Origin of the sequence: Nonomuraea candida (assembly GCF_000725485.1) — a bacterium.
Lineage (GTDB): Bacteria > Actinomycetota > Actinomycetes > Streptosporangiales > Streptosporangiaceae > Nonomuraea > Nonomuraea candida.
On the sequence record NZ_JOAG01000060.1, the window covers coordinates 1 to 49,565 of the forward strand.

Here is a 49,565-nt window from a genome sequence, read left to right on the forward strand (position 1 = left end):
CGCGCGCTGTCTCACCAGCCAGGTCATACCGCGACAACGATCACCACAGCAACCCGGCGATCTTCAAACCACCTCACGTGCGGAAAACGGGGCTAGCGGCGGCCCCGGGGAAGACGCGGCCCGGCCGGCGGGCGCCCCGGTCGGTGAGCGCTCCGGTCGGTGAGCGCTCCGGTCGGTGGGCGCCCCGGTCGGCGGGTCCCCCAGGAGCCGGCTAGCGGGTGCCCCAGGAGTAGGTCTGCTTGCGCAGCTTCAGGTAGACGAACGACTCGGTGGCGCGTACGGCGGGGATGGCGCGGATCTTGCTGAGGATCTCCAGCAGGTGCCCGTCGCCCTCGCAGACCACCTCCACGATCACGTCGAAGGAGCCCGCCGTGAGCACCACATAGTCGATCTCCTCGATGGCCGACAGCTCGTCGGCCACCGACTCCAGATCGCCCTCGCAGTTGACGCCGATCATGGCCTGCCGGGGGAAGCCCAGCGTGAGCGGGTCGGTCACCGCGACGATCTGCATGACGCCGGCGTCCTGGAGCCGCTGCACCCGCTGCCGCACCGCGGCCTCGGACAGGCCGACGGCCTTCCCGATCGCCGCGTACGGCTTACGCCCGTCGGCCTGGAGCTGTTCGATGATCTGCTTGGACAGGTCGTCGAGCACCACGGGGCCGGAATGGGCGTTGTTTCGGCGTACGCGCGGCGGCGTCGTCATCGAGAGGAATCCTCCTAGCGGTCCGGCGTTACGGGGGCGTTCCCGCTCGGTTGCCGTCCTGGTGCGACATGTTGTCAGTTCCTGGCGGTCTGTCAAGCGAATTCGTAGCAATTTGATATCTTCACCACGAAATCCCTTGTCCAGATGCAACTGCTCTGTCAGAGTCGCGGCATCTCAGCCACCTCACGAGGAGGTCATGACGTTGACCACCCGTCTGCAGAACTTCATCAACGGTGAGTTCGTGGACGCCAAGAGCGGCCGATTCTCCGACATCATCGATCCGTGCACGGGCGAGGCGTACGTCCAGGCGCCCGTGTCCGGTCAGGAGGACGTCGACGCCGCCTTCGCGGCCGCGGCCGCCGCGTTCGAGTCGTGGGGCAGGACCACCCCCGGTGAGCGGGCCAATCTGCTGCTCAAGGTCGCCGACGCGATCGAGGCGCGGGCCGACGAGATCAACGAGGCCGAGTGCCGCAACACCGGCAAGCCCCGCGCCCGCATGGCCGAGGACGAGACGCCGGTCGCCGCCGACCACTTCCGCTTCTTCGCCGGCGCGGCGCGCACGCTGGAGGGCCCCACGGCCGGGGAGTTCCTCGCCGAGCACACCAGCGTCATCAGGCACGAGCCGATCGGCGTCGTGGGCCAGGTGACGCCGTGGAACTACCCGATGATGATGGCGGTCTGGAAGATCGCCCCGGCGCTCGCGGCCGGCAACACCATCGTGCTCAAGCCGTCCGACACCACCCCGGTCTCCACGCTCAAGCTCGCCGAGATCCTCGGCTCGGTGCTGCCGGCCGGCGTCTTCAACGTCGTCACCGGCGACCGTGAGACCGGCGCGCTGGTCGTGGGCCACCCGACCGCGTCCATGGTGGCCATCACCGGCTCGGTCGGCGCGGGCATGTCGGTGGCCAGGAGCGCCGCCGACGACCTCAAGCGCGTGCACCTGGAGCTCGGCGGCAAGGCGCCGGTCGTGGTGTTCGAGGACGTCAAGGACCTGCGCAAGGCCGCCGCCGACATCGCCGGCGCCGGGCTCTACAACGCCGGCCAGGACTGCACGGCCGCCTGCCGGGTGCTGGTGCACGAGAGCGTGCACGACGAGTTCGTGGCCGCGCTCACCGAGGCCGCCGCCGGCACGGTCACCGGCGACCTGACCAATGAGGACGCCCTCTACGGCCCGCTCAACAACGAGAGCCAGCTCGCCAGGGTCCAGGGCTTCATCGACCGGGTCCCCGCGCACGCCAAGGTGCTCACGGGCGGTCACCGCGTGGGCGACAAGGGCTACTTCTTCGCCCCGACGGTCGTGGACGGGCTGCGGCAGGACGACGAGATGGTGCAGAACGAGGTCTTCGGCCCCGTGATCACCGTCCAGACGTTCGCCGACGAGGCCGACGCGCTGGCCAAGGCCAACGACGTCAGGTACGGCCTGAGCGCCTCGGTGTGGACCTCCGACCACGGCCGCGCGATGCGCATGTCGAACCGGCTCGACTTCGGCGTGGTCTGGGTCAACACGCACATCCCGTTCGTCTCGGAGATGCCGCACGGCGGCTTCAAGCACTCGGGGTACGGCAAGGACCTGTCGGTGTTCGGTCTGCACGACTACACCAGGGTCAAGCACGTCATGCACTACATCGGCGAATAAGGGCAAGGAACACACCTGGACATGACCGGGCTGAGTGCGATTGAGCTTGAGGACGTCGTCAAGGAGTATCACTCGCATGGCGAGGTCGTCCAGGCGGTCAAGGGCGTGACGCTGGACATCGCCGAGGGGGAGTTCTTCTCCCTCCTCGGCCCGTCCGGTTGCGGCAAGACCACCACCATGCGGATGATCGCGGGCTTCGAGGCGCCCTCCAAGGGCCTGGTGAGGCTGCACGGCCAGGACGTCACGAACGTCCCGCCGAACAAGCGCGACGTCAACATGGTCTTCCAGTCCTACGCGCTGTTCCCGCACATGAGCGTCTGGGACAACGTGGCCTTCGGGCTCAAGCAGCGCAAGACGCCGCAGGAGGAGATCAGGCGCCGGGTCGGCGAGATGCTGGAGATCGTCGACCTGGCCGGCCGCGACAAGCGCATGCCGCGCCAGATGTCCGGCGGCCAGCAGCAGCGGGTCGCGCTGGCCAGGGCGCTGGTCAACCGGCCGCGGGCGCTGCTGCTGGACGAGCCGCTGGGCGCGCTCGACCTCAAGCTGCGCCAGGCCATGCAGATCGAGCTCAAGCGCATCCAGCGCGAGGTCGGCATCACGTTCGTGTACGTCACGCACGACCAGAACGAGGCGCTGACCATGAGCGACCGCATCGCGGTCATGAACGACGGCCTGGTCGAGCAGCTCGCTGGGCCGCGCGAGATCTACGAGCGGCCCGCCACGCCCTTCGTGGCGGGCTTCATCGGCACCTCCAACCTGCTCACCGGCGCCGCGACCGGCGGGGAGCTGAAGATCGGCGGCGGGCGGGTGCTGGTGCCGGGGCACGACGGCGACGTGACGGTCACCGTCCGGCCGGAGAAGATCACGATCGGCACCGAGGAGCCCGGGCCGGGCCGCAGCGCCGTGCGGGGGACCGTGGCCGAAGTGGTGTATCTGGGGACGTATAACAGCTACGCGGTGAGTCTCGCCGACGGGGCTGAAATCACGGTTTTCCAGCAGAATGTGCACGACGCCACGGCCACGGCGGAGCGGGGCGACTCCGTATGGCTGTCGTGGCAGGCGCAGCACTCGTACGTGATTGGAAGTTGACAGCAGCTCATGAACCCCCTCATGCGTGGAATGACGCAGCCCCGCACCCGTCGTGACGTCTTCAGGCTGGCCGGCTTCTCCGCCGCCGGGCTCGCCCTGGCCGCCTGCGGCGTGCAGGGGCAGAAGGCGGCTCCGCCGAAGGCCGACGCCGTCGCCGACTACTGGGCCAAGCAGCGCAAGAACGGCAAGGTCGTCTTCGCCAACTGGCCCGAGTACATGCCCGAGGACAAGGGCCCGCTGGAGAAGTTCAAGCAGGACACCGGCATCGCGTACGAGTACAAAGAGGTCATCCAGGAGAACGCCGAGTTCTTCGGCAAGGCCGACCCCGTGCTGCGCGCCGGGCAGCCGCTGGGCTACGACATCGTCGTCATGACCAACGGCATCCAGCTCCAGCACATGATCGAGCTGGGCTACGCGGTGCCGCTCGACCACGCCAAGCTGCCGAACTTCCAGGCCAACGCCGGGCAGAAGTACAAGGAGCGGGCCTACGACCCGGGCAACAAGTACACCGTGCCCTACACCTCCGGCGTGACGGGCATCGCGTACAACACCGAGCTGGTCAAGGAGGAGATCACCAGCATCGAGTCGTTGTTCGACCCCAAGTACAAGGGGAAGGTCGGCATGATGGCCGACGCCCAGGAGATCGCGAACTTCGGCATGATCGCGCTGGGGGTCGACCCGGAGAAGTCCTCCGAGGCGGACTGGCGCAAGGCCGGGGAGAAGCTCAAGGCGCAGCGCGACGCGGGCATCGTCCGGAAATATTACGACCAGTCGTATATCGACGCGGTGGCCAAGGGCGACGTCTACCTGACCATGGCCTGGTCGGGCGACGTGTTCCAGCGGCAGCTCGCCGGCGAGCCGGTCAAGTTCGTGGTGCCCGCCGAGGGCGGCACGATCTGGACCGACAACATGCTCATCCCCAAGGGCGCGGCCAACCCGGTGGACGCGCTGATGCTGATGGACTACCTCTACCAGCCGGCCATCGCCGCCGAGCTGGACGAGTACATCCAGTACGTCACCCCGGTCCCCGCCGTGCAGGACCTGCTGCGCGAGAAGGCCAAGACCGCCAAGGGCGAGGACAAGAAGGCCCTGGAGGACATGGTGGACAGCCCGCTGATGTTCCCCAGCGAGAGCGACTACGCCAAGCTGCGCAACTACACCCCGCTCACCACGCAGCAGGAGCAGGTCTTCAACCCCATCTTCCAGTCCATCACCCAGGCGTAGCGATGCGGCGGCTCACCCCCTACCTGCTCGCGCTGCCGAGCTGGATGTGGCTGGCGATCTTCCTGGTCGTGCCCATGGTCGCGATGGCGTCGGTCTCGCTGCAGACCGGCAACGCCATCGACGGCTACGCCATGACGTTCAGCTTCTCCAACTACGGCGACGCGATCGGCCGCTACAGCACCCAGCTCCTGCGCTCGCTGCTCTACGGCGGGCTGGCCACCCTGGCCATGCTCGTGATCGGCTATCCGGTGGCGTACTGGATCGCCTTCAAGGGCGGCACGCGCAAGTCGATGTACCTGTTCCTGCTCCTGCTGCCGTTCTTCGTCTCCTTCGTGCTGCGCACGATCTCGTGGAACTTCCTGCTGTCGGACAACGGCATCCTGCTCGGCACGCTGAAGGGGTGGGGGCTGCTGCCGGCCGACTTCCACGTGCTGGCCACCACGTTCGCCGTGATCGGCGGGCTGACCTACAACTTCCTGCCGTTCATGATCCTGCCGATCTACGTGGCGCTGGAGCGGGTGGACCCGCGGGTGGTGGAGGCGGCCCAGGACCTGTACGCGACGCGGGCGGCGGCCTTCCGCCGGGTGGTGCTGCCGCTGTCGCTGCCGGGGGTGTTCGCCGGGGTGCTGATGACGTTCGTGCCGGCCACGGCCGACCCGATCAACGCGGCCATCCTCGGCGGCACCTCGAACACGATGATCGGCAACATCATCCAGACGGAATACCTCACCAACCTCGACTACCCGACCGCCTCCGCGCTGTCGTTCACGCTGATGGCGGTGCTGCTGGTCGGCATCTTCGTCTACGCCAGGGCGCTCGGGACCGAGAACGTGCTGGAGGCGGCGGCCCGATGAGAGGCACCAGAGCCGGCGACCGGCTGCTGCACATCTACACGTGGCTGATCATCGCCTGGCTGTCGTCGCCGATCGCCGTGATGATCCTGTTCGGGTTCAACGACAAGCAGAGCAAGTCCAACACCACCTGGCAGGGCTTCACCCTGCGCTGGTACGCCGAGCTGTTCGACATCCCCGACCTGACCACGGCGCTGGTCAACTCGCTGGTGATCGCGCTGGTCAGCACGGCCGTCACCGTCGCCATCGGGACCATGCTGGGGCTGGCGCTGGGCCGGCACCGCTTCCGCGGCAAGGGCGTGACGAACTTCCTGGTCTTCGCCGCCATCTCCACGCCCGAGCTGGTCATGGGGGCCTCGCTGCTGTCGTTGTTCGTCTCCGGCAACGTGCCGCGCGACGCCAACACGATCATCATCGCACACGTGCTGTTCTCGCTGGCGTTCGTGGTCGTCACGGTGCGGGCGCGGGTCGTCGGCCTGGACCCGTCGCTGGAGGAGGCGGCCAGGGACCTGGGCGCGACGGCCTGGGGCACGTTCCGGCAGGTGACGCTGCCGGCCATCATGCCGGGCGTGCTGGCGGGCGCGATGTTGTCGTTCGCGCTGTCCGTCGACGACTACGTGGTGACGAGCTTCGTCAACGGCTCGACCGTCACCTTCCCGCTGTGGATCGTCGGCGCGGTGAAGACCGGAATCCCGGCACAGGTCAACGTCATGGGTACGCTGATCTTCGGCATCGGGGTGCTGATCGCGATCGGCAACGCGGTCGCGGCGCGCCGCCGTGCCTGACAACGTTCAACCGGCTTCCCCTTCGCACGCCGCGGAGGGGTTTCACCTTGGCCAAGAACAGGGAGGCGAGATCGGACTCCGGCGGGGGGAACCCGCGCGGGTGATCACCTGATTGGTCCCGCAATCTTTGATAACTCAGACTTTCGTAAGGGAAGTGGGATTTGTGGATCCGCTGAAGGCGCTGGCTGACGCGGAGCGCAAGCCGTACTGGCTGGACAGCCCGGCCAGACCCGAGCCGCAGCCGCGGCTCTTCGGAAACACCACCGCCGACCTGGTCGTCGTCGGCGGCGGCTTCTCGGGGCTGTGGACGGCCCTGATGGCCAAGGAGCGCGACCCCTCGCTGGACGTCGTCCTGCTCGAAGGCCGCAGGATCGGCTGGGCGGCCACCGGCCGCAACGGCGGGTTCTGCATGGCGACCCTCACCCACGGCCTGGCCAACGGGCTGGAGCGGTGGCCGGAGGAGATCGACAAGCTCGAACGCATGGGCGTGGCCAACCTCGACGAGATCGAGCGCACGCTGGAGCGCTACGGCGTGGACTGCTCGTTCGAGCGCACCGGCGAGCTGCACGTGGCCACCGAGGAGTGGCAGCTCGACGGGCTCAACGAGCACCTCGACCTGATCTCCGACCTGGGGCTCGACTACCTGCCGCTGGATCGGGAGCAGGTGCGGGCCGAGGTGGACTCGCCGACCTACCTGGGCGGGCTCTGGGAGCGCAGCGGTTGCGCCATGCTCGACCCGGCGCGGCTGGCGTGGGGGCTGCGCGAGGCGTGCCTGAGCCTCGGCGTGCGCGTCCACGAGCGCACCCCGGTCCGCTCGCTGGCCGACGACGGCACGACGATCACCCTGCGCACGCCGCACGGCTCGGTGGGCGCGCGCCACGTGGCGCTGGGCACCGGGGTGTTCCCGCCGCTGCTGCGCCGGCTCAAGCACTTCGTGGTCCCGGTGTACGACTACGCGCTGATGACCGAGCCGCTCACCGGCGACCAGCTCGCCTCGGTGGGCTGGCGCAACAGGCAGGGCGTGGGCGACTCGGGCAACCGGTTCCACTACTACCGGCTGACCGACGACAACCGGATCCTGTGGGGCGGCTACGACGCCGTCTACTACAACGGGGGCCTGGTCAAGCCGGAGTACGACCAGCGCGACGAGACGTTCGTGACGCTCGCGCGGCACTTCTACGACACCTTCCCGCAGCTCGACGCGGTGCGCTTCACCCACAGGTGGGGCGGCGTGATCGACACCTGCAGCCGCTTCAGCGCCTTCTACGGTCAGGCGCACGGCGGCCGGCTGGCCTACGCGGCCGGCTACACCGGGATGGGCGTCGGCGCCACCCGGTTCGGCGCCAACGTCATGCTGGACCTGCTGTCGGGCGAGCCCACCGACCGCACCGAGCTGCGCATGGTAAAGGAGAAGCCGATCCCGTTCCCGCCCGAGCCGATGCGCTCCGGGGTGATCCAGTTCACCCGCTGGTCGATCGCCCAGGCCGACCAGCACCAGGGCAAACGCAACCTGTGGCTGCGCGCGCTCGACCGGATGGGGCTGGGGTTCGATTCCTAGCGCACACTTGTGCCTATGAGAGTCGAATTCGTGGCAGACGGTCTCACGCTGGCCGGCGACCTGCGGGTGCCGGACGGCGTGGGGCCGTGGCCCGGGCTGGTGTTCACCGGGCCGTTCACCGGGGTGCGCGACCAGGTGACCGGGCTCTACGCGGCGCGGCTGGCCGAGCGGGGCTACGTCACGCTGGCCTTCGACCACCGCAACTGGGGTGAGTCCGGCGGGGAGCCGCGGCACCACGAGGACCCGCAGGGCAAGCTGCACGACCTGCGGGCGGCGGTGTCGTTCCTGCGGTCGCGGGCCGAGGTGGACGCCGGGCGGATCGGGGCGGTGGGCATCTGCCTCGGCGCGGGGTACGCGCTGAGGTTCGCCGCCTTCGACCCCCGGGTGCGGGTGTTCGCGGGGATCGCGGGGGCGTACAACAATCCGTACGCGATGCGCGCCGCGGACCTGACGCCGTACGTCGAGGCGCTGGAGCGGCAGGACCGGGGCGGGCCCGTCGAATACCTGCCGGCCGTCGCCGAGCAGGGGGAGGCGGCGATGCCGGGCGACGAGCCGTGGGCCTACTACGGCACCGGGCGGGGCGCCGGGGCGGCCTGGGCGAACGAGGTGACCCGGGCCAGCGTGCTCGAACTGCTCACGATGGACAACATGATGGGCAGCGACTTCCTGTCGCCGAAGCCGGCGCTGATCGTGCACGGCGTCGTCGACCGCTACTGCTCGCCGGAGGGGGCCGAGGAGGTGTTCAGGCGGCTCGACCGGCCCAAGAAGATCGTCTGGGTGGACGCCAAGCAGCACATCGACCTCTACGACCGCGAGCCGTACGTCACGCAGGCGGTTGACGCCACCGCCGACTTCCTCGCCGAACACCTCTGACTCCGGGCGTCTCGCCTGCCTGAGGCGCGCAGGCAAGGTCGTGCCGGAGGCGCGCAGGCAAGGTCGTGCCGGAGGCGCGCAGGCAAGGTCGTGCTGAAGGTCTGACCAGGAAAACGCCTGGTGTGATGGGCCCGCGGGCCGGGCCGGGCATGTTCCGTACGACCCCCGACGAGATCACGGGGGGTGGGCGCGTGCGCACGAGGTGGGTGGCCTGGACGGGGCTGGCGCTCATGGCCGGCTGCGGGGCCGGGCGGGCGCCGGTCGCGCCGGTGGCGGTGGAGGCGCCGGTCAAGGTCGCGCGGTGCCTGCTGAAGTATCGGGACGACCGGGCGGCGAGCCGGGCCAGGGCCCGGCTCGAACGCGACATCGCCCGCTACGCGCGGGGCCGGCCGGGCCGGGTCGTCTACGGGGCGCTGGACCTGGTGAGCGGGGTCAGGCTGGGGCACGGCGAGCACGAGCACGACATGATCACCGCCAGCGGGGCCAAGGTGGACATCCTGGCCGCGCTGCTCCTGCGCCGGGACGGCCGCCTGGACGGCGACGAGCGGGACCTGGCCGCGCGCATGATCAAGGAGAGCGACAACAGCGCGGCCGACGCCCTGTGGTCGCGGGTCGGCGGCGGCGGGGCCATGAGCGACTTCTACCGCAGGATCGGGTTGCGGGAGACCACGCCGGGGCCCAGCTCGTTCTGGGGCGGCACCAACACCAGCCCCGCCGACCGCATCCGCCTGCTGAAGGCGCTGATCAAGGGGGCCGGCGGGGCGAAGGGGCTGACGGCCGCCGACCGGGGGCTGGTGCTCGGGCTGATGGGCAAGGTGCAGCCGGACCAGGCGTGGGGCGTCAGCGCGGCCGCCCGGCCGGGGGATCGGGTGGCGCTGAAGAACGGGTGGACGCCGCGGCCGTTCATCCAGAACACGTGGGCCGTGACGAGTTACGGCCGGATCGCCGGGCCCGGGCGGGACCTGCTGCTGTCGGTGCAGACGGACCGGCAGCCGGGCGAGGGGACGGGCGTCCAGACCATCGAGGGCATCGCCAGGATGATCGGCGCGCGCCTCGACGGCCTGTCCCCGGTGACCACCCGCCCCTGCCCGACCAACCCGATCGCCTGACCTCTCCCCGCCGGCCCGCGCCGGGCCGGCCCGAGGCGGGGGCTCACTGGTGTGCGGCGGCGAGGACGTCCTCGGGGATGACCTTCGGCACGCCGCGCAGCCCCACCAGCGCGAGCACCGCCACCACGGCCAGCAGGCCCGCCGTGACGAGCGAGGTGAGCTGCATGCCCTCCATGAAGGCCGCCTGCGCCGCCCGTACGAGCTCGCCCGCCTGCTCGGCGGGCAGCGCGGCGGCCTGGTCCAGGGCGCCGGCCAGCGACTCCCGGGCGGGCAGGTCCGCCACCCCGGCGGGCAGCTCCAGGCCGGCCCGGTAGGCGCTGGTCAGCACCGTGCCCAGGATCGCGATGCCGAGCGCCCCGCCCAGCTCGAACGCCGTCTCCGACACCGCGGCGGCGGCCCCCGCACGCTGCCGCGGCGCCGTGGCCAGCACGTTGTCGTTGTTGACGGTGAAGGCGAAACCGACGCCCATGCCCTGGATCACCATGACGGGGAGCAGCGCGAGGTAGTTCAGCTCGGTGCCGAGCGTGGCGTAGTAGAGGAACGCGGCGGCGTTCATGGCCAGGCCGAGCGCGACCACGCCGTTCCTGCCGACGAGGTGGATGAGCCGGGCGGCGAGGACGCCGCCCACCGCGCCGGCCAGGCCGCCGGGGAGCTGGGCCAGCCCCGCCTGCAGCGGCGACCAGCCGAGCACGAGCTGGAGGTACCAGGCGAACATCAGCATCATGGCCGACATGGCGAAGATCGCCAGCAGGTTCGTCAGGATGGACGCGCTGAACGCCCTGCGCGCGAAGAGCCGCACGTCGATCAGCGGCTCGGGCAGCCGCGTCTGCCGCCACACGAACAGCGCCGGCAGCACGACCCCCGCCACGCCCGCGCCCAGGACGTCGGCGTGCTCGACGCCCTTGTGCGCGGCCTCCTTGATCGCGTAGATGGCGGTCACGATGCCGCCGAACGAGAGCACGACGCTGATCAGGTCGATCCGGCCCGCGTGCGGGTTGCGCGACTCGGGCAGCACCAGGGCGCCGGCGACGAGCACCAGCGCCATGATCGGCACGTTGATCAGGAAGACCGAGCCCCACCAGAAGTGGTCGAGCAGCAGGCCGCCGACGACCGGGCCGACCGCGAACCCGGCGGCGCTCATCCCGCTCCAGACGCCGATGGCCGCGGTCCGCTCGCCGGGCTCGGTGAACACGTTGCGGATGATCGACAGGGTCGAGGGCATGATCGTGGCGCCGGCCACGCCGAGCAGCGCCCTGGCGGCGATCAGCAGCTCGGGGGTGGGCGCGTACGCGGTGACCACGGAGGCGGCGCCGAACGCGGCAGCGCCGATCAGCAGCAGGCGCTTGCGGCCGATGCGGTCGCCGAGGTTGCCCATGGTGACGAGCAGGCCGGCCAGGGCGAAGCCGTACATGTCGCCGATCCACAGCAGTTGCGTGGAGGTCGCGCCGAGGTCGGCCACCAGCCGGGGCAGGGCCAGGTGCAGGACCGTGAGGTCGAGGGAGAGCAGGAGGGTGGCCAGGCAGGCGATGGCCAGACAGGACCATTTGTTCTTCATGCCGCCCACTCTCGGGAGGGCGGCTGACGGCGGGCCTACCGTTCGCTGACGGTCCGTCCGGCCCGTCCTTCGCCGGTCCCCTGCCCGCCGGCCGTGCCGGCGGCCTGGGCCAGGGCGGCGTCGATGCGGCTGCGGGTGTCCTCGGTGCTGTACCAGCTGCCGGGGCACACCTCGCGGGCCCGGAGCAGCAGGGGGCGGGCCGCGCCGGGGTCGCCGCGCTCCAGCTCCACCTCGCCCAGGCCGAGCCAGGCCCAGGCCAGGGTCTCCATGAGGCCGTGGCGGCGCGACAGCTCGGCCGCCCGCGTGTAGTCGGCCCGCGCGCCCTCCGCGTCGTCCAGGCGGAGCCGGGCGTCGGCCCGCCGGCACAGCCCCTCGCAGATCTCGGTGGTCGAGCCCAGCAGCCGGGCCAGCTCCAGCGCCTCCTCCGCCAGCGCGTGCGCGGCGTGGTAGTCGCCCTGCAACTGGCGCAGGGACCCGAGCCCGGACAGCACCAGCACCCGGCCCCACCGCTCCCCGATGGCCTTGAACGCGGCCAGGCTCAGCTCGAAGTGGACCAGCGCCTCGTCGATCCGGCCGAGCACCTGCAGCACGAACGCCTGACCGCAGTACGACAGCGCCATCATCCACGGCGGGAGGTCCGCGGGCCGCTGCAGGAGCAGCTGGTAGGTGGCCTGGAAGCTGGCGGGCGGCCCGGTGAACATCGACAGCAGCATCATCAGGAACTCCACCCGCCGGGGCAGGTAGTTGATCGGCATCAGCCGGCGCACCTCGTCCAGCCGGGCGTTCAGGGTCTCGTCCGTGCCGCCGGTCCAGGCCGTGATGAGCACGCACATGACGTACTCCTCGTCGAGGCCGGGGATGCGCGTGTCGCCGAGCGCGTCCAGCACCCCGGCGGCCAGGCTCGCGCTGGTGACGCGCCGCCCGCGCATCCACCAGTAGCAGGCGCTGTGGGCCACGAGCCGCAGGCCCAGGTCGAGCCGCCCGGACTCGATCGCCCAGCGGACCGCCGCGTCGAGGTCGCCGCTCTCCTCGTCGAGCCTGGCCAGCCACTCCAGCTGCTCGGCGGTGCGCAGCCGGGGGTCGGCGGCCATCATCAGGTCGAGGTGGTAGCGGGCGTGCGCGTCGCGGAGGTCGTCCTTCTCGCCCGACTCCGCCAGCCGCTCCAGGCAGAACGCCCTGATCGTCTCCAGCATGCGAAAGCGCCCGTCCACGAACTCGACCAGCGACTTCTCCGCCAGCGAGAACAGCACCTCCTCCGGCAGCCCGCACACCCGCTCGGCCGCCTCCGGCCGGGCGCCGCCCACGAACACGCTCAGCCGCCTGGCCATCCGCTGCTCGTCCTCGTCCAGCAGGTCCCAGCTCCAGGCGACCACGGCGTGCAGCGTCTGGTGGCGCGGCAGCGCCGTACGGCTGCCGCGCGTCAGCAGCCGGAACCGGTCCTCCAGCCGGGCGGCGACGTCGGCGACCGACAGCGTGCGCAGCCGCGCCGCGGCCAGCTCGATGGCCAGCGGCAGCCCGTCGAGCGCGCGGCAGATGTGCACGAGGTGCGCGGCGGTGGCGGCGTCCACCTCGAAGCCGGGCCGGACGGCGGCGGCCCGGTCGGCGAACAGCCGCACGGCCGGGTAGTCCAGCGGGTTGTCCGCCTCCGGCGGCGGCAGCCGCAGCGGCGCCACGGGCAGGATCGACTCGCCGGTGATGCCCAGCGCCTCCCGGCCCGTCACCAGCACGCGCAGGCCGGGGCAGCCGGCCAGCAACTGGTCGGCCAGCTCGGCCGTGGCCGCGACGAGGTGCTCGCAGTTGTCCAGGACCAGCAGCAGCTCGCGCTCGGCGAGCGCGGCGATCAGCCGGGTGGCCGGGGCGACGACGACCTGCTCGGTGGTGGGCCGTACGGCGTCGCGGATGCCGAGCGCGGCCAGCACGGCCTGCGGCACGCCGTCGCCGTCGGAGACGGGCGCGAGCGGCACGAAGCACACGTCGCCCGGCTCCCGCGCGGCCCGCTCGATCGCCAGCCGCGTCTTGCCCGCGCCGCCGGGGCCGATCAGCGTGACGAGCCTGCCCTCGCGGAGCCTGGCGTCGAGCCGCGCGAGGTCCTCCGCGCGGCCCACGAAGCTGGTGAGCTGCGCCCGCAACCCCTGCCTGACCGCCCGCGGCGCCGCCTCCCGCCCGGCCTCGCCGTCGTGCCCGCCCCCCGGCAGGTGGGCGGCGCCCAGGGCGGGGTCGGCGCGGAGCACGGCCAGATGGGCGGCGGCCAGCTCGGCCCCCGGCTCCACGCCCAGCTCCTCGTCCAGCAGCTTCCTGGTCTCCTCGTAGACGGTCAGCGCCTCGGCCTGGCGGCCGCTGCCGTACAGGGCGCGCATGAGCTGGGCGCGCAGCCGCTCGCGCAGCGGGTGCGCGGCGGTGAGCTGGCTCAGCTCGGCCACCAGCTCCCGGTGCCTGCCCAGGTCGAGGTCCGCCTGCACGCGGTCCTCGGTGGCGGTCAGCCGCAGCTCCTCCAGCGCCGCCGCGGCGGCCTCGGCGTGCGGCGCGTCGGCCAGCGGCGCGCCGCGCCACAACTCCAGCGCCTCGCGCAGCAGCGCCGCCGCCCGCGCCGGGTCGCCGCCGGCCAGCGCCTGCGCGCCGGCCCTGGCCAGCAGCTCGAACCGGCGGGCGTCCACGTCCTGCGGCTGCGCGACCAGCCGGTATCCGGCCGGGTGGAACTCCACCAGGTCCCGGCCCAGCACCCGGCGCAGCCGGGACACCTGCGACTGCAGCGCGTTGGCCACGCCTTCCGGGGGCCTGGGGCCGTACATGCCGGACACGAGCTGCTCGGCGCCGACGACGTGGCCGGCGTGCAGGGCGAGCAGTGTCAGCAGCGCGCGTACGCGCGGGCCGCCGAGCGGGACCCGCTCGCCGTCCTCGTCCAGCACGTTGGTGGGCCCGAGGATCTGGAAGCGCATACCACGATTATCGTGGCAGCCTGGCGACGATCTGCGCATATGTCGGCGTCTGCGGGGCGGGTTCGCCGCGTGCGGCCAGCACCGTGCCCAGCGCCGCACCCAGCGCGGCCCGATAGAGCAGCGAGCCGGTGCTCACCCTGGCCACCCCCGCCTCGGCCAGCCGCGCGAGACCGGGGCCGCCGGGGGAGTAGAGCACGTTGAGCGGCAGCGGCGTGCTCGCGACCACCTCGGCGATCTCGCCCGGATCGCTCAGACCCGGCACGAAGATCCCGTCCGCGTGGCCGTAGGCGCGCACCCGCTCGATCGTGTCGTCGCCGGTCTTGAGCCAGTACGTGTCCGTGCGCGCGTTGACGAACACCCCGTGCCCCGTGGCGGCCTCGATGATCCGCTGCTGCAGCCCGATGGGGCGCAGCGTGCCGTCGGGCCGGCCGTCCTCCAGGTTCACCCCCGCCACTCCCAGCGCGGCCAGGCTCGCCACCAGGTCGGACACCTCGCCGGGATCGTCGCTGAACCCGCCCTCGATGTCCACGGTGACCAGCACGCCCAGCCCGCACATGGCCTCGGCCAGCTCGATCGTCTCGGCCCTGGTGGCGCCGGCCGCGTCGGGCCTGCCGTGCACGGCCGCCACGCCCAGGCTGGTGGTGCCGATCGCCGGGAACCCGTGCGCGGCCAGGTAGGCCGCCGAGCCGTAGTCCCAGGCGTTGGGCAGCAGCAGCGGGTCGCCGGGGCGGTGCAGGTCGCGGAGGCTCATCGCAGCAGTCCTTCCAGTACGCCGGCGGCCAGCGCGAGCGCGTGGGCGGGAGCGGGGCAGGGGCGTACGCCGTGACCGAAGGTCAGGTGCGGGGCGTGGCCGCGCGTGGTGTCGAACACCTCGGGATCGGGGAACACGCCGGGGTCGCGGTTGGCGGCCACCAGGTCGATCGTCACCTCGTCGCCGGTGTGCGCGTCGAGCCTGCGGGTGACCTTGAGCGGCGGGTCCTGCCTGAGCGTCTCACACAGCAGCGCGTCGATGTCGTCCCCCGGCTCGGCATGCCCGAGCGCGGTCTCGATCAGCGCTTCCGTCGCGGCGTGGGCCTGGAGGAGCAGCGTGATCACCGGGAGGGAGGCCGTCTTCAGCAGTTCGGCGACGGCGGCGTCGGCCCGCGGGCTCTCCTCGCCCGACAGGTAGCCGGCCGCGGCGTCGGCGACCGCGCGCGTGTCGGGCACTCCGAGTGCGGCTCCGAGCACGGCCGTGGGCACCCCCCGCCACTCGCCGCGCCGTTCCCCGGCCGCGGCGTCGCTCACCTCTCCGCTCGCGCTCCCGGCGGGTTCTCCGGCGGGTTCTCCGGTGGCTTGTCCGGTGGCTTGTCCGGTGGCTTGTCCGGTGGCTCGTCCGGTGGCTCGTCTGGTGGCCTCTCTGGCCGCCGCTCGCAGCTCGGCGGGGTCCAGCCCGCTCAGCAGCTCGACCAGCTCCCCGCGCCGCCGCGCGTGCGTCTCTCCGGTGCTGAACCGCGACACCCGGGCGCGCAGCCAGGCCAGCGTCCCCTCCTCGCCGTCCTGTCGTACGGGCGGCGGCACGTACCGGGGGTCGGAGAGCACCGCCCGGGCCTCTGCATGGCGTGTGATGAGCATGGGTTCACGCTAGGGCGCACTCCTTTCGCCGGCGGTCGAAGTGTGGCCTCAGGCGGCCAGCTGCTCCGGCTCCCCGGCCTCGTCCCGCCGCTGCCGTCCCGCCCCGGCGCCGGCCTGCTCCGGCGGCGCGACCGCGGCCGTGGCGGTGCCCCTGCCCGCGACCGCGACCAGTGCCATGGCGACGAGCAGCGCCATCTCGCCCACCACCACGGCGCGCTCCAGCAGCCCGTAGTAGCCGGCCCCGTTGATCAGCGGCGAGGTGAAGGAGGCCGGGTGGGCGGCCAGGTAGACGGCCAGCGCCACGGCGGAGGCCATGCTCATGGCGCGCACCGCGTTCCACCCGGGGGTGGCCCGCCTGCCCCGGGCCAGGACCCACCCGGCGACCGGCAGCGAGGTGAACACGAGGGCCGCCGACCAGCGGTGGATCTCGCCGGAGAGCGTGCCGATCTGCGAGGTGCCCGGATCGGTGGGGAAGACCGCGCTCATCATCAGCCCGGCGGCCCCGGCCAGCAGCAGCACCCGGGCGGCCGCGGTGCGCGCCGGCTCGGTGGCGGCCAGCCCGTACGCCAGACACAGGCAGGCCCCCGCCAGGGCCAGCATCCCGACCAGCACGGGCACCAGCCCGCCGGAGACCAGCGCGTAGTCGCTGAGCAGCACCTGCGTGGGGAGCGCGAGATCCGCGTACGCCAGCGCGCAGGCCGACACCAGCGTGCCGATCACGGTCGCCCAGACGCTCTGCGCGGGAGTCATCGCCCCACCTCATCGTAGATCCGCTCGAACCGGGCGAGCGAGGACTGGTCGTCGTGCGTGAGGGCCAGTTCCCTGCTGGCCTTGCCGAGCCGGGCCCGCAGGACGTCGTCGGCCAGGATGGCCGTCAGGTGGCGGGCCAGCGAGACGACGTCGCCGGGCTGGTACAGGTAGCCGTTCTCCTCCACCAGGTGCGGCAGCGCCATCGCGTCGGCGGCCACCACGGGCAGCCCCGAGGCCATCGCCTCCAGCGTCGCGATGCTCTGCAGCTCGGCGATGCCCGGCATGGCGAACACGTCGGCGGCGGCGAACGCCTGCGGCATGTCCGCGTCGGGCACGAAGCCGAGGAAGAACAGCCGCTCGCTCACTCCGATGCGCCTGGCCAGCTTCTCCAGCTCGTCGCGCTGGTTGCCCTTGCCGACCAGCGCCACCTGCGCGTCGGTCCCGTTGAGCACCAGCGGCAGCGCGCGGATGATCTCGTCCAGCCGCTTCTCCTCGTCCAGGCGGCCGACGAACAGGATCGTGGGCCGGTCGGGCAGGCCGAACATCTTGCGCGCCCACGCCTTCGGCTCGGCGCGCGGGTGGAACCGGGTCAGGTCGATGCCGCAGGACACCGGCTCGACCTCACGCGCGAAACCCTGGTCGGCCAGGAGCTTGGCGGCCAGCGGGGTGGGCGTGGTGATGTGGTCGGCCCGGCTGAAGATCCGGCTGAAGTCGCGCCAGGCCAGCCGGCCGGCCTTGATCCGCAGCCGTTCGGGGATGTGGGCGAACTGGAAGAGGTTGTCGGGCATGAAGTGGTTGGTGGCGACGATCGGCACCCCGGCGCGCCGGGCGGCGGCGATGGCGGCCCGGCCGACCACGAAGTGGCCCTGGGTGTGCAGCACGTCCGGCTTGATGGCGCCGATCAGCCGGTCCAGCCGGGTCGGCACCGTGACGCGCATGGTCGGGTGCACCAGCAGCGGCGCCGAGCGCAGCCGGTGCACGACGACGCCGTCCACCACGTCGGCGCTGGCTGGGCCCGCCTCCGACTGGCAGACCACGTGCACCTCGTTGCCGCGCGCGGCCAGGCCCGTGGCCAGGCGGTGGGTGAAGTAGGCGGCGCCGTTCACGTCCGGCGGATAGGTGTCGGACGAGATCAGGACCCGGCGGGGACGCTGCGGGGCGGGGGAGAGGGTGGCGACGTCGGGGACGGTGTGCAGGGGCATGGCCATGGAAGTGAGCTCCTCGTTCGGTACGGCTTGGGGAGAGCCGGGGGACGGAATTCGGTCGGGCAGGTCGGGCAGGTCGGGCAGGTCGGGGCGGGCCGGGCAGGTCGGGTGAAGGCGTCAGGCGGGGTCGCGGTGGGCCTCCAGCGGGCTCGTCCGCGCCAGGGCGACGGTGCCCGCGGCGGTCAGCAGGGCCGCCACGACCGGGAGCACCCCGGTCGGCAGCGGCTCGCCGAGCAGCAGCGCGCCGAACGCCACCGCGGTCAGCGGGTCGGCGATCTGCAACGAGGCGAAGGAGACGCCGAAGTGGCCGACGGCGTACGCGCGCTGCAACATCACCAGCGCCAGCAGCGCGGGGACCGGCAGCGCCAGCAGGTACCACCAGTTCCAGGCGCCGTCCACGAGCACGCGCATGAGCGTGGCCGTGGCGCCGTACAGCACGCCCGAGCTGGTCGCCAGCAGCGCCGCCCGGCCCGCGGGCGAGACCGCCTTCGAGCCGGCCCACAGCAGCACCGCCGCCACGCCGGCCACGCCCAGCAGCGTGAGCACGCCGTTCGGGCTGAGCACGGTGGGGCCGTGGGACTCGGGGACCAGCAGCACCAGCCCGATCAGCCCGGCCGCCACCACCCCGGCGGCCGCCAGCTCCTTGCGCGACGGCCTGCGGCCGTGCAGCGTGGCGGCCAGCGGCAGCGCGAACAGCAGGCTGGCCACGCCCATCGGCTGGACGATGGTCAGCGGGCCGAGGCCGAGCGCGACGATGTGCAGGCCGCCACCCGCCAGGATGGACACGCCGCCCAGCAGCCAGCGCGGCCGGCGGAGCAGGGCGAGCATCCCCGGCTTGGCGGAGCCGGCCGCCTCGAACTGCTGCAGCGCGGCCCCGAGCGCGAAGAACAGCGAACCGACCAGGGCGATCACCGCGGCCAGCACAGTCATGCGCACTCCTTTCAGACGGATGGTTGCCAGGCAGGGTCAAACGGACGTGTCCGCAGGAAGGCGTTCCGGGGAAGCCTTGATGGCGCGCCGCTTCCTGACCCAGCGCACGATCTCCACCACGGCGGTGACGGACAGCGCGATGCCCAGGCCGAGCAGCAGGCCCTTGATGGGGTCGTTCTCGAAGGCCATCCCGCCGAAGAAGCCGATCAGCCCGGAGTACACCCCCCACGAGGAGGCGGCGATCGCGTCGAAGAAGCTGAACGAGCGCAGCGGGTAGCGCACCGCGCCCATGGTCAGCGTGGTCGCGGTCCGCCCGCCGGGGATGTACCTGGCCACGACCAGGACGAGCCCGCCCCGCTCCGCCAGCGCGCCCCTGGCCCAGACGAAGGCCTTCTTCTCCCGCAGCCGCCCGGCCGACTTCTTGCCGATCAGATAGGAGATGTGGTCCCCGCTGAACGCGCCCAGCGCCGCCACCAGGATGACCAGGGCCAGGTTCGTCTCGCCCGTGGCGGCGAACACCCCCGCGGTGATGACCGACGTCTCGGCGGGCACGACGGGGAAGAACCCGTCGAGCAGCGCCAGGGCGAACAGCGCCAGGTACAACCACGGCGACGACATCACCTGTTGGACCAGGTCGAGGATGGCGTGCGACATGAGCGTGTACTCCGATCTTTTAGGGCACCCACACAGCGTGTCGGTGTGGCATGGCCGGGGACATCGGGGATGCCCCCGGTCGTACGCGGCCCTTTCCCCGACGCGGGTCAGGGCCGGTACCCCATGAAGGTAGAAACTCCGCAGGTCACGGCACATCGGACGATCGGCACGCGTCACCCCCTACTTTCGTCGGGGGCGGGCCTGCGACCTCCTGCTGACACCTTCGATCCAACCGATTCGCGCGGGCGGAATCAGGAGTGGAGGTAGGCGGATTCAAGGTGGGGTTAGCCCCACCGGGACGGTGGCCGGCGCCCTACCCCGACTTTCGTCGGGGTCGCCGCCTGACTTCGGACGGCACCCCCGGTCCGGCGCTGCGGCTAACGTCGGTCCGGTGAAGCGTTTTCGCCGGGACAGCCGCCGCCAGGTGGTCTATGACCTGCTGCTCTGGGCCGGGTTGTGCATCTTCATCGCCGCGATGGGGCCCGACCCGTTCCGGGACCCGGCCGGGTTCGGCATGGTGACGGGGCCCAGGATGGTGCTGGCCGCGGCGGCCGTGCTCGTCGGCCGCCGCCGGCCGCTGGCCGCCCTGGTGCTGCTGCTGCCGATGGGGCCGTGGCGGTTCACCGAGGGGTTCGCCACCGTCGACCTGACCTGGTTGCTGCCCAGGCGCAACGTCAAGATCTTCCCGCTGCTGCCGACGACGCCGTTCATCATCTGGTACGCGTACCTGACCGGGCGGCGGCTGCTCCGGACGCTTCCCGCGCTGGTGACGTTCGGGCTGATCTCGCTCGTCGGCGTGGCCGTGGTGCTGGCCCTGGGCGGTGACCTGGGCCTGTGGGTGTCCATGCTGACCGCGCTGGTCGGCACCTATCTCGTGCCCTACCTGCTGGGGCTGCTGCGCCGCAAGCTGCTGCAGCAGCGGCGGCAGACCCGGCTGTCGGCCGAGGCGCAGGCCAGGCTGCGCGAGAGGGCCAGGATCGCCCGCGACATGCACGACTCGCTCGGCCACGACCTGGCCCTCATCGCCGTCCGGGCCGCCGGCCTCGAACTCTCCCCGGGGCTCGCCCCGGCCCAGGTCAAGGCGGCCGGCGAGCTGCGCGTCGCGGCGGCCGACGCCACCGAGCGGCTGCGCCAGATCATCGGGCTGCTGCGCGAGGACGCCGACGCCGCGCCGCTGTCACCGGTCGGCGAGGACGTCTCCGAGCTGGTGCGCCGCGCCGCCGACTCCGGCATGGCGATCACCCTGGACCTGGCGCCCGGCCCGGTGCCCGGCCTGGCGCGGGCCGTGGTGCAGGAGGGGCTGACGAACGCGGCCAAGCACGCCCCGGGGGCCGCGGTCGAGGTGTCGGTCTCGCCGCACCGCGTCCGCGTGCGGAACGGGCCCGCGCGCTCCCGGCCCACCGCCAGGACGGGCGGGCTGGGGCTGGCGGGCCTGCGCGAGCGCGTCCGGCTGGCGGGCGGCACGCTCTCCGCGGGCCCGGCCGGCGACGGCTTCGAGCTGACCGTGACCATCCCCCGCGAGGGGGAGGAGGATCCCCGCCCGTAGGGAGGGCGCCGGCCGCCCGGTCCGCGAGGCTCGGTCCATGAACCGACAACGACCGGGCATCGGCCGCGTCACCGCCGCGATCGTGGCCGTCGCCGCCATGCTCCCCTACCTCACGCTGAAGCTCCTCTGGCTGACCGGCAACTCGACCGGCGTGACCGACCCCGGCCTGATGGACGACCCGGCGATGGTCGGGCTCAACGCGATGACCTTCGGCATGGACGCCGTCGCGCTGGTGCTGGCGCTGGCCTTCACGATGCGCTGGGGCTCGCGGTTGCCCGCCTGGCTGGTGCTGCTGCCGCTGTGGGTGGGCACGGGCCTGCTGTCGGTGGTGGTCGTGGCCGCGCCGGTCGTCCTGGTCTCCGCGGGGCCGGACGTCTTCACCGGGCCCATCGAGCCGTGGGTCTACGTGATGGTCTACGGCGGGTTCGCCGGGCAGGGCATCGGCCTCATGGCGGCCTTCGTCCTGTACGCCCGGGACCGCTGGCCCGCCGTCTTCACCACGGCCGCGGACGCCCCCTTCCCCAGCCCGACCCGGCCGTTCCAGACGGTCGTGGCCGTGGGCGCGCTGATGGTGTGCGTGGTGCTGGGCGGCGTGCGGCTCGTGTGGGCGTTCGGCGGCGACCTGGCCGCGGGCCTGCAGAACGGGCTGAAGGGCCTGCTCACCCTGGCCGGCGCCGTCGCGCTGGTGGCGATCGTGCGGCGGCGGGCGCGGGGTCCGTTCCGGCGCCCGCTGGCCCTGGCCTGGCTGGGCTCGGGCGTGCTGTTCGGGTGGGGCCTCTACGCCATGATCGTCAGGTCCGCGGGCGGCCCGCTCGCCGCGGGCGGGGGCGGCGCGGCCGACCTCGTGGAGCTGTTCGGCCTGCTGACCGGGCTGGTGATGGGGCTCAGCGGCGCGTTCCTGCTGACGGAGCGGTCGGCCGGGCTCGCGGCGGGCCCCGGGGGACGGCTCGCGGCCGGCCGCTCAGGCGTGGGCGACGTGCAGCCGGCGCAGGAGCCGCTTGAACGCGATCACCGAGAACGCGATCGCCGTGCCGCTGATCACGGCCACCGCTGAGGTGCGCAGCAGCATGAACGTGCCCAGCGAGCCGCCCAGCGACTCGTAGACCGCCAGGAAGATGCTCAGCGTGGAGTTCATCAGCAGCACGAACGCCCACAACAGCGTGATCCTGGCGAAGAACTTGCGGGTGCGCTCGTGCTTGAGCACCGCCGACGGCAGGTGGATGTAGTCGAGCGTCAGCTTCTGCACCAGCGGCCGGTTCAGCCGGACGGAGGCGAGGAAGGCCAGGCTGATGCAGATCGTGCCCATCTCGGGCTGGATGAAGAACCACATCCACGTGCCGGTCCAGAACGCCACGATCGCCCTGATCGTGATCGCGAACGCGGCGAGGTACATGGTCGCGGGCACCTTGACCCGCTTGACGAGCCGCCAGGCGACCCCGAGGTAGACCCAGGCGACGGTGAGGCCGAGCGCCCACTGGAAGCCGAGGACGACCATGGCCAGATAGAAGACCGCGAGGGGGGCGACCACGCCTTCGAGCAGCCGCGGAGCCGCCTGCCGGGCGAGCGCGGTGAGGCGTGGGAGGGTGACCGGAGGATGGTTCAAGGCTGCTCCGCAGATAGGCCGACGATCAGCGACTACCCGGGCTACGGGGGACCACGCTTTCCTGGATGGATGGCTCGATGTCACCGATGCGGCATCATCGCCGTCCCGGGAAGCACGCCGGTGGCCTACCGTACCCGAGGCGGCGTGGTGCGACCGCCTCTTTTGACGCGTTCCATCTGTTTCCACGGAAACAGCGCCGCCTTGACGGCGGCTTTCATCCCGGTGAAGCGGTGGCGAGCTTCGCGGCGAACCCCAGGAAAACGGCGCCGACGCCCGAGGTCAGCCAGGCGCTCAGCTTCCGGCGGCGGCGGAACTGGCCGGCCAGGAAGGCGCCGCCGAAGATCAGGGCGGTCAGGTAGAGGAAACTGAATACCTGGATGATCGCGCCCAGGATGAGGAACGACAGCGCGGGGTTGGCATAGCCCGGGTCCACGAACTGGACGAAGAACGAGACGAAGAAGAGGATCGCCTTCGGGTTCAGCAGGCTGATCGCCAGGGCCTTGCGGAAGGGGCGCGAGCGGCCCTCGGCCGTCGCATCGGCGGTCGTCTCGGCGGTCGTCTTATGGGCGGTCTCCCGGCGGCTCTGCCAGGCGCCGCGGATCATCTGCAGGCCGAGCCAGGCCAGGTAGCCGGCGCCGGCGTACTGCACGATCATGAACAGCAGCGGGTTGGACTTCAGCAGGGAGGAGGCGCCGGCGGCGGTGAGGATCATCAGGACGGTGTCGCCCGCGAAGACGCCCGCCGCGGCGCGGTAGCCCGCGCGGACGCCGTGCCGGGTGGCGTAGGTCAGGACGTAGAGGGAGTTCGGGCCGGGCAGCAGGATGATCAGGAAGGCGCCGACGATGTAGGCCCAGAAGTCCGTGATACCGAAGAACATGGGTGCTCGCCTTGGGGAAGAAGTGGTGACATATCACGGTATCTCGTGATGAGTCGCTGGGAACTCCTGAGGAAAGGCGCGGCCGTCCGCGTCCGGTCCGCGAATTACCTATTGACTGTGTAGGAAATCGGTCCTTACCTGAGAGGATGAGCCTCTGGACTCCGGACCCCACGTTCTACGCCTCCCCGAGGGACGCCGCCGACGCCCCCGCCGAGCAACTCGCCTACGTCGCCGCCTTCGACCGCTCCGCCGCCCGGCCGGACGCCCTGGCCGTCATCGACACCGACCCGTCCTCGCCCGGCTACGGCACCGTGGCCGGCTGGACCGACCTGCCGAACACCGGCGACGAGCTGCACCACTTCGGCTGGAACGCCTGCAGCAGCGCCCTGTGCCCCAACGCGCCGCACCCGCACGTGGAGCGGCGCTACCTGGTCGTGCCCGGCCTGCGCTCCTCGCGCATCCACATCTACGACACCAAGGACCGGATCAGCCCCGAGCTGGTCAAGGTGATCGAACCGGAGACGCTGGCCCGCCGCGCAGGCTACTCGCGCCCGCACACCGTGCACTGCGGCCCCGAGGGCCTGTACGTCTCCGCCCTGGGCGGCGCCGGCGGCGCGGAGGGGCCGGGCGGCATCGCGGTGCTCGACCACACCACCTTCGAGGTGGTGGGGCAGTGGGAGCTGGACCGGGGCCCGCAGTACCTGGCCTACGACTTCTGGTGGCACATCAACCAGGACGTGCTGATCTCCTCCGAGTGGGGCACGCCCTCCATGATCGAGGACGGGCTGGTCGGGGAGCTGCTGCTCGGCCGTAAATACGGCCACAAGCTGCACTTCTGGGACCTGCGCAAGCGCGCGCACGTGCAGGAGGTGGACCTGGGCGACGAGCACCAGATGCCGCTGGAGCTGCGCCCCGCCCACGACCCCACCCGCCTGTACGGCTTCGTCGGCGTGGTCGTCAGCGTGGCGGACCTGTCGGCGTCCGTCTGGCTCTGGCACCACGCCGACGACGGGCGCTGGCAGGCGCGCAAGGTCATCTCCATCCCCGCCGAGCCGGCCGACCCCGACCTGCTGCCGCCGCTGCTGAAGCCCTTCGGCGCGGTGCCGCCGCTGGTGACCGACATCGCGCTGTCGGTGGACGACCGGCGGCTGTACGTCTCGTGCTGGGGCACCGGGGAGATCAAGCAGTACGACGTGTCGGACCCGTACCGGCCGGTGGAGCTGGGCGCGCTGCGGGTGGGCGGCATCGTGGGCCGCACCCCGCACCCGGCCGAGCCGGCGCTGCCGCTGCGCGGCGGCCCGCAGATGGTCGAGGTCAGCCGCGACGGCCGCCGCGTCTATCTCACCAACTCCCTGTACGGCGCCTGGGACGACCAGTTCTACCCCGAGGGGGTGGGCGCCTGGATGGCCAGGATCGACACGGACGCGTTCGCCTTCGACCCGCGCTTCTTCCCGCACGGCGACGCCTTCCGCGGGCTGCGCCCCCACCAGGTGCGCCTGCAGGGCGGCGACGCCTCCTCCGACTCCTACTGCTACCCGTGACGCTCGCCGCGGTGCTCCTGCTGGGCGCCTTCCACGGCCTGAACCCGGCCATGGGCTGGCTCTTCGCCGTGGCCCGCGGCCTTCAGGAGCGCAGCCTGGACCGGCTGCTCCGGTCGCTCCCCGCGATCGCCCTGGGCCACCTCGCCTCGGTGGCCCTGGTGGCGCTCGTGGTCGCCGCCACCGGCTCCCTGGTCACGGGCACGGCGCTGGCGATCGGGGGCGGGGCGGTGCTGGTGGGGTTCGGGCTGTGGCGGCTGCTGTCGCGCCGGCACTTCCGGTGGGTGGGGATGCGGCTGTCGCTCTGGCAGCTCGCCTGCTGGTCGTTCCTGATGTCGTCGGCGCACGGCGCCGGCCTGATGCTGCTGCCGGTCTTCACCTCCCTGCACGCCGGAGGGCACGCCGGAGGTCACGCCGCGGGGCACGCGGGCGGGCACGCGGGCCATGCCGTCTCCGGCGGGCTGGGCCACGCCGTCTCCGGCGGGCTGGGCGTCGCGGCCCTGCACACGCTGGCCATGTTCACGGTGGCCGGGGTGATCGCGGTGGTGGTCTACAAGGTGGCCGGGCTGGCGGTGCTCCGGCGGGCCTGGTTCAACGTGGACCGGATGTGGGCGGTGGCGCTCGTGGCCGCCGGGGTGATCACGCTGGCCGCGGCCTGACCGTGCGGTCCGCGCCGGGCGCGGCGGCCAGCGGCAGCACCCGGTGCGGCACCACGGTGGACAGGGTGATGACGGTGGTGCTGCGGCGCACCCCGGGGATCGTCAGCATCCGGTCGATCACCTGCTGGAGGTGCTCGTGGTCGCGGCCGGCGATCCGGCACAGCACGTCGCCGGGCCCGGTCACGATGTACGCCTCCAGCAGCTCGGGAATGGCCTCCAGCGTGGCGGAGATGTGCTCGCGGGAGGCCTGCTCGACCTCCAGCGTGGTGAACGCCTGCACCGGGTGGCCGAGGGCGGCGGGGGAGAGGGCCGGGCCGAAACCGGTGATCACGCCGTCGGCGGTCATCCGGTCCAGCCGGGCCTGCACGGTCCCCCGCGCCACCCCCAGCAGCCGGGCGATCTCCAGCAGGCCGCTGCGCGGGCGCTCGGCGACCAGGCGGAGCACCTCGCGGTCGAGATCGTCGAGACCGTGGCGGCGTGCCGGCATATTCGTCTCCCAAAAGCCGCTTGTGCTGTCAGATCGGCAGCATACGAGGGTCGCTGTTGTCAGAGCCGCCGCCGGTGCCGAGACTTCGGATCTTATGGAGCACCGGCACCCGTTCGTTCCCTACACACCCCAGCGTCACGAGCCCGAGGAGATGGTCAGGCGCGGCGAGGAGTTCCACCGGCTGGTGGCCGGGCGGCGCAGCGTGCGGGCGTTCAGCCCCGAGCCGGTGCCGTACCGGTGCGTGGAGCTGGCCGTGCGGGCGGCCAACACCGCGCCGTCGGGGGCGCACCAGCAGCCGTGGAAGTTCGTGGTCATCGGCGACGCCGAGACGAAGCGGCGCGTGCGCGAGGCGGCCGAGTCCGAGGAGCGGCAGAACTACGAGGGCGGCCGGCTGCCGCCCGAGTGGCGGGCGGCGCTGGCGCCGCTGGAGACCACCTCCGACAAGGGCTACCTGGAGGTGGCGCCCTGGCTGGTGGTGTGCTTCGCCGAGAAGTACGGCCTGACCGCCGGGGGCGAGAAGGTCCGGCACTACTACGTCAACGAGAGCGTCGGCATCGCCTGCGGCCTGTTCATCACGGCGCTGCACGTGATGGGCCTGTCGACGCTCACCCACACGCCCAACCCGATGGCCTTCCTGAGCGAGATCTGCCGCCGCCCGGCCAACGAGCGGCCCTACATCCTGTTCCCGGTCGGCTATCCCGCCGAGGGGGCCGAGGTGCCCGACCTGACCAGGAAACCGCTGGAGGAGGCCCTGATCCACATCTCCTGAAATTTGGGCCTTTGCGAGGGCATCCAACGTCATCACTCTCAGTTCAGGCGCGAGTCAACACCCCCCGAACCCGCGCGCCTGAGGAGGACGTGGTGATACGCCGATTAGTCATCCTGCTGGCCGCCCTCAGCCTGATCTGCCTGACCGGCATGACAGGGGCGGGCGCCACCGCCGAACCGCCCCCCAACAAGCAGTACAGGGTGTCGGGCCCGGCCGACGCGCGGCAGCGCAGCGCCGTGGCGGCCACCGGCGCCGCCATCGAAGAGGTGGCCGCCGACTCGGTGCTGGTCACGGCCACGGAGGCCGAGGTCGCCGCCATCAAGCGGCTCGGCTTCCGGGTGGCGGAGGCCCCGCGCCCGACACCCCCGTCCGCCGCCGCGGCGTTTGACTTCCCGCCGGCGGACTCGGGCTATCACAACTACGCGGAGATGAACGCCGCCATCAACGCCATGGTGGCGGCCCATCCCACCATCATGAGCCAGTCGAACTACGGCACGTCGTACGAGGGCAGGAACCTGCGCCTGATCAAGATCAGCGACAACGTGGGCGCCGACGAGAACGAGACCGAGGTCCTGTTCACCGCGCACCAGCACGCCCGCGAGCACCTCACGGTCGAGATGGCGCTCTACATCATGCGCCTGCTCACCGACAACTACGGCAGCGACGCGAGGATCACCAACCTGGTCAACACCAGGGAGATCTGGATCATGCCGGACATGAACCCGGACGGCGGCGAGTACGACATCGCCACCGGCAGCTACCGCTCCTGGCGCAAGAACCGCCAGCCCAATTCCGGCTCCTCGGCCGTGGGCACCGACATGAACCGCAACTGGGCCTACAACTGGGGCTGCTGCGGCGGCTCCTCCGGCTCGGCGTCGAGCGAGACGTACCGGGGCGCGAGCGCGGAGTCGGCGCCCGAGGTCAGGGCGGCGGCCAACTGGGTGCGCAGCCGCGTGGTCGGCGGCGTGCAGCAGATCAAGTCGCACATCGACTGGCACACCTACAGCGAGCTGATCCTGTGGCCCTACGGCTACACCTACAACGACACCGCGCCCGGCCTGACCCAGGACGACCGGGACGCGCACGCCACCCTGGGCCAGAACATGGCCTCGACCAACGGCTACACCCCCGAGCAGGCCAGCGACCTCTACATCACCGACGGCACGATCGACGACTGGATGTGGGGCGCCTACAAGATCTTCAGCTTCACCTTCGAGATGTATCCGACCAGTGCCAGCCCGGGCTTCTACCCGCCGGACGAGCAGATCGTCCCGCAGACCACCCGCAACAGGGAGGCGGTGCTGCGCTTCCTGGAGTACTCGGACTGCGTCTACCGCATCATCGGCAAGGAGGCCCAGTACTGCGGCACCGGCAACCCGCCGCTGACCGTCTACTCCGACGACTTCGAGACGGCCACCGGCTGGACGGCGAACCCGGGCGGCACCGACACCGCCACCGCGGGCCAGTGGGAGCGCGGTGATCCGGCCGCGACCACGTCCAGCGGCGCCAAGCAGCTCGGCACCACGGTCAGCGGCACGAACGACCTGGTCACGGGCCGGCTGGCGGGCGCCGCGGCGGGCGACCACGACGTCGACGGCGGCGTCACCTCGATCCAGTCGCCGCCCATCACGCTGCCCGCGACGGGCGCGCTGAACCTGTCCTTCTCGTGGTACCTGGCGCACGGCTCGAACGCCTCCAGCGCCGACTACCTGCGGGTCCGCGTGGTCGGCGACACCACGGCCACGGTGTTCAACCAGGCCGGCGCGGCCGCCAACCGCAACGGCTCGTGGGCCACGGCCTCGGCGAGCCTGAACGCGTTCGCGGGCCAGACCGTCCGGATCCTCGTGGACGCGGCCGACGCCTCGGGGGCCTCGCTGGTCGAGGCGGGCGTGGACGACGTCAGGATCACCCGGCAGCCGTAGGCCGTACCGACCGGAGATCGTCACGATCAGCTCCGCCGCACGGGATTCCGGTCCCGTGCGGCGGAGTCGTGTTTGGGTCTTGTAAGCGTGCAACGTCAAAGCTACGATCGCGACAACTCTTAGGAAACTTTCCTAAAAGTAATCACCAATCGGACAAGACCTAACAACCGCTGCAAGGTTACTCGCGCCGACACCCCCCAAGCCCGTGTTTCCGCCTCACCCGGGCCGTGCCGTACGGCTTGCGCTCTCACCCCCCGGTGCAAGCCGTACGGCACGCACACCCCCCGAAGGAAGAACCGTGAGACTACGCGCGATCCTCTTAGCGCTGGCCACCCTCGCCCTCGGCCTCCAAGCCCTGCCCGCCCAAGCCCTGCCCGCCCAAGCCCTGCCCGCCCAAGCCCAGGCCGCCCAGGCCGCCACCGCGACCTTCGTCAAGGTGGCCGACTGGGGCTCCGGCTTCGAGGGCAGGGTCACCGTCACCAACGGCACCACCACCGCCCTGCCGGGCTGGAACGTGCAGTTCGACCTGCCCGCCGGCCACACCATCCCGTCCGCCTGGGACGCCGTGATGACCCGGAGCGGCCAGCACTACACCTTCACCAACCCCGGCTGGGCCGGCTCGCTCGCCCCCGGGGCCAGCGTCAGCTTCGGCTTCAACGGCAGCCCCGGCAACTTCCCCGGCATCACCGGCTGCACGCTGAACGGCTCCTCCTGCGGCGGCGACGAGACCCCCGGAGCGCCCGGCGCGCCCGGCACGGTCAACGCCACCGCCACCGGCAACGCCATCACCCTCACCTGGGGCGCGTCCACCGGCACGGTCACCGGCTACCGCGTCTACGAGGGCGCCACCGTCAGGGCCGCCACCACCGCCACCTCGGCGACCATCACCGGGCTCGGCCCCTGCGAGACCCGCACCTACACCGTCAATGCCTACAACGACCAGGGCGAGTCGCCCGGCCGCGAGGCCACCGCCACCACCACCGGCTGCACCGGCGGCGGCCCGCTGCCCCGGCACTTCCTCACCGGCTACTGGCACAACTTCGTCAACGCCGCGACCGAGCTCAAGCTGTCGGCCGTGCCCGACGAGTACGACCTGGTCGCCATCGCGTTCGGCGAGGCCACGGCCACTCCGGGAGAGGTCGTCTTCACGCTCGACCCGGCGCTGGCCACGGCGGTCGGCGGCTACACCGACGCCCAGTTCCGCGCCGACGTGCAGGCCCTGCACCAGCGTGGCAAGAAGGTGATCCTGTCCGTCGGCGGCGAGGCCGGCCGGGTGCAGGTCGCCAGCGCCGCCGCGGCGACGAGGTTCGCCGACTCGGTGTACGCGCTCATGCGCAGCTACGGCTTCGACGGCGTGGACATCGACCTGGAGAACGGCCTCAACTCCACCTACATGGCGCAGGCGCTGCGGTCGCTGCGCGCCAAGGCCGGCGCCGATCTGATCATCACGATGGCCCCGCAGACCATCGACATGCAGTCGACCGGGATGGAGTACTTCAAGCTCGCCCTGTCCATCAAGGACATCCTCACGGTCGTGCACACCCAGTTCTACAACTCCGGCTCGATGCTCGGCTGCGACCAGGCCCAGGCCTACGCGCAGGGCTCGGTCAACTTCATGACCGCCCTGGCCTGCATCCAGCTCGAGAACGGCCTGCGCCCTGACCAGGTGGCGCTGGGCCTGCCCGCGGGACCGGGCGCGGCGGGCGGCGGCGTCGTCGCGCCCTCCCTCGTCAACCAGGCGCTCGACTGCCTGGCCAAGCGCACCGCTTGCGGGACCTTCACGCCACCGCGCGCCTACCCCGACATCAGGGGCGCGATGACCTGGTCCATCAACTGGGACGCGAGCCACAACTGGTCGTTCTCCAAGACCGTCAAGCCCCACCTCCAGGGAATGCCATGAGATTTCGCAGCAAGCTCACCGCACTGGTGGCCGGACTGGCTCTCGCGCTGACCGGCGCCGCGCTGACCGCCGCGCCCGCGGCGCACAGCTCGGTGCGGCAGGTGGCCGCCGCCTGGGCCCCGTGGACCTCCTACGCCGCCGGCGCGACCGTCACCCACGACGGCGTCGACTACGTGTGCCTCCAGGCCCACACCTCCCAGCCCGGCTGGGAGCCGCCGAACGTGCCCGCCCTGTGGAAGCGGGGGACGGGCGGCGGCGGCGACACCACGGCGCCGTCCGTGCCCGGCAACCTCCGCTCGACCGGCGTCACCTCCAGCAGCGTCTCGCTGGCCTGGAACGCCGCCACCGACAACGTGGGCGTCACCGGTTATGACGTCTACCGGGGCGGCACCCTGGTCACGACGGTGAGCGGCACCTCCTACACCGACACCGGCCGCGCCGCCGAGACCAGCTACACCTACACCGTCCGCGCCCGCGACGCGGCCGGCAACGTGTCCGGGGCCAGCAACGCGGTCACCGCCACCACCGCCCCGGGGAACGGCCAGCCCGACCCGGCCAGGATGCCCGGCGCGCCCTACCTCTACATGGGCTGGGGCAACCCGCCGAACCCCGGCACGGTCATGGACGCGACCGGCGTCAAGTCGTTCACGATGGCGTTCATCCTGTCCAGCGGCGGCTGCACCCCCGCCTGGGACGGCAACCGCCCGCTGACCGGCGGCGCCGACCAGCAGGCGATCAACACGATCAAGTCGAAGGGCGGCAGCGTCCAGATCTCCTTCGGCGGCTGGTCGGGCAACAAGCTCGGCCCCAACTGCTCCTCGCCGCAGGCGTTCGCGAACGCGGTGCAGCAGGTCATCAACGCGGTCGGCCCGGCCGTGGTGGACTTCGACATCGAGAACACCGACGAGTTCGAGAACTACACCGTCCAGGACCGCATCCTGAACGCGCTCAAGATCGTCAAGCAGAACAACCCGAACGTCAAGATCGTCGTCACCTTCGGCACCACGCGGACCGGCCCGAACAGCCACGGCATCCGGCTCATCAACCAGTCGAAGGCGCTCGGCGTGCCGATCGACAACTACACGATCATGCCGTTCGACTTCGGCAGCTCCAACATGTACCAGGACACCGTCAGCGCCTCCGAGGGCCTGAAGAACGCGCTCAAGAACGCCTTCGGCTGGACCGACGCCCAGGCGTACGCCCGGATGGGCATCTCCGGCATGAACGGCCTGTCCGACCAGCAGGAGCTGACCACGCCCGGCACCTGGACCCAGATCCGCGACTGGGCCAGGTCCAAGGGGCTGACCAGGCTCGCCTACTGGGCCGTCAACCGCGACCGCCCGTGCCCCGGCGGCGGCGTGGTCGCGAACTGCAGCGGCATCGCGCAGGCCGACTGGGAGTTCACCCGGATCACCGCCGGCTTCTGACCCGCTGAGCGGCCCGCCCCCGCGCGGGGGGCGGGCCGCAGTGAGGAGACGCCATGAAACTCCGAGGACCGGCGGTCTTGCTCGCCGCGACCCTGCTCACCCTCCCCGCCACCCCGGCCTCCGCCGCCGGGACCACCTCCGCGAACCTCGCCACCAACCCCGGCTTCGAGGAGGGGCTGACCGGCTGGACCTGCTCGGCGGCCCAGGCCGTGTCGTCCCCGGTGCACGGGGGCGCGCGGGCGCTCCAGGCCACCCCGCAGGGCGGCGACCTGGCCCGCTGCCAGCAGACCGTCACCGTCCGGCCGAACACGGCCTACCAGCTCTCGGCCTGGGTGCAGGGCGCCTACGTCTTCCTGGGGGCCACCGGGACCGGCGTCAACGCCAGCACCTGGGGCGCGCCCGGCGGCCAGTGGTCCCAGCTCAGAACCTCCTTCACCACCGGCGCCTCGACCACGTCGGTGACGATCCACGTCAACGGCTGGTACGGCCAGGGCGCCTACCACGCCGACGACGTGGTGCTCGACGGCCCCGGCGGCGAACCCGACACCCAGGCCCCGAGCGTCCCCGGCAACGTGGCCGTCGGTGGCGCGACCGCCGCCACCCTCGACGTGAGCTGGTCGGCCGCGACCGACAACGTCGGAGTGGCCCGCTACGAGGTCTCCCGGGACAACGGCGCCCCCGCCACCGTCTCCGGCACGAGACACACGGCCACCGGCCTGACCGCGAAGACGTCCTACTCCTTCCGGGTCAGGGCCTGCGACGCCGCCGGCAACTGCTCGGCCTACTCCGCCCCCGTCACCGGCACCACCACCGACGACACCACCCCGCCGACCGGCGACATCAGGTACGCCCCCTACATCGACATCACGATGCCCACGCCGTCCCTGGCCGGCACCGCGAGCGCGACCGGGGTCAAGAACTACACGCTCGCCTTCGCGCTCGGCGACAGCTCCGGCTGCAACCCGGCGTGGGGCGGCACGATCCCGATCGCCGATCTGCGCATCGTCGACGACGTCAAGGCGCTCCAGGCGCAGGGCGGCCAGGTCGTCGTGGCCACCGGCGGGGCGATGGGGCCGTACCTGGAGCACGTGTGCGGCAGCGCGGCGGCGCTGGCCGGCGCGTACAAGAAGGTGCTGGACACGGTCGGCACCAACCACCTCGACGTGGACGTCGAGGCCAGCATCGACGTCAACAAGGTCAACACGGCGCTCAAGCAGCTCCAGAGCGAGCGCGGCACCGTCGTCAGCTACACGCTGCGGGTGCAGGGCCAGGACTATGGCGTGGACCCGTTCTCGCTGCAGATCCTCCAGGACGCGGCGGCCAAGGGCCTGGACGTGATCGTCAACCCGATGCTGATGAACTTCGGCTACACCGGCAACTGGGGCGACGCCATGATCGCCGCGGCGCAGGCCACGCTCGGCCAGATGAAGGGCGTCTGGCCGGCCAAGTCCGACGCGCAGCTCAAGCGCATGCTCGGCGTCACCCCGATGATCGGCAAGAACGACACCGGCATGACCACCACCCAGGCAGACGCCCGCAAGCTGCTGGCCTGGGCCAACGCCAACCGCATCGGGTTCATCGGCTTCTGGTCGGTGGGCCGCGACAACGGCGGCTGCCCCGACGGCCGGGTCTCGCCGACCTGCAGCGGGATCGCCCAGTCGAGCCACGAGTTCACGAACATCTTCAAGGGGTTCACCGGATGAGGAGCCTGATCGGCGTCGCGTCGGCGGTGGTGCTCGCCCTCGGGCTGACCGCCACCCCGGCCGCCGCCAAGACCGCCGGAAACGTCACCGGGAACGTCACCGGGAACGTCACGGGGAACGTCACGGGGAACGTCACGGGGAACGTCACGGGGAACGTCACGGGGAACGTCACGGGGAACATCGCCGCGAACAGCCTCGCCGCGAACCTCGCGGCGAATCCCGGTTTCGAGGAGGGGCTGACCGGCTGGACCTGCTCGGCGACCGCCGCCGCGCAGGCCGTCACCGCGCCCGTGCACGGCGGGACGAAGGCGCTGCGCGCCACCCCGGCCGGCAGCGACACCGCCCGCTGCCGGCAGACCGTCACCGTCCGGCCGAACACGGCCTACCAGCTCTCGGCCTGGGTTCAGGGCGGTTACGTGTTCCTGGGGGCCACCGGGACGGGGGTCAACGCCAGCACGTGGGGCTCGCCGGGCGCGGCCTGGGCGCAGCTCAGGACGTCCTTCACGACGGGCGCCTCGACCACGTCGGTGACGATCCACGTCAACGGCTGGTACGGCCAGGGCGCCTACCATGCCGACGACGTGGTGCTCGACGGCCCCGGCGGAGAGCCCGACACCCAGGCCCCGAGCGTCCCGGGCGGCCTGGCCGTCGGCGGCGCCACCTCCTCGTCGCTCACCCTGACCTGGTCGGCCTCGACCGACAACGTCGGGGTCGCCCGCTACGAGGTCTCGCGCGACGGCGGCGCCCCCGTCGCCGTCACGGGCACCACCCACCGGGCGACGGGGCTGGCCGCGCGCACGGCGTACCGCTTCAAGGTGCGCGCCTGCGACGCCGCCGGCAACTGCTCGGCCTACTCGCCCGAGGCGAGCGGCACCACGACCGCCGACGGCGGCGGGGGAGAGCTGCCCGAGCGGGTGCTGGTCGGCTACCTGCACGCCTCATTCGCCAACGGGTCCGGATATATCCGGATGAGTGACGTGCCCGACGAGTGGGACGTCATCAACCTCGCCTTCGGCGAGCCCACCTCGGTCACCTCGGGCGACATCAGGTTCCGCCAGTGCCCGGCCGCCGAGTGCCCGAACGTCGAGCCCGAGGCCGACTTCATCGCCGCCATCAAGGACAAGCAGGCCCGGGGCAAGAAGGTGCTGATCTCGATCGGCGGCCAGAACGGCCAGGTCCAGCTCACCACGGCGGCGGCCCGCGACAAGTTCGTCGAGTCCGTCTCCGCGATCATCGACAGGTACGGCCTCGACGGCCTCGACATCGACTTCGAGGGCCACTCCCTCTACCTCAACCCCGGCGACACCGACCTCGCCGCGCCCACCACCCCCGTCATCGTCAACCTGATCTCCGCGCTCAAGACGCTCAAGAGCCGCTACGGCGCGAAGTTCACGCTGACCATGGCCCCGGAGACGTTCTTCGTCCAGCTCGGCTTCCAGTTCTACGGCCCCGGCCCGAACGGCGCGGCCGACAACAGGAGCGCCTCCTACCTGCCCGTCATCCACGCCATGCGCGACGACCTGACCCTGCTCCACGTGCAGGACTACAACTCGGGGCCGATCATGGGCCTCGACGGCCAGTACCACACGATGGGCGGGCACGACTTCCACGTGGCCATGACGGACATGCTGCTGGCCGGGTTCCCGATCATGGGCAGTCCGGGCAACGTGTTCCCGCCGCTGCGCCAGGACCAGGTGGCCATCGGGCTGCCCGCCTCGGTCAACGCGGGCAACGGGTTCACCAGCGTCGCGGAGGTGCAGAAGGCGTTCGACTGCCTGGCCAAGGGCACGAACTGCGGGCCGTACCGGCCGCGCGGGGTCTACCCGGGGCTGCGCGGCCTGATGACCTGGTCGATCAACTGGGACCGGCACAACGGCCACGAGTTCTCCCGCAACCACCGCGCCTACCTGGACGCCCTGCCGTAACCACGCCCGCCCGTAACCACGCCCACCCGTAACCACGCCCACCCGTAACCACGCCCACCCGTAACCACGCCCGCCCGTGACCAAGCCCACCCACGACCACGCCCACCCGCGGCCGGCTCGCCCGAGCCGGTCGCGGAGCGCCTGAACCGGCCGGCCGGTTCAGGTGAGGCGGACGAGCTGGGTGGGTTTGAGCGGGATGCCCAGACCGGGCGGCCGGTAGGTGGGCAGCGCCTCGCCGTACTCGTGCATCCAGGCGTGGTCCACCAGCAGCCGCATCCGCCCGTCCGCCGGCGCCCCGCCCGGCTCGGCCCGGGCCGCGGCGCCGGCCCACCCCGCAAGCGCCCCGGCCACCAGCTCCGGGTCGGGCGGCGACAGGTCGCAGTGCTCGTCGGGCCCGATCAGCAGGTCCACGTCCGGCGGCAGCGGGTAGATCGGCCGCGGCAGGGCCAGCACGCGCGGCGGCGGCGCCATCGGCCAGCCGTCGCGCACCGCCTCCAGCAGCACCGACCGCGCCGACCTGCGCGCGAACAGCCCGTCCGCCAGCGCCCAGCTCAGCGCGCCCACGTCGGCCCGGTCCTCGCCGCAGGCGTGCAGGCACAGGTACGGCACCAGCGGGATGCCCTCCTGCCCGGCCTGCGCCCACCCGCCGCCGCACCCGGTCAGCACCAGCAGCGCCAGCATCGCCCGGTAGGCGGTGTCGGCGTGCGGCGTCTCCAGCCGGCCCGGCACGATCACGCACCGCCCGCCGGTCTTCTCCGCCGTCACGCCCAGCTCCCGCGCCGTCTTCAGCGCCCGCGACGGGGTCACCCCCGTGTACGCCTCCTGCCAGCCCGGCGTGTACGGCTCGCCGCGGTCGTCGTACCCCGAAGGCCACACGCCCGGCAGCCCGGGGCGCGCCACCCCGTACACGGCCAGCAGCAGGTCGAACACCGTCGTCACCAGCTCGCCGCCGTCGCGCACCACGGGCACGCCGCGCCGCAGCACCCCCGTCCCGTCGTCGAAGCGCGGCAGCAGCACCTCCACCGCCTCACCGCCGTACACGCTGAGCCGGTCGCACACCCCGCCCGCCAGCCCGCCCGGCACGTATCCCGACTCCCGCTCGCGCAACCGCACCAGGAACGGCAGGTCGGTGCGCTCCAGCGCGTGCCCGTCGAACGGCGTGCGGTCCAGGAAGAACTCCTTGAGCAGCACGTGCCCCATGGCCATGGCCAGCGCCCCGTCCGTGCCCGGCCGGACCACCAGCGTCTCGTCCGACAGCCGCGTCGGGTGCGTGCCGATCGCGACCACCTTCTGCCCCTTGTAGCGCCCGGCGATCACCCAGGGGGTGTCCGCGGTGCGTACCAGGCGGTTGTTCTCCCCCCACAGCAGCACGTAGGCCGCCCGCGCCCAGTCGTCCGCCCCCGGGCCGGTGAAGCGCGGCCCCAGCACCTGCTCGGGCGCGCACGGATGCTCGGTCAGCACCGCGCCGCCCAGCTCGCCCACCACCCCCGCCAGCGGTGAGGTGGCCAGCGCCGCCACCTGCTCGGCCCCGTGCACGGCGGCGGTGTAGGCGATCGCCGCCGCGGCCAGCTCCGCCGCCGTCCCGTCGTCCAGCGGCACGCGCCGCTCGCCCCGCGCCCGCCGGTAGAGCTGTGAATCTCCTGTGAGTTTCGCCCAGGCCGCGACCGGGTCGCGCAGCCCACCCCTCACCTCGAAGTAGAGCCTGACCAGTGCCTGGTTGACCTGCGATCCCCCCATGGAAAAAGTTCAGCACAGACGGTGATGTCGTATCGGGATACGTGTCGGCATGTCGGGGATAAGAATTGGAAGCCCAGGTGGCGGCAGTCCCCCGGGTACGGCAGGCTAGAGGCCGCCATGGATTACGCACTTCTCACGGGGATCGTCCTCGTCGCCGGTGTCGCGCTCGCTCTCGTCGCCCAATGGCGTGACTGGCGGCCTCCGCTCATCGTCGCCATCCTGGTGGGCGTCGCCGTCCGCGTGCTCATCATGTACACCTCGGCGATCGACTCCTGGCAGCCGGTCGACTTCGTGGAGAGCTTCAAGCCCGCGGGCGAGGCCGTGCTGCGGGGCGAGGACCCGGTGCTGGCCAGCGAGGGCGGCTGGCACTTCCTGCCGACCATCCCCTACGTCTACGGCATCCTGCTGTGGCTGGGCATCCCGTGGGAATACGCCGGCCGCCTGGTCACGGTGGTCGCCGACATCGTGCTGATCCCGCTGGTGGCCAAGCTGGCCGGCGGCCCCAAGGCGTCGCTGCGCGCCCTGCAGTACGCGCTCAACCCGCTCGCCGTGCTCATCGCCTCCGTCCACGGCCAGGTGGAGCCGGTCGCGCTCGTCTTCGGCGTGGCCGCGTTCGTGGTCGCCCGCGGCCCCGGCCACCCCGACCGGCCGGGCCTGGTCACCGACGTGGTGGGCAAGGTGCGCAGGGGCGTGGCGGCCTACGGCGTGCGCGCCTCCATCCCGCGGGTCATCGGCCGCGGCGGCATGCTGCACCGGGCCCTGCTGCCCGGCCCCGACGACCGCGCCCACCTCAGGCGCGGCGCGCTGGCCGGCGCGCTCATGGGCCTGGCGCTGTGCGCGAAGAGCTGGCCGATCTGGCTGATCCCCGGCTTCCTGCTGCTGCTGCCCAACCTGCGCGCCCGCATCGTCGGCCTGTTCACCACCGGGCTGGTGCCGCTGTTCTTCCTGGTGACGCTGCCGATCTTCGCGGGCACGCGGCTCGACCAGATCCCGGCGGTCATCGACACCATCCGCGACATCCGGCCGATCGTCGGCGAATACGGCTGGACCCCGTGGTTCACCGGCGGCGACTGGGCCCTGCGGCCCGACCTGGCCTCGTTCGGCACCAACCTCATCTACGGCTGCGTGATCCTGGCCATCCTCTGGTGGCGGCGGGCCGACCCGGTCGACATGACCACGGCCATCCTGCTGGTGTTCATGGTGGTGACGCCCCGGCTCGGCGCCCAGTACCTGCTGTGGTTCATGCCGTTCCTGGTCGCCCGGCCCACCAGGTTCGCCTGGCCGGCCGTCCTGGCGGTCTCGCTGTGGTCGGGCTACGGCTACCTCGTCATGACGCAGTTCGACGTCAACGGCTGGTGGCTGCAGCACTCCTACTGGTCGCGGGCCTCGATCCTGCTGCTGCCGATCCTGGCCCTGGCCATGCCGTGGGGCCGCCGCGTCGCGACGGCCCCGGCCCCGGCCGGCGACCTGGCGTCACCGGCCCGGATCACGTCACCGGCATAGGCGCCCCCACAACGTGACCCACTGGTCGGGGTGCACGTGGCCCACGACGGCGTCGCGGGCCACGCCGGCCGCCTCCAGCGCGGCGTCCACGCCGTCGTAGCGCGTCTTCAGCGAGGCGCGCACCGAGCCGCCCACCCCGCCGAAGCCCAGCTCGACCAGCTCCAGGTAGGAGCGGCGGCCGGTGACGAGCGGCTCCGGCCTGCGCTCGACGCGCAGGATCGCCGAGTCCACGGCCGGTACGGGACGGAAGCTCTCCCTGCCGACCGTGTCGCCCAGCCGCCAGGAGAACCACGGCCACGACTCCACCGTGACCAGGCTCCACCGGCCGTAGTCGCCGGTGCGCTTGCGGGCGTACTCGCGCTGGGTGAGCAGCGTCGCCGAGGTGAGCGCCGGCGCCCGCAGGCACCAGTCCACGATCTTCGACGTGACCGAGTAGGGGATGTTCCCCACGACCGCGAACGGCTCGCGCGGCGCCCGCGCGGCCGTGAAGTCGCCCCTGACCACCTCGATCCGGGGATCGCTGCGCGTGCGCGAGGCCAGCAGCCCCGCCAGCCGCGGGTCGATCTCGTAGCCGACGACCCGCGCGCCCGCCGAGGCCAGCGCCAGGGTGAGCGCGCCCTCGCCCGCGCCGGGCTCCAGCACGAGCCCCTCGGGTGCGGCGGCCTTGACCATCAGGTCGACGGCATGCCTGTCGACCAGGAAATTCTGCGACAGCTCGCGTCTCGCCCGATCCACGGGCGTGCGGCTGCCGCCGCTGTTCCTGGCCTTCTTCTGGGTGTGTGAATAGTTACGGTGAGCGTGATCTTTCGCCACGGCACTGCCCTTTCGGGTCCTTGAGATCGACAGGTCTCGAAGGGCCCTGGGCGCGCCTGCGGACGCTCGGCCTCAGGTCGGCGAAGTCATCGGGTCCGCGGGCGGGCCAGAGCCCGGCCGTCGCGGATGCGGATGAAAACCTGGCAGGTGAACATGCATGACATGCCGGTCACTGTACGGAGCGGGCCCGCGGGGCGGCAACGCATTAAACGGGGCACCGCATCGTTCGGGGGCACCGCATCGCACGGGGGTACCGCATGGCACAGGGGGCACCGCGACGCACCGGCGGGGCGCGTCGCGCGGCCGACCGCGGAGCTTTGAGCCCGCGTTGAACTGGCTCGGGTAGACCTGAGGCATGGACCGACCGGCCAGGGTGCTCGTCGTGGACGACGAGCCGAACATCCGCGCCCTGCTCTCCCAGACCCTGCGACTGGTGTCGTTCGAGGTCAGAACCGCGGAGACGGGCGCCGAGGCGGTGACGGCCGCCAGGGACTTCAAGCCCGACATCGTGGTGCTCGACGTCATGCTGGAGGACTTCGACGGCTTCGAGGTCGCCAGGCGGCTCGGCGAGCGCGTGCCCGTGCTGTTCCTCACCGCCCGCGACCGCGTCGAGGACCGCGTGCGCGGCCTGACGCTGGGCGCCGACGACTACGTGGCCAAGCCGTTCAGCCTGGAGGAGGTCGTGCTGCGCATCCGCGCGATCCTGCGGCGCAGCCGCGCCCGCCCCGAGCCGGACGTCCTGAGCTACGCCGACCTGGAGCTCGACCCGCAGGCCCACGAGGTGCGGCGGGCGGGCGTGCCGATCGACCTGTCGCCCACCGAGTTCAACCTGCTCGAATACCTCATGACCAACGCCGGGCGGGTGGTGAGCAAGGCGCAGATCCTCGACAGCGTCTGGCGCTACGACTTCGACGGCGACTCCAGCATCGTCGAGTCCTACGTCTACTACTTACGCAAGAAGATCGACACGTTCGAGCCGCAGCTCATCCACACCGTGCGGGGCGTCGGCTACACGCTGAGGACCCCGCGGTGAGACCCGCCGCCTGGACCCTGCGCACCCGCCTGGTCATGGCCGTGCTCGGGCTGGCCGCGCTCGGCCTGGTGCTGTCCAACGTCGTCGGCATCGCGCTGCTGCGCGACAACCTGCTCGACCGCGTGGACTCGCAGCTGGAGCAGCTCACCAAGGCGTTCAGCACCAAGTCCGTGCAGGCGCTCACCCGGATGCCCGCCACGGTGCACGGCTGGAACGACCTGCTGAGCAAGCGGGTCGCCGCCGTACAGCAGATCATGATCTTCAACCCGGACGGCACGCTCCGCTCCGGCGGCGCTCCCGGGCAGCCCCGGCCCGTCGTCGGGCACATCGAGCCGGGCGTCAACCAGACCGTGCCGGGCACCACCGGCGCCTCGTGGCGGATCCGCGCCGCCGAGCTGGCCGACGGCGGCATCCTGGTGCTCGCCCAGTCGCTGGCCGAGCTGGAGCAGACCCAGACCTCGGCCGTCGCCATCGCGGTCGCCGTCAGCGCGGCCGTGCTGCTCCTGCTCGGGCTGGCCGCCAACGCCGTCGTACGCCTCGGCCTGCGCCCGCTGACCAGGATGGAGGCCACGGCCGGGCACATCGCGCGCGGCGACTTCGCCCGCCGGGCGCCCGCCGAGGACCCGCACACCGAGCCCGGCCGCCTGGCCACCGCCATGAACGTCATGCTCGACCGCCTCCACGCCGAGATCGCCGCCAGGACCGAGTCCGAGGCCCGGATGCGGCGATTCCTCGCCGACGCCTCCCACGAGCTGCGCACCCCGCTCACCTCCGTGCGCGGCTTCGCCGAGCTGCACCGCAGGGGCGGTGGCGACGCCGACGAGGCCATGCGCCGGATCGAGGAGGAGGCCGCCAGGATGGGCGTGCTCGTCAACGACCTGCTCACCCTCGCCCGGCTCGACGAGGAGCGCCCGCTCGACCGCCGCCCGGTGGACCTGCTGGAGGTGGCCGCCGACACGATCCGCGACGCCCGCGTCCGCGTGCCGGAGCGGCAGGTCAGGCTGGCCGGGCTGGACGGCGCGCTCGCCCCCGTCTCGGTCGTGGGCGACGAGGCCCGCCTGCGCCAGGTCGCCGCCAACCTCGTCGGCAACGCGCTCTGCCACACGCCACCGGAGGCGGCCATCACGGTCAGGGTCGGCAGGACGGGCGGCATGGCGGTGCTGGAGGTCGCCGACACCGGGCCCGGCGTGCCGCCCGAGCACGTGCCGCGCCTGTTCGACCGCCTCTACCGGGTCAGCCAGGGCCGCTCCAGGGCCGACGGCGGCGCGGGCCTCGGCCTGGCCATCGTCGCCGCCATCGTGCGCGCCCACGGTGGACGCGTCGGCGTGGACACCGCGCCGGGACGCGGGACCGCCTTCCGCGTACTGTTACCCGGCTCCGAGGCTGCTCCCAGCCCGCGTTGAAACACGGTCGGCACATTCGCAGGCATGAGACGGACCATCATCGCCATCCCGCTCCTGGCCGCCCTGGCGGCCGGCTGCGGCGCCCAGCAGAGCGGCCCCGGCGTCGCCTCCGTGACCGCCACCGGCACGCCGGCCGCCACGCCCAGCACCGCCACGCCCAGCACCAGCACGCCCAGCACCAGCACGCCCACCGCCACCACTACCGCCGACCGGCAGGAACAGGGCAGGAAGTTCGCCCAGTGCATGCGCGAGCACGGCGTCCCCATGGAGGACCCGGACCCCGACGGCGGTGGCGGGCTCGATCTGATCGGCGAGGGCGTGGACAAGCGCAAGGTCAACGAGGCCGTCGAGGCCTGCCGGGCGCACGCGCCGTTCCTGGACCGCAAGGCGCTCAAGCCGGAGGACGTCGACCGGATGCGCGAGTTCGCCGCCTGCATGCGCAAGAACGGCGTGGACATGCCCGACCCCAACCCCGACGGCACCTTCGGCAGCGGCGCCGCGCGCAACTTCCGCCGCGACGACCCGCAGTTCAAGAAGGCGTTCGAGGCGTGCCGCGAGAGCTTCCCCAGGATGGGGGCCGCCAAGTGACGAAGGCCGAGACGAAGGCCGAGACGAAGGCCGAGACCAAGGCCGAGGAGGCCGGGCCCGCGCCCCGCGCGCTGCCGCCCCGCCGGCGCGGCCCGCTGCGGACCCTGGCCTGGACCGGCGGGGCCGCGCTGCTCGCCGCCGCCGTCGCGGTCGCCGCCACCGGCTTCGGCGGCGGTGACACCGGCACGGCCGCCGCCGGCCGCACCCCTCCCGCCACCGCCCAGGTGACCCGTACGACGCTCACCCAGACCAAGACCGTGGACGGCACCCTCGGCTACGGCGCCCCCGTCACCGTCACCGGCAAGTCGCAGGGCACGATCACCTGGCTGCCCGCCGAGGGCTCCGTCATCACCAGGGGCCGCGCCGTCTACAGCGCCGACGCCGACCGCCGCCCCCTCCTGTACGGCACCATGCCCCTCTACCGCGAGCTGCGCGACGGCGTCGAGGGCAAGGACGTCGAGCTCCTCGAACGCAACCTGGACAAGCTCGGCTACACCGGCTTCGACGTGGACGACACGTTCACCTGGGCCACCAGGGAGGCCGTCGAGGACTGGCAGGAGGACCTCGGCCTCGACGTCACCGGCACCGTACGGCCCGGCGACGTCGTCGTCGCCGACGGCCGCATCCGCGTCGCCGAGCTGCGCAAGGCGCTCGGCGACAGCGCGAGCGGCCCCGTGCTCACCGCCACCGGCACCACCCGCGAGGTCCTGGTCGACCTCGACGTGGCCGACGAGCACCTGGTCAGGAAGGGCATGCCGGCCACCGTGGAGCTGCCCGACGGAGGCACGGTGAAGGGCGAGGTCGCGAGCGTGGGCAAGGTCGCCACCGAGACCACCACCGGCAACGAGACCGCCACCACCGTCGAGGTGCGGGTGTCGGTGACCGGGCTGAAGAAGGCGTACGACGCCGCCCCCGTGGACGTCACGATCGTCTCCGAGCGGCGCGAGAACGTGCTGGCGGTCCCCGTCGGGGCGCTGCTCGCGCTGGCCGAGGGCGGCTACGGCGTGCAGGTCGTGGAGGGCTCCGGCCCGGCGGCCGGCACGCGGTACGTCCCGGTCGAGACCGGCATGTTCGCCGACGGGCAGGTCGAGGTCGAGGGCGTGCCCGAGGGCGCCACCGTGGCGGTGCCCCGGTGATCGCCGAACTGCGGGCCGTCAGCAAGACGTACGGCGACGTCGCCGCGCTGCGCGAGGTCTCCCTCGGCATCGGCGCCGGCGAGCTGGTCGCCATCGTCGGCCCCTCTGGCTCGGGAAAGTCGACCATGCTCCACATGATCGGCACCCTGGACCGGCCGTCCGGCGGCACCGTCCGCGTCGCCGGGCACGACGTGTCCGCCCTCACCGACCGGCAGCTGTCCGCCCTGCGCGCGAGCGTCATCGGCTTCGTCTTCCAGCAGTTCCACCTGGCCGCCGGCGTGCCCGTGCTGGACAACGTGGCCGACGGGCTGCTGTACGCGGGCCCGTCCCCGCGGGAGCGGCGGCTGCGGGCGTACGAGGCGCTGGAACGCGTGGGGCTCGGGCACCGGCTCGGCCACCGCCCGCACGAGCTGTCGGGCGGGGAGCGGCAGCGCGTGGCCATCGCCCGCGCCGTCGTCGGCGAGCCGCGCCTGCTGCTGGCCGACGAGCCGACCGGCAACCTCGACTCGCGCGCCGGGGCGGGCGTGATGAGCCTGCTGCGCGAGCTGAACGCGGCCGGCACCACCGTGGTCGTCATCACCCACGACCGCGACATCGCCGCCTCCCTGCCCCGCCGCGTCGAGATGCTCGACGGCCGCGTGGTGCGGGAGGAACGCGCATCCTTCGTCCGGGAGACCCGCACGGAGGGCGCCCGGGAGAATCGCACGGAGGACGCCCGGGAAGACGCGCGGAAGATCGATCTGGCGGACGCGCGGGAGGAACGGCCGGCGGACGTGCGGGAGGAACGGCCGGCGGACGTGCGGGACGAACGGCTGGGCGACGTGGACGAGGTGCGGGCATGACGACGGTGCTGGAACCCGCCCGCCTGCGCCCCCGCGACGTGATCAGGGTCGGCGGCGCGGGCCTGCGCGCCCGGCCGCTGCGCGTGTTCCTGTCGGCGCTCGGGATCGCCATCGGCATCGCCGCCATGCTCGGTGTCGTCGGCATCTCCGCCTCCAGCCGGGAGGACCTCAACCGGCAGCTCGCCGCCCTGGGCACGAACCTGCTCACCGTCTCGCCCGGCCAGTCCCTGTTCGGCGAGGCGTCCCACCTGCCCGCCGAGGCCGAAGGCATGATCGGCCAGATCGCCCCGGTCACCGCCGTGACCGCGATCGGCGCCACGGAGGCCAAGGTCTACCGCAACGACCACATCCCCGAGGCGGAGACGGGCAGCATCTCCGTCACCGCCGCCCGCCTCGACCTGGTCCGCGACGCCGGCGCCGCCGTCGTCAGCGGCGCCTGGCTGAACGAGGCCACCCACCGCTACCCGGCGACCGTGCTCGGCGCCAAGGCCGCCGACCGGCTGGGCGTCGTCCGGGCCGGCCCCGACCAGCGGGTCTGGCTGGGCGGGCAGTGGTTCACGGTCGTCGGCGTGCTGGCCCCCGCCCCGCTGGCCCCCGAGATCGACACGGCCGCCCTGGTCGGCTGGCCGGTCGCGGAGGAGCGGCTCGGCTTCGACGGGTACGCGACCACGGTCTACGCCAGGGCCCGCGAGGAGCACGTCGTCCAGGTGCGCGACGTGCTGGCCGCCACCGCCAACCCCGAGAGGCCCAACGAGGTCGAGGTTTCCAGGCCCTCCGACGTGCTGGCCGCCAAGCAGGCCACCGACGCCGCGCTGAACGCCCTGCTCCTCGGCCTCGGCGGCGTCGCGCTGCTGGTCGGCGGCGTGGGCGTGGCGAACACGATGGTGATCTCCGTGCTGGAGCGGCGCGCGGAGATCGGGCTGCGCCGCTCCCTGGGCGCCACCCGGGGGCAGATCCGCCTGCAGTTCCTGGCCGAGTCGCTGCTGCTGTCGGCCATCGGCGGAATCGGCGGCGTGCTGCTGGGCATCGGCGTCACGGCGGCGTACGCGGGGCTGCAGGGCTGGCCGGCGATCGTGCCCGTCTGGGCCATGCTGGGCGGCGTGCTCGCCACGCTCGTCATCGGCGGCCTGGCCGGCTTCTACCCGGCGGTCCGCGCCGCGCGGATGTCACCGACGGAGGCCCTGGCCACGCCGTGACGAACGCGCACGACCGCGCGGCCCTCCGCAGGGAGCCGGGGAGCCGGGGAGCCGGGGAGCCACGGTGACGCGGGCGGGCGGGCTTCAGCGGGGGACCACGATGACGCGGACGAGGTGCCCGTGCGACTTGTACGTCCCCGGCGGGTCGCCGGGCAGCACGCCCGTCACGCACTCGTACATGCCGGGGCCCGCCTGCCGTACCAGGAAGGACGGCTCGGCGATCACCGACAGCAGCCTGATCACCGCGCGATGCTCGTCGATCCCCTGGAGCCGCTCGTCCGGCCGGGCCCGCACCTCGTAGAACCCGTCGCCGAGCAGCCGCTCGCCCAGCACCTCCCAGCCGGGCGCGCGCCGCAGATGGGGCAGCAGGTGCGCTTCCGGCTCCTCCGTCACCCACCCGCCGGTCCGCATCGCCTCCTCCAGGCGGTGCACGGCCGGCAGCATCGCCGTCGCGTCGCTCACGCCCGTGAACCGTTCGTCGATGTCCCAGCGCCGTTGTTCCACGTGTCCGATTGTTACAAGCCGGGCGGCCGGGCGGGCGGATAACGTCGCAGTCGTCGCCGCAACTGAGGGAAGGACTGGCTGACATGCACGTACTGGATCGGGCCGAGCGATATCTGCAGCTGCACGCCCGGCTCATCGACCGGCTCCGCTTCGAGGCGCTGTTCCGCGGCGGCTCCCGCGAGCGGGTGCTCGACGTGCTGCGCTGCTACCAGAACGCCGACGGCGGGTTCGGCCACGCGCTCGAACCCGACCTGCGCGGCGCGGGCAGCCAGCCCGAACCGGTCGAGGTGGCGTTCTGGATCCTGGACGAGCTCGACGCGTTCGGCACGCCCATGGTGCCCGCCGCCTGCGACTACCTCGCCTCCGTCACCACGCCCGACGGCGGGGTGCCGTTCGTCCTGCCGTCCGTCCGGGACACGCCGCGCGCCCCCTGGTGGCAGACGGACGACGACCCGCCGGGCAGCCTCGTGCCGACGGCCTCGATCGCCGGGCTGCTGCACAAGCACGGCGTCACGCACCCGTGGCTGACCACCGCCACCGACTTCTGCTGGTCGCGGATCGAGGAGCTGAAGGAGTGCGGGGCGTACGACACGCTCGCCGTCCTGACGTTCCTGGAGCACGTCCCCGACCGGGCGCGGGCGGAGGCGGAGTTCGCCCGGCTGCGCGACACCATCCTCGCCACCGTCACCTTCGACCTGGAGGCGGAGGGACACGTGCACCACCCCCTGGACTTCGCGCCCGAGCCGGCGCGGCTGCCGCTGTTCGCGCGGGACGTCCTGGACCCCCACCTCGACGCGCTGGCCGCCGCGCAGTCCGCGGAAGGGGGCTGGGGGCCCAACTGGCAGATGTGGACGCCGGCGGTGGAGCACGAGTGGGGCGGCTACCTCACGGTGCAACGCCTCAAGACGCTGCGCGCCTACGGCCGCCTGCCGGGCTTCCCACCTGGGGCGGTTCTGTCGGTGGGCTGACGTACGTTGGGGGGCATGTACGAGGAACGGCCCCCGAGCCCCGATCTCGCCGACCGGATCGCCTGCGGGTGGCACCGGACCAGCGGGACGACCTTCACCCAGCTCGTGGTGCCCGACGCCTGCGTCGACCTCATCTGGGGGCCTTCCGGCCTGTTCGTGGCCGGGCCCGACACCGGCCCCATGCCGACGTCGGTGGGCGCGGGCGACACGCTGGTGGGGGTCCGGTTCAGGCCCGGCGCCGCGGGCGACCTGTTCGGCCTGCCGCTCAAGGAGCTGCGCGACCGGCGCGTCCCGCTCACCGAGCTGCCCGCCCTGCGCGCCCTCGTGTCCGACCTGACCGACCGGCCGGCCCTGACGGGGGTGGAGGCGCGGCTGCGCGCCCTGCAGTCCGCGGTCAGAAGGCGCCTGGCCGGCGGCGCGGGCCCCGACCCCGTGGCGCCGGCCATCGCCGCCGCCCTGGGCCGGGGGCGCACGGTGGCGGAGGTCGCGTGGGACCTCGGCTACAGCGAGCGCCAGCTCCAGCGCCGCAGCGTGGCCTCCTTCGGCTACGCGCCCAAGACCCTGCAGCGCATCGTCCGCTTCCAGCACGCGCTGCGGCTGGCCCGCGCGGGCGTCCCCCAGGCCGAGGTGGCGGTCGTGGCCGGCTACACCGACCAGGCCCACCTCGCCCACGACGTCAAACGGCTGAGCGGGGTGCCGCTGAGCAGCCTGGTCTCACCCGTTCGCGTTCGGGAGCTTGCCTGACACGAGCGCCTGCGCCCATTTCGCGCTCGGGTCGCTGTCGACCAGCAGCGCCCGCGTCAGCAGGCTCAGCGGAATGGCGAGGATCGCGCCCAGCGGCCCCAGCACGAAAGTCCAGACGAGCAGCGAGAGAAACGTCATCGTCGTCGAGAGCCCGACGGCGTCGCCCAGGAATTTGGGCAGGATGAACGACTGCGTGACGACATTGATGACGATATAGGCGGCGATGACGAGCAGCATGGTCTTCACGCCGCCGTCCAGGAGGGCGAGCATCGCCGGTGGCAGCAGCCCGATGACGAATCCGACGTTCGGAATGTAATTGGTGATGAGCGCCAGCACGCCCCACAACAGCGGCAGCGGAACATCCAGCAACGACAGGGCGACCATGTCGAGGATCGCGTTGATGAGCCCGAACACGGTGGAGACGATGAGATAACGCCGGGTCTTGTGCGCGAATTCCGCCAGGGCCGTCACCAGTTGCGGCCGATTTCCCTCGCCGTTCGTGAGGATTCGCGCGGTCGTCGGCGCGTCCAGCGACATCGCCAGCAACACCACGACAATGAGGAAGAGCGCCGACAGAACCCCGATCAGGCTGCCGAGCAGGCTCTGCGCCAGCCCGAGCACCCGCCCGGGGTCGAACGCCTGCAGCCCCCTCTCGATCACGTCGTTGCCCAGGCCGTGCGCGGCGGCCCAGCGCCGCGCGTCGGCGAGCAGCCGGTCGAACTGGTCGGTGTACGTCGGGAGCAACGAGGCCAGCCTGGTGGCCGAGATGGTCAGGATGCCGACCATGCCGAGCAGCACGAGGACGACGATGAGGAACGGCACGGCCACCTGCAGCCAGACCGGCGCGTGCCCGGCGGCCAGCCGGCTCCGCACCGGGGAGACGGCGATGACCAGCACCAGGGCGAGCACGACGGGGCCGACGATGGAGGCGACCTCGCGGATGCCGAAGAGCACGACCACCGCGGCGGCGAACCCCACCAGGATGATGAGCGCCCTGGGCACGGATTGATCTCGCACGTCCCCCTACCTACCCGAGGGGGAGGGGCGAATCATCGATTTGACGGTTCCCGGAGGCGTACATAGAGTTCACCAGTCCCACGAGGACGGCGGTGATCGTCGGCCTCACTCGGGGGCACCTCCAGACTCCACCGCTTCGGTGCGGCGTGCGCGCCCACTCGGATCGGCTGGTAAGTTAGAGGGGTTGTCTCCGAAAGGGGGCGGCGCTTAATTCCCGCAGGTCGAGCGAGTCCGGTCAATTTGACAGAGACTTGAA

General features: G+C 72.2%; 43 protein-coding genes. 27 read left to right on the forward strand and 16 right to left on the reverse strand.

The window, feature by feature from the left end:
* Window positions 1-211 precede the first annotated feature (211 nt).
* On the reverse strand, window positions 212-703 hold the full coding sequence (locus IO39_RS38980) for an Lrp/AsnC family transcriptional regulator (RefSeq protein WP_043634969.1): 492 nt from the start codon (window positions 701-703) through the stop codon (window positions 212-214).
* 196 nt (window positions 704-899) lie between these two features.
* Between IO39_RS38980 and IO39_RS38985 the strand changes: the two genes are divergently transcribed.
* The 8 genes from IO39_RS38985 to IO39_RS51415 all read left to right on the forward strand — a co-directional run bounded on the left by IO39_RS38985 (window position 900) and on the right by IO39_RS51415 (window position 9,828).
* Window positions 900-2,339, forward strand: a complete 1,440-nt coding sequence (locus tag IO39_RS38985; protein ID WP_043634972.1) for a gamma-aminobutyraldehyde dehydrogenase — start codon at window positions 900-902, stop codon at window positions 2,337-2,339.
* Window positions 2,340-2,360: 21 nt separating this feature from the next.
* Window positions 2,361-3,428 carry an ABC transporter ATP-binding protein gene (locus tag IO39_RS38990; protein WP_043634974.1) on the forward strand — a complete coding sequence of 356 codons (1,068 nt, stop codon included), beginning with the start codon at window positions 2,361-2,363 and terminating at the stop codon, window positions 3,426-3,428.
* 21 nt (window positions 3,429-3,449) lie between these two features.
* The gene (locus tag IO39_RS38995; protein WP_245642534.1) at window positions 3,450-4,652 is read left to right on the forward strand and encodes a polyamine ABC transporter substrate-binding protein; all 1,203 of its coding nucleotides are present in this window, start codon (window positions 3,450-3,452) and stop codon (window positions 4,650-4,652) included.
* A 2-nt stretch (window positions 4,653-4,654) separates the two neighbouring features.
* Window positions 4,655-5,506, forward strand: coding sequence for an ABC transporter permease (locus tag IO39_RS39000; RefSeq protein ID WP_043634980.1), 852 nt, complete (start codon window positions 4,655-4,657; stop codon window positions 5,504-5,506).
* A complete protein-coding gene (locus IO39_RS39005) occupies window positions 5,503-6,288 on the forward strand; it encodes an ABC transporter permease (protein WP_043634984.1) in 786 nt (261 codons plus the stop codon). The genes IO39_RS39000 and IO39_RS39005 overlap by 4 nt, the downstream gene beginning before the upstream one ends.
* A gap of 163 nt (window positions 6,289-6,451) precedes the next feature.
* On the forward strand, window positions 6,452-7,846 hold the full coding sequence (locus IO39_RS39010) for an NAD(P)/FAD-dependent oxidoreductase (RefSeq protein ID WP_043634997.1): 1,395 nt from the start codon (window positions 6,452-6,454) through the stop codon (window positions 7,844-7,846).
* A 15-nt stretch (window positions 7,847-7,861) separates the two neighbouring features.
* Entirely contained in the window at window positions 7,862-8,719 is an 858-nt protein-coding gene (locus IO39_RS39015; RefSeq protein ID WP_043635004.1) for an alpha/beta hydrolase, read from the forward strand.
* 191 nt (window positions 8,720-8,910) lie between these two features.
* Entirely contained in the window at window positions 8,911-9,828 is a 918-nt protein-coding gene (locus IO39_RS51415) for a serine hydrolase (RefSeq protein WP_169789194.1), read from the forward strand.
* Window positions 9,829-9,871: 43 nt separating this feature from the next.
* On the opposite strand, the gene IO39_RS39025 is transcribed toward IO39_RS51415, so the two are convergent.
* The 8 genes from IO39_RS39025 to IO39_RS39060 all read right to left on the reverse strand — a co-directional run bounded on the left by IO39_RS39025 (window position 9,872) and on the right by IO39_RS39060 (window position 19,469).
* Window positions 9,872-11,383 (reverse strand): DHA2 family efflux MFS transporter permease subunit, encoded by a 1,512-nt coding sequence (locus IO39_RS39025; RefSeq protein WP_043635078.1) that lies wholly within the window; start codon window positions 11,381-11,383, stop codon window positions 9,872-9,874.
* Between the two features lie 35 nt (window positions 11,384-11,418).
* On the reverse strand, window positions 11,419-14,319 hold the full coding sequence (locus IO39_RS39030) for an AfsR/SARP family transcriptional regulator (protein WP_084774255.1): 2,901 nt from the start codon (window positions 14,317-14,319) through the stop codon (window positions 11,419-11,421).
* A gap of 7 nt (window positions 14,320-14,326) precedes the next feature.
* Entirely contained in the window at window positions 14,327-15,070 is a 744-nt protein-coding gene (locus tag IO39_RS39035; protein ID WP_043635005.1) for an isocitrate lyase/PEP mutase family protein, read from the reverse strand.
* Window positions 15,067-15,930 carry a cytochrome P450 family protein gene (locus IO39_RS39040; RefSeq protein ID WP_043635083.1) on the reverse strand — a complete coding sequence of 288 codons (864 nt, stop codon included), beginning with the start codon at window positions 15,928-15,930 and terminating at the stop codon, window positions 15,067-15,069. The genes IO39_RS39035 and IO39_RS39040 overlap by 4 nt, the downstream gene beginning before the upstream one ends.
* A 48-nt stretch (window positions 15,931-15,978) precedes the next feature.
* Window positions 15,979-16,680 carry a DUF998 domain-containing protein gene (locus IO39_RS51420; RefSeq protein WP_052423931.1) on the reverse strand — a complete coding sequence of 234 codons (702 nt, stop codon included), beginning with the start codon at window positions 16,678-16,680 and terminating at the stop codon, window positions 15,979-15,981.
* Window positions 16,677-17,888, reverse strand: a complete 1,212-nt coding sequence (locus IO39_RS39050; RefSeq protein WP_084774256.1) for a glycosyltransferase — start codon at window positions 17,886-17,888, stop codon at window positions 16,677-16,679. The genes IO39_RS51420 and IO39_RS39050 overlap by 4 nt, the downstream gene beginning before the upstream one ends.
* A gap of 114 nt (window positions 17,889-18,002) precedes the next feature.
* Entirely contained in the window at window positions 18,003-18,815 is an 813-nt protein-coding gene (locus tag IO39_RS39055; RefSeq protein WP_043635007.1) for a DMT family transporter, read from the reverse strand.
* A gap of 36 nt (window positions 18,816-18,851) precedes the next feature.
* Complete coding sequence (locus IO39_RS39060; protein WP_043635017.1) at window positions 18,852-19,469, reverse strand: DedA family protein; 618 nt, start codon at window positions 19,467-19,469, stop codon at window positions 18,852-18,854.
* A 391-nt stretch (window positions 19,470-19,860) separates the two neighbouring features.
* Here IO39_RS39060 and IO39_RS39065 point away from each other — a divergent pair, with 391 nt between their 5' ends.
* Both IO39_RS39065 and IO39_RS51425 read left to right on the forward strand, forming a co-directional pair.
* Window positions 19,861-21,015: a sensor histidine kinase gene (locus IO39_RS39065; RefSeq protein ID WP_157549560.1), complete on the forward strand. Its 1,155-nt coding sequence runs from the start codon at window positions 19,861-19,863 to the stop codon at window positions 21,013-21,015.
* Between the two features lie 37 nt (window positions 21,016-21,052).
* The gene (locus IO39_RS51425) at window positions 21,053-22,069 is read left to right on the forward strand and encodes a hypothetical protein (protein WP_052423933.1); all 1,017 of its coding nucleotides are present in this window, start codon (window positions 21,053-21,055) and stop codon (window positions 22,067-22,069) included.
* Here the strand turns inward: IO39_RS51425 and IO39_RS53455 are convergent.
* Together IO39_RS53455 and leuE are read right to left on the reverse strand one after the other, a co-directional pair.
* A complete protein-coding gene (locus tag IO39_RS53455) occupies window positions 21,977-22,618 on the reverse strand; it encodes a VC0807 family protein (protein ID WP_084774260.1) in 642 nt (213 codons plus the stop codon). The two genes, IO39_RS51425 and IO39_RS53455, sit on opposite strands and share 93 nt — an antisense overlap.
* Window positions 22,619-22,832: 214 nt before the next feature.
* Window positions 22,833-23,495, reverse strand: coding sequence for a leucine efflux protein LeuE (gene leuE, locus IO39_RS39075; RefSeq protein ID WP_043635019.1), 663 nt, complete (start codon window positions 23,493-23,495; stop codon window positions 22,833-22,835).
* A gap of 146 nt (window positions 23,496-23,641) precedes the next feature.
* Between leuE and IO39_RS39080 the strand changes: the two genes are divergently transcribed.
* On the forward strand, window positions 23,642-25,036 hold the full coding sequence (locus tag IO39_RS39080; RefSeq protein WP_043635028.1) for a selenium-binding protein SBP56-related protein: 1,395 nt from the start codon (window positions 23,642-23,644) through the stop codon (window positions 25,034-25,036).
* On the forward strand, window positions 25,033-25,692 hold the full coding sequence (locus tag IO39_RS39085; RefSeq protein WP_043635030.1) for a hypothetical protein: 660 nt from the start codon (window positions 25,033-25,035) through the stop codon (window positions 25,690-25,692). The genes IO39_RS39080 and IO39_RS39085 overlap by 4 nt, the downstream gene beginning before the upstream one ends.
* Here the strand turns inward: IO39_RS39085 and IO39_RS39090 are convergent.
* On the reverse strand, window positions 25,673-26,179 hold the full coding sequence (locus tag IO39_RS39090) for an Lrp/AsnC family transcriptional regulator (RefSeq protein ID WP_043635035.1): 507 nt from the start codon (window positions 26,177-26,179) through the stop codon (window positions 25,673-25,675). The genes IO39_RS39085 and IO39_RS39090 overlap by 20 nt on opposite strands.
* A 94-nt stretch (window positions 26,180-26,273) precedes the next feature.
* Between IO39_RS39090 and IO39_RS39095 the strand changes: the two genes are divergently transcribed.
* The 6 genes from IO39_RS39095 (at window position 26,274) to IO39_RS39120 (ending at window position 35,825) form a co-directional block, all read left to right on the forward strand.
* A complete protein-coding gene (locus tag IO39_RS39095) occupies window positions 26,274-26,948 on the forward strand; it encodes a nitroreductase family protein (protein ID WP_043635037.1) in 675 nt (224 codons plus the stop codon).
* Between the two features lie 92 nt (window positions 26,949-27,040).
* Window positions 27,041-28,870: a M14 family metallopeptidase gene (locus tag IO39_RS39100; RefSeq protein WP_043635096.1), complete on the forward strand. Its 1,830-nt coding sequence runs from the start codon at window positions 27,041-27,043 to the stop codon at window positions 28,868-28,870.
* A gap of 298 nt (window positions 28,871-29,168) precedes the next feature.
* Window positions 29,169-30,770 carry a chitinase gene (locus IO39_RS59225; protein WP_043635040.1) on the forward strand — a complete coding sequence of 534 codons (1,602 nt, stop codon included), beginning with the start codon at window positions 29,169-29,171 and terminating at the stop codon, window positions 30,768-30,770.
* The gene (locus IO39_RS39110; protein WP_043635042.1) at window positions 30,767-32,197 is read left to right on the forward strand and encodes a carbohydrate-binding protein; all 1,431 of its coding nucleotides are present in this window, start codon (window positions 30,767-30,769) and stop codon (window positions 32,195-32,197) included. Before IO39_RS59225 ends, IO39_RS39110 begins: the two co-directional genes overlap by 4 nt.
* Before the next feature lie 53 nt (window positions 32,198-32,250).
* The gene (locus IO39_RS55320; RefSeq protein ID WP_063765431.1) at window positions 32,251-33,900 is read left to right on the forward strand and encodes a carbohydrate binding domain-containing protein; all 1,650 of its coding nucleotides are present in this window, start codon (window positions 32,251-32,253) and stop codon (window positions 33,898-33,900) included.
* On the forward strand, window positions 33,897-35,825 hold the full coding sequence (locus IO39_RS39120) for a chitinase (protein ID WP_084774266.1): 1,929 nt from the start codon (window positions 33,897-33,899) through the stop codon (window positions 35,823-35,825). The genes IO39_RS55320 and IO39_RS39120 overlap by 4 nt, the downstream gene beginning before the upstream one ends.
* A gap of 159 nt (window positions 35,826-35,984) precedes the next feature.
* Here the strand turns inward: IO39_RS39120 and IO39_RS39125 are convergent, their stop codons facing one another.
* The gene (locus IO39_RS39125; RefSeq protein ID WP_052423935.1) at window positions 35,985-37,562 is read right to left on the reverse strand and encodes a molybdopterin-dependent oxidoreductase; all 1,578 of its coding nucleotides are present in this window, start codon (window positions 37,560-37,562) and stop codon (window positions 35,985-35,987) included.
* A 117-nt stretch (window positions 37,563-37,679) separates the two neighbouring features.
* On the opposite strand from IO39_RS39125, the gene IO39_RS39130 reads away from it, so the two are divergent.
* Entirely contained in the window at window positions 37,680-39,065 is a 1,386-nt protein-coding gene (locus tag IO39_RS39130; RefSeq protein ID WP_043635044.1) for a putative hexosyltransferase, read from the forward strand.
* Here the strand turns inward: IO39_RS39130 and erm are convergent.
* Window positions 39,054-39,800: an ErmE/ErmH/ErmO/ErmR family 23S rRNA (adenine(2058)-N(6))-methyltransferase gene (erm, locus tag IO39_RS39135; protein ID WP_063765432.1), complete on the reverse strand. Its 747-nt coding sequence runs from the start codon at window positions 39,798-39,800 to the stop codon at window positions 39,054-39,056. The two genes, IO39_RS39130 and erm, sit on opposite strands and share 12 nt — an antisense overlap.
* A 433-nt stretch (window positions 39,801-40,233) precedes the next feature.
* Between erm and IO39_RS39140 the strand changes: the two genes are divergently transcribed.
* From IO39_RS39140 to IO39_RS39165, 6 genes are read left to right on the forward strand one after another with little or no spacing between them, the layout of a single operon-like run.
* Window positions 40,234-40,911, forward strand: coding sequence for a response regulator transcription factor (locus IO39_RS39140; protein WP_043635049.1), 678 nt, complete (start codon window positions 40,234-40,236; stop codon window positions 40,909-40,911).
* Window positions 40,908-42,314: a sensor histidine kinase gene (locus IO39_RS39145; protein WP_043635052.1), complete on the forward strand. Its 1,407-nt coding sequence runs from the start codon at window positions 40,908-40,910 to the stop codon at window positions 42,312-42,314. Before IO39_RS39140 ends, IO39_RS39145 begins: the two co-directional genes overlap by 4 nt.
* Window positions 42,315-42,338: 24 nt before the next feature.
* Window positions 42,339-42,902: a hypothetical protein gene (locus tag IO39_RS39150; protein WP_052423936.1), complete on the forward strand. Its 564-nt coding sequence runs from the start codon at window positions 42,339-42,341 to the stop codon at window positions 42,900-42,902.
* Complete coding sequence (locus IO39_RS39155; protein WP_245642535.1) at window positions 42,899-44,038, forward strand: peptidoglycan-binding domain-containing protein; 1,140 nt, start codon at window positions 42,899-42,901, stop codon at window positions 44,036-44,038. Before IO39_RS39150 ends, IO39_RS39155 begins: the two co-directional genes overlap by 4 nt.
* Window positions 44,035-44,880, forward strand: a complete 846-nt coding sequence (locus IO39_RS39160; RefSeq protein ID WP_439331499.1) for an ABC transporter ATP-binding protein — start codon at window positions 44,035-44,037, stop codon at window positions 44,878-44,880. Before IO39_RS39155 ends, IO39_RS39160 begins: the two co-directional genes overlap by 4 nt.
* Complete coding sequence (locus tag IO39_RS39165; RefSeq protein ID WP_043635058.1) at window positions 44,877-46,076, forward strand: ABC transporter permease; 1,200 nt, start codon at window positions 44,877-44,879, stop codon at window positions 46,074-46,076. Before IO39_RS39160 ends, IO39_RS39165 begins: the two co-directional genes overlap by 4 nt.
* Before the next feature lie 84 nt (window positions 46,077-46,160).
* Here IO39_RS39165 and IO39_RS39170 read toward each other — a convergent pair whose 3' ends face one another.
* Window positions 46,161-46,580, reverse strand: a complete 420-nt coding sequence (locus IO39_RS39170) for a hypothetical protein (RefSeq protein WP_043635060.1) — start codon at window positions 46,578-46,580, stop codon at window positions 46,161-46,163.
* Between the two features lie 83 nt (window positions 46,581-46,663).
* Here IO39_RS39170 and IO39_RS39175 point away from each other — a divergent pair, with 83 nt between their 5' ends.
* Together IO39_RS39175 and IO39_RS39180 are read left to right on the forward strand one after the other, a co-directional pair.
* Window positions 46,664-47,548: a hypothetical protein gene (locus IO39_RS39175; RefSeq protein ID WP_043635064.1), complete on the forward strand. Its 885-nt coding sequence runs from the start codon at window positions 46,664-46,666 to the stop codon at window positions 47,546-47,548.
* A gap of 15 nt (window positions 47,549-47,563) precedes the next feature.
* Window positions 47,564-48,292 carry a DUF6597 domain-containing transcriptional factor gene (locus IO39_RS39180; RefSeq protein WP_043635066.1) on the forward strand — a complete coding sequence of 243 codons (729 nt, stop codon included), beginning with the start codon at window positions 47,564-47,566 and terminating at the stop codon, window positions 48,290-48,292.
* Here the strand turns inward: IO39_RS39180 and IO39_RS39185 are convergent.
* Window positions 48,263-49,309: an AI-2E family transporter gene (locus IO39_RS39185; protein WP_245642536.1), complete on the reverse strand. Its 1,047-nt coding sequence runs from the start codon at window positions 49,307-49,309 to the stop codon at window positions 48,263-48,265. The genes IO39_RS39180 and IO39_RS39185 overlap by 30 nt on opposite strands.
* Window positions 49,310-49,565: the final 256 nt, after the last annotated feature.

Excerpts from the sequence above, each read along its gene's own strand:
- IO39_RS38980 (WP_043634969.1), bottom strand. The coding sequence starts at position 703 with ATGACGACGCCGCCGCGCGTACGCCGAAACAACGCCCATTCCGGCCCC.
- IO39_RS38985 (WP_043634972.1), top strand. The coding sequence starts at position 900 with ATGACGTTGACCACCCGTCTGCAGAACTTCATCAACGGTGAGTTCGTG.
- IO39_RS38990 (WP_043634974.1), top strand. The coding sequence starts at position 2,361 with ATGACCGGGCTGAGTGCGATTGAGCTTGAGGACGTCGTCAAGGAGTAT.
- IO39_RS38995 (WP_245642534.1), top strand. The coding sequence starts at position 3,450 with ATGCGTGGAATGACGCAGCCCCGCACCCGTCGTGACGTCTTCAGGCTG.
- IO39_RS39000 (WP_043634980.1), top strand. The coding sequence starts at position 4,655 with ATGCGGCGGCTCACCCCCTACCTGCTCGCGCTGCCGAGCTGGATGTGG.
- IO39_RS39005 (WP_043634984.1), top strand. The coding sequence starts at position 5,503 with ATGAGAGGCACCAGAGCCGGCGACCGGCTGCTGCACATCTACACGTGG.
- IO39_RS39015 (WP_043635004.1), top strand. The coding sequence starts at position 7,862 with ATGAGAGTCGAATTCGTGGCAGACGGTCTCACGCTGGCCGGCGACCTG.
- IO39_RS39025 (WP_043635078.1), bottom strand. The coding sequence starts at position 11,383 with ATGAAGAACAAATGGTCCTGTCTGGCCATCGCCTGCCTGGCCACCCTC.
- IO39_RS39030 (WP_084774255.1), bottom strand. The coding sequence starts at position 14,319 with ATGCGCTTCCAGATCCTCGGGCCCACCAACGTGCTGGACGAGGACGGC.
- IO39_RS39035 (WP_043635005.1), bottom strand. The coding sequence starts at position 15,070 with ATGAGCCTCCGCGACCTGCACCGCCCCGGCGACCCGCTGCTGCTGCCC.
- IO39_RS39040 (WP_043635083.1), bottom strand. The coding sequence starts at position 15,930 with ATGCTCATCACACGCCATGCAGAGGCCCGGGCGGTGCTCTCCGACCCC.
- IO39_RS51420 (WP_052423931.1), bottom strand. The coding sequence starts at position 16,680 with ATGACTCCCGCGCAGAGCGTCTGGGCGACCGTGATCGGCACGCTGGTG.
- IO39_RS39050 (WP_084774256.1), bottom strand. The coding sequence starts at position 17,888 with ATGGCCATGCCCCTGCACACCGTCCCCGACGTCGCCACCCTCTCCCCC.
- IO39_RS39055 (WP_043635007.1), bottom strand. The coding sequence starts at position 18,815 with ATGACTGTGCTGGCCGCGGTGATCGCCCTGGTCGGTTCGCTGTTCTTC.
- IO39_RS39060 (WP_043635017.1), bottom strand. The coding sequence starts at position 19,469 with ATGTCGCACGCCATCCTCGACCTGGTCCAACAGGTGATGTCGTCGCCG.
- IO39_RS51425 (WP_052423933.1), top strand. The coding sequence starts at position 21,053 with ATGAACCGACAACGACCGGGCATCGGCCGCGTCACCGCCGCGATCGTG.
- leuE (WP_043635019.1), bottom strand. The coding sequence starts at position 23,495 with ATGTTCTTCGGTATCACGGACTTCTGGGCCTACATCGTCGGCGCCTTC.
- IO39_RS39080 (WP_043635028.1), top strand. The coding sequence starts at position 23,642 with ATGAGCCTCTGGACTCCGGACCCCACGTTCTACGCCTCCCCGAGGGAC.
- IO39_RS39090 (WP_043635035.1), bottom strand. The coding sequence starts at position 26,179 with ATGCCGGCACGCCGCCACGGTCTCGACGATCTCGACCGCGAGGTGCTC.
- IO39_RS39095 (WP_043635037.1), top strand. The coding sequence starts at position 26,274 with ATGGAGCACCGGCACCCGTTCGTTCCCTACACACCCCAGCGTCACGAG.
- IO39_RS39110 (WP_043635042.1), top strand. The coding sequence starts at position 30,767 with ATGAGATTTCGCAGCAAGCTCACCGCACTGGTGGCCGGACTGGCTCTC.
- IO39_RS55320 (WP_063765431.1), top strand. The coding sequence starts at position 32,251 with ATGAAACTCCGAGGACCGGCGGTCTTGCTCGCCGCGACCCTGCTCACC.
- IO39_RS39120 (WP_084774266.1), top strand. The coding sequence starts at position 33,897 with ATGAGGAGCCTGATCGGCGTCGCGTCGGCGGTGGTGCTCGCCCTCGGG.
- IO39_RS39125 (WP_052423935.1), bottom strand. The coding sequence starts at position 37,562 with ATGGGGGGATCGCAGGTCAACCAGGCACTGGTCAGGCTCTACTTCGAG.
- IO39_RS39130 (WP_043635044.1), top strand. The coding sequence starts at position 37,680 with ATGGATTACGCACTTCTCACGGGGATCGTCCTCGTCGCCGGTGTCGCG.
- IO39_RS39140 (WP_043635049.1), top strand. The coding sequence starts at position 40,234 with ATGGACCGACCGGCCAGGGTGCTCGTCGTGGACGACGAGCCGAACATC.
- IO39_RS39150 (WP_052423936.1), top strand. The coding sequence starts at position 42,339 with ATGAGACGGACCATCATCGCCATCCCGCTCCTGGCCGCCCTGGCGGCC.
- IO39_RS39165 (WP_043635058.1), top strand. The coding sequence starts at position 44,877 with ATGACGACGGTGCTGGAACCCGCCCGCCTGCGCCCCCGCGACGTGATC.
- IO39_RS39175 (WP_043635064.1), top strand. The coding sequence starts at position 46,664 with ATGCACGTACTGGATCGGGCCGAGCGATATCTGCAGCTGCACGCCCGG.
- IO39_RS39180 (WP_043635066.1), top strand. The coding sequence starts at position 47,564 with ATGTACGAGGAACGGCCCCCGAGCCCCGATCTCGCCGACCGGATCGCC.